This is a genomic window from Streptomyces sp. NPDC054866, from assembly GCF_053610745.1.
In genome coordinates this window covers 280,033-329,650 of sequence record NZ_JBSGZA010000010.1, presented here as the reverse complement: position 1 = coordinate 329,650, position 49,618 = coordinate 280,033, and the positions used below count along the sequence as shown (strand labels likewise).

The window sequence follows — 49,618 nt, the reverse complement described above, 5'->3', positions numbered from 1 at the left end:
GACTCTATCAGACTCTTTCGTGTCCGATTTCCTCGGTGCCTTTCCGGTTCCCGCTCCTGCCTTTCGGCTTTCGCGTTTCCCTTTCCGGCGGTTCCAAACTCTATCAGGACTTTCCCGGCTCCCTGACCACTCATCTGCGAGCACGCAGAAGCTGACCCAGGGATTAGGATCTGACTTGATAGATGCCGCCGAGTCCCGGACGCTCGATCGCGCCGCTTGCCTCAGGCAGGTCTCCGACTGTACATCGGGCGTTGGGGCGGGCGCAAATCGTTTGTGCAGTGCCCCTACTCAGTCATCCGGGACCTCTCACGCGGAACCGGGACTTTTTATGACTTACTCTTCTGAACAGTGCGTCGTCCAGGACAGGTAGTGACGACGGCTACGTATCTCCACCCCCTGGGAGGCTTGCCATGACCAGCGTGACGTCCCCGCTTGCAGGACGCGCCATCGGGCTCTCTGCTGTACCGGACCCCGTCTTCTCCGGCGCGATGGTCGGGCCCGGCACGGCCATCGACCCCGCGCGTGAGCCCTCCGAGGCTGTCGCCCCCGTTGACGGCATCGTCGTATCGCTTCACCCCCATGCCTTTGTCGTCGTCGACGACGAGGGTCACGGCGTCCTCACCCACCTGGGCATCGACACCGTCCAGCTCAATGGCGAGGGCTTCGAGCTGCTCGTCAACAAGGGTGACACCGTGCGGCGCGGTCAGTCCATCGTGCGCTGGGACCCGGCGGGCGTCGAGGCGGCCGGCAAGTCTCCGATCTGCCCGATCGTGGCACTTGAGGCCACTGCCGAGTCCCTCTCCGGCCTCGTGGAGGATGGCGACGTGAAGGCTGGGGACGCTCTCTTCAGCTGGAAGTGACGTCATCGCCGTCCCTGACGGCAGGTAGGACATCCACCGCGGCGGCTGGGCCCGTCGCTCTATCGGAGACGGGTGAAATGGAGACAACGCTGCGAGGCGTCGGCGTGAGCCACGGTGTGGCGATCGGCGAGGTTCGGCACATGGGGACGGCGGTGCTTGAGCCGCCTGCCAAGCAGATTCCCGCGGAGGAGGCCGAGCGCGAACAGGGGCGCGCTCGCCAGGCTGTGGAAGCTGTCGCCGCCGACCTGAATGCGCGTGGCCATCTGGCGGGCGGCGAGGCACAGCACGTGCTCGAGGCGCAGGCCATGATCGCCCAGGACCCCGAGCTCATGGCCGACGTCGACCGCCGCGTCACCGTCGGCAGCTCGGCGGAGCGCGCGATCTACGACGCGTTCTCGCACTACCGCGAGCTGCTCGCGGGCGCCGGTGAGTACATGGCCGGTCGCGTCGCCGACCTCGATGACGTGCGGAATCGTATCGTCGCCCGTCTGTTGGGCGTTCCGATGCCCGGTGTGCCGGACAGCGACGAGCCCTACGTGCTGATCGCGCGTGACCTCGCGCCGGCGGACACCGCGCTGCTCGACCCCGCGCTCGTGCTCGGCTTCGTCACCGAGGAGGGCGGGCCGACCAGCCACAGCGCGATTCTCGCTCGGGCGCTCGGTGTGCCCGCGATCGTCGCTCTGCCGGGGGCGGGTGAGCTGGCCGAGGGCACCGTGGTCGCCGTGGACGGCAGCACCGGTGAGATCTTCGTCGAGCCGAGTGCGGAGAAGAGGAGTGAGCTCGAGGCCTCGGCCGCCGCGCGCAAGGCCGCGCTCGCCGCGTCGACCGGCCCCGGTGCGACGTCCGACGGCCACAAGGTGCCGTTGCTGGCCAACGTGGGCGGGCCCGCGGACGTGCCGGCCGCGGTGGAGGCAGGGGCCGAGGGTGTCGGTCTCTTCCGGACCGAGTTCCTCTTCCTCGACGACAGCACCAAGGCTCCGTCTGAGGAGAAGCAGGTCGAGGCGTACCGCAAGGTGCTCGAGGCCTTTCCCGAGGGCCGTGTCGTCGTGCGTGTGCTCGACGCCGGTGCCGACAAGCCGCTCGACTTCCTGACTCCCGGCGATGAGCCGAACCCGGCCCTTGGTGTGCGCGGGCTGCGGTCGCTGCTCGAGCACCCCGATGTGCTGCGTACGCAGCTGACGGCGCTGGCCAAGGCCGTGGAGGGGCTGCCGGTCTACCTCGAGGTCATGGCGCCGATGGTCGCCGACCGTATCGACGCCAAGGCGTTCGCCGACGCGTGCCGTGAGGCGGGGCTGCAGGCCAAGTTCGGGGCCATGGTGGAGATTCCGTCGGCCGCTCTGCGGGCGCGCTCGATTCTCCAGGAGGTCGAGTTCCTGTCGCTCGGCACCAATGACCTCGCGCAGTACGCCTTCGCGGCCGACCGTCAGGTGGGCGCTGTGTCCCGGCTCCAGGACCCGTGGCAGCCCGCGCTGCTCGACCTGGTCTCGCTGTCCGCCGAGGCGGCCAGGGCCGAGGGCAAGAGCTGTGGTGTGTGTGGCGAGGCGGCCTCCGACCCGCTGCTCGCGTGTGTGCTGACCGGTCTCGGTGTCACCTCGCTCTCGATGGGTGCGGCGTCCATTCCTTACGTGCGGGCGACGCTGGGCAAGTACACGCTGGCCCAGTGCGAGCGTGCGGCGGCTGCCGCGCGTGCCGCGGACAGCGCCGAGGAAGCCCGGAAGGCCGCGCAGGCGGTTCTGTCCGGCGAGTAGCCGGAACCAGGTGTGTGAGGGGCGCTCCATCCGACAGGGTGGGGCGCCCCTCGGCGTTCAGTGCCGGTGTCCCCCTCCGGGGTCGTCGTCACCGATGGTCGGTGCGGCGCAGTAGTCGACGCCTGATTCCGGGGCGACGAGGTCGCCTGACACCGCGTCGGTGCAGTAGGCGTCGAAGACCTCGGCGGCGGTGAGGGGCAGTAGTCGCTCGCCGTGCAGGCGCCAGCCCTGGACGCGGTCGCGTTCTCCGTCCGCGATGCTGCGCATCACCACGCCCGCGGCGCTGTGGGTGGCGATGCCCACCGCGAGGACCGTGGTGAACTCCAGTGCTTCGGTCTCGTCGAGTTCCGCGTTGCCCTCGGCGTCCCGTGCCGCGTGCAGTGCGGCGAGGAGTGTCTCCGGAGCCGCGGGGACGCTGCAGACGAGGTGCCGGGTGCCGGGGACCGAAGTGTCGAGCAGTTGGACGAGCAGGTCCGATGCGCGGTTGAAGGCGGCTCGGCCGATGTCCTCGCCGCAGACCGCGCAGGAGCCGAGCCGGGCCAGGAGCAACGTCGCGTACTCCCAGGTGGCCTGGCGGACCGCCTCGTCGACGAGATCGGGGAGGAGCTCGGCGAGGGGCTGGCCGTCGTACGGCACGGTGGGCCCGGTGGCGGCGAGTTCGGCCGTGAAGCGGGTGCGGCTGGCCGGGGCGTCGGGGTCGAGGCCGGTCTCGGCGCAGTACTCCTCGTACTCCTCGGGGTCGAAGAGGGCGATGGTGGTGTGTCCGCCGTCGGACGCGAGCGACCTGAGGAGGCCTTCGGCCTGCCGGAGGTAGGCCGTGTGGTCGTCGAACGTGAAGGTGCGGTAGCGGCGCATCGCCGCGAAGTCGACCTCGTCGGCCAGGAGGCCGATGGTGCCGGCGACTTCGCGGCGCAGTGCGCGTCGCATGGTGGTGTGTTGAGTGCGAGCCATGATTCCCCCTGCGGTACGTCGATCAATGCTCACTCAGAGTAATTGCGAGCACTGACAACGGCCGCTGGGCCGGGAATCAGGAGCGTTTGCGGGCCAGCTCCTCGTAGAAGCGGAGCAGGTCGAGGTTGTCCACCGAGCCGGGGTTGACCGCCTTGTCGAGTGCCGTGCCTTGGAGCAACCGCTTGACCGGGACCTCGATGCGCTTGCCCGTGAGGGTGTGCGGGATGCCGGGGACCTCGATGACCTCGTCGGGGACGTGGCGCGGGGAGAGTTGCGCGCGGATCGTCTGCTTGATGCGGTCGCGGAGATCGTCGTCGAGGGTGGCGCCGGGGGCGAGGTGGATGAAGAGGGGCATCCAGTAGCCGCCGTCGGGTTGTTCGACGCCGATGACGAGGGATTCGCGGATTTCCGGGAGGCGTTCCACGGCTTCGTAGATGTCGGCCGAACCCATGCGTACGCCTTGGCGGTTGAGCGTGGAGTCGGAGCGGCCGTGGATCACGACCGAGCCGTGCGAGGTCACGGTGATCCAGTCGCCGTGGCGCCAGACGCCGGGGTAGGTGTCGAAGTAGCTGTCGTGGTAGCGGCTGCCGTCCGGGTCGTTCCAGAAGTGGATCGGCATGGAGGGCATCGGGTTGGTGACCACGAGTTCGCCGACCTCGTCGATGAGGGGCTTGCCCTGGGGGTCCCAGGCTTGGAGGTCCGTGCCGAGGCCGGGTGCCTGGAGCTCGCCGATGTGGACGGGCAGGGTCGGTACCGCTCCGGCGAAGCACGAGCAGACGTCCGTGCCGCCGCTGACCGAGGCCATCCACAGGCCGCCCGGGGTGTCCTCGAACTCGTCGTGCAGCCAGCGGAATCCGTCGGGCGGGAGCGGGGAGCCGGTGGTGGCGACGCACTGGACGGTGGAGAGGTCGAAGTCGCGGGCCGGGTGCACGCCCGCCTTGCGGCAGGCCATGACGTACGCCGCCGATGTGCCGAAGAGCGTGGCCTTCGTGCGTTCGGCGATGCGCCACTGGGCGCCGGTGTCGGGATAGCCGGGGCTGCCGTCGTAGAGGACGATCGTGGTGCCGGTGAGGAGGCCGGAGACGAGGAAGTTCCACATCATCCAGCCGGTGGACGTGTACCAGAAGAAGCGGTCGTCGGGGCCCAGGTCGCAGTGCAGGCCGAGCTGCTTGAGGTGTTCGACGAGGATGCCGCCCTGGGACTGGACGATGGCCTTGGGCAGGCCTGTCGTGCCGGACGAGTAGAGCACCCAGAGCGGGTGGTCGAACGGGACCGGCTCGAAGACGGGTGCCGTGTCCGAGGCGGTGAGGGCTGCCCATTCCAGGGCGCCTTCGGGGGCTTCGGTGCCGAGCAGTGGGATGTGGACGACGGCGCGCAGGGTGGGCAGTTCGCGGCGCAGCTCGGCGACGGCGTCGCGGCGGTCGTGTTCCTTGCCGCCGTAGCGGTAGCCGTCGACGGTGAACAGGACGACCGGTTCGACCTGCTGGAAGCGGTCGAGGACGCTGCGTGCGCCGAAGTCGGGGGCGCAGGAGGTCCAGACGGCGCCGACGGCCGCGGTGGCCAGGAGAGCGACGACGGCCTGCGGGATGTTCGGGACGTAGCCGCTGACGCGGTCTCCGGGGCGTACGCCCAGTGTGCGCAGCTCCGCCGCCAGGGAGCCGACCTGGCGGCGGAGCTCGCCCCAGGTCACGGCGGCAGGCTCATGGGTCTCGTCAACATGGAGGAGAGCCGGGTCGCTCGTGCGCGTGGGGTCCTCGGCGGCGCGCAGTGCGTGTTCGGCGTAGTTGAGCGTGGCTCCGGGGAACCATGCGGCGCCCGGCATCGAGCGGTCGCCGAGTACGCGCGCGTAGGGCGTCGAGAACCGCACGTCGAACCACTCGGTCACGGCCTTCCAGAACGTGTCCAGTTCGTCGACGGACCACCGGTGGAGTGCCCCGTAGCCACCGTCGGCGGGTGCTCCGTGGCGTTCGGCGGCCCATGCCTGGAACCGCGTGATCTGCGCGGCGGCGATCCGTTCCTGGTCGGGCTGCCAGAGCGGTGAGGGGTTCGCTGAGGACATGGGGCGGCTCCCGGGCTTTACGCGTCGTATGCGTGTGGGTGCGCGCGTGCTGGTTGTGCGCGCGACACGGCTGACAGGGACGATGCCACGTGATCGATTTCGACACCAGGGTGTGCCTCACACAGTCGGCGCGGCGACTATGTGCCCTCACTCCAGGTGAACGGCAGTTGAACGATCCACACGCGTGGCTTCTTCGGTGGCAGGGTGAGCAGCATGAACGGTCGTGACCTGGTGCGTTCGATGAAGGCGGTCAGCTTGGTCGGTACGGCGCAGGGGTTGCGTGCGGTGCGGTCCTCTTGGCGTAGGCGGCGGGTGGACGCGGCGGGGCTCGCCCCCCGGGGTGTCGAGCGCGCGCGGGTGCCGGGTCCGGTGACAGGGGTAGAGCCGGGGCCGGGGGGCGGGGTGGTGCGGTTCGCCCGTTCCGAGCTGCGGGTGCGGGTCACGACGGGCGGGGCCATCTTCTGGGGCTGGGACGGTGCGCAGCCCGATCCCTCGTACGCGCTTGTCAGTGGGAGCCCCGAGGCGGACCCGCGGGCCGTCCTCGAGCCTGACAAGGAGGGCGGCTGGCGTGTGGTGTCGGAGCGGGCGACGGTGGTCGTGTCGCGGCTCGGCGCCGTGGAACTGCGGACGCCCGGCGGTCTGATGCTGCGCCGTGATCTGCCGCCCCGCTGGTGGGAGTCGGGTGACGGCGCCGCGCGCTGGCTGCAGCGGTCGCAAGTGGCGGCGGACGCACGGTTCTTCGGTCTCGGGGGGCGCGCGCAGGGGCCCCGGCTGCGGAACGGCACGTACCGCCTGTGGAACACCGATCCCGGGCGTTCGTTCGGGCCTGGCGACGGCCCCTTGTACATCACCATGCCCGTGCAGCTCGTCGTGGCCGATGTCGGCTGCCATCTGGTGTTCCACGACAACACGTGGGACGGCAGCGTGGCAGTGCGCGAGGGCGAGGAGGGTGCGGGGTCGGGGCACGACAGGGCTGGTTCGTGCGAGGTACGCATGGACGGCGGGCCGCTGCGGTGCTGGGTGATGGTGGGCACGCCCGCGCGCGTGCTGCACACCTGGGCCTCGCTCACGGGGCCGCCCGCGCTGCCTCCCGCGTGGGCGCTCGGGCACCATCACGCGCGGTGGGGTTTCGGCAGTGAGCGTGAGGTGCGGCGGATCGTCGCCGGGTACCGGGAGCGGGAGCTGCCGCTGGACGCTGTTCATCTGGACATCGATCACTACGAAGCGCATCAGGTGTTCACCGTCGACAAGGAGACCTATCCCCACTTGCCGCAGCTCGCCGACGACTTGCTCAGGGACGGCGTGCGGATGGTGTCGATCGTCGACCCGGCGGTGAAGGCCGAGCCGGGCAATGAGGTCTACGACAGCGGGAGGGCTACGGACGCCTTCGTGCGGGATGCCGCGGGGCGGACGGTGCACGGGGTCGTCTGGCCGGGCCAGGCGGTGTATCCGGACTTCACGGACGCGCGCGTGCGTGCGTGGTGGGGCGGCCTCTACAAGGAGCGGCTCGCTCAGGGGTTCGCGGGTTTCTGGCACGACATGAACGAGCCTGTGTCCTTCGCCGCCTTCGGGGAGCCGACGTTGCCCCGCTCGGCCCGGCACTCCCTGGAGGGCCGCGGCGGCGACCACCGCGAGGCGCACAACGTGTACGGCCTCGGCATGGCGCGCGCCGGGTACGAGGGTCTTGCCGAACTGCACCCCCAGGAGCGGCCGTTCCTGTTCTCGCGCTCCGGGTGGGCGGGAATGCAGCGCTACGGAGGGACGTGGTCCGGGGATGTGGCCACGGGGTGGCCGGGCCTGCGGGCGTCGCTGTCGCTGGTCCTCGGTCTGGGGCTGTGCGGCGTGCCGTACTCGGGTCCTGATGTGGGCGGGTTCGACGGCAGTCCGTCGCCCGAGCTGTATCTGCGGTGGTTCCAGCTCGGGTCGTATCTGCCGCTGTTCCGTACGCACGCCGCGCTGCGGGCCGGGCGCAGGGAGCCCTGGGAGTTCGGTCCCGAAGTGCTGGAGCACGCGCGCGTGGCGCTCGTCGAACGTCGGCGGCTGCTGCCGTACTTCGTGACGCTCGCGCATCTGGCGCGGCGTACCGGAACGCCGTACGTGCGGCCCTTGTGGTGGGGCAGTCCGGAGGACCGGGCGCTGCGTGACTGCGAGGACGCGTTTCTGCTCGGGGACTGTTTGCTGGTGGCTCCGGTGTTCGAGCCGGGGGCCGTCCGCCGCACGGTGCGGCTGCCGGCGGGCCGTTGGTACGACACAGCGACCGGCCAGGCGTACGAGGGGCCCGCCCGTGTGCTCCTGGAGGCTCCGCTGTCCCGCATCCCTGTGCTCGCGCGGGCCGGCGCCGTACTGCCGGTGCGGGGCGCCGACGGTGGGCTCGAGCTGGAGGTGTGGGCGCCGGTGCCGGGGCGTACGGGTGGCGGCCTGGTGGTCAGGGACGCGGGTGACGGGTGGGAGGAGCCGGAGATCGAGCGGTTCGCCACGCGGTGGGCCGGAGGGCGTGTGGTGGTCGAGCGGGACGGCCGGTCCGTCGAGGACGCCGCGGAGGCGGCGGGCGATGTCGGGCTGCGGGTGACGGTGCGGGGAAGCTCGCAGCGTCAGATGTAGCGCCCTTCGAACCAGGCGCGGACCGCCAAGGTGTGCAGGGGGAAGGCGAGTTCGGCCGGGCGGTGCAGCAGGTGCCAGCCTTCGGTCTCGCCCGTGGGGGCGGGCTCCGGCAGCTCGGTTGCCGGGCGTTCGGGCAGGAGGCCGAAGAGCAGCAGGTAGCCGTCGGGTGCGCTGAGCGCCTCCACGAGGCGGACGTCACGGCTCGCCGCGCCGATGCCGGTCTCCTCCCGCAGCTCGCGGACCACGGCGTCCCGCCAGTCCTCCCGGTCGTCGATGAATCCTCCGGGCAGAGCCACTCCCCCGCGCGCGGGGGCGATGGTCCGGGTCACGACGACCAGGGCGGTGCCCTTGGTGTCGTAGACGGGCTGCAGGGCCACCGCCACGGGCAGCGGATTGCGGTAGGCCGCCGTGCCGCAGGCGGCGCAAGTGCGGGGCCAGGTGGAAAGGCGGTCCCCGTAAGGCGCCCCGCAGCTCGAACAGTGGGAGCCCGGGGCGGGTTCGGCGCGGTGCTGGGTTGCGGACACGCCGCGGACTGTATCCGATCTCTGCCCGATACTCCGGGGGCGGTCTTCTCCTCCGGGGGCGGCCTTTTCCTCCGGTGGCGGGCTTCTCCTCCGGCGGCGGTCTTTTCCTCCGGGGCCGGATCCTGATAGATGCAGGGTTCATGACAGGACTTGCCCCCGCGCTGCGGAATCTCGCCGTCACCGCCACCGCTCTCGCCGCCGTGGCCGCCGCCCCCGCGCCCGCCCACGCCAAGCCCGAACCCAAGGCTCCCGATGAGTTCGTGGCATTGCGCGACGTCGACCCGACGATCATCCAGGAGATGCGGTACCTCACCCCGCACAACTTCGTGGGTGAGCCCATCGACGGCTACAGGAAGCCGATGTGCATCCTCACGGAGCCCGCCGCGAAGGCCCTGCACAAGGCGCAGCGGACACTGCTGCGCAAGGGCTACTCCCTGAAGGTGTACGACTGTTACCGGCCGCAACGGGCGGTCGACCAGTTCGTGCGCTGGGCCGAGGATCTCGGCGACGTACGCATGAAGGCGGAGTTCTATCCCCATGTCGACAAGTCGCGGTTGTTCGAGGACGGTTACATCGCGGCGAAGTCCGGGCACAGCCGTGGATCGACGCTTGATCTGACGGTCGTGAAGCTGCCGGCCCTGCCGACGCGTCCGTACGTCCCCGGAGAGCCCCTCACGCCCTGTTTCGGGCCCAAGGAGGAGCGATTCCCCGACAACTCCGTGGACATGGGGACCGGCTTCGACTGCTTCGACACCCTCTCCCACACGGACGATCCCCGGATCACCGGCGAGCAGCGCGCCAACCGCGATCTGCTACGGGGCGCGCTGACCAAGGTCGGGTTCGTGAACCTCCCTGAGGAGTGGTGGCACTTCACCTACAAGCCGGAGCTCTTCCCGGACACCTACTTCGACTTCCCCGTGGCGCGCCGCTCTCTGCAGGGGAAGTAGCGGGTGCCGGGCTACTGACGGGATCCGGTTGCCCGTGGCACACTTCTGACGTTCCGTCAGATCCAGTGCCGTGGAGGAACCTTGTCGCGTACGCGTACTCCCGTGGTGACCGGCTGGTTCGCCGGGGAGGGAGACAACTTCCGCCTACTGGGCACGCGCTGCTCGGCCTGCGCCAGTGTCTTCTTCCCCCGCGAGGACGGCTTCTGCCGCAATCCCGGCTGCTCGGGCGGTGACCTCGACGAGGTGCCGCTCTCCCCGCGCGGTCGCGTCTGGTCGTACACGGACAGCCGCTATCGCCCGCCCGCGCCCTATGTGTCCGATCCGGAACTTCCCTGGCAGCCCTACACGTTGATCGCTGTGGAGCTGGAGGCGGAGCGGATGGTGGTGCTCGGTCAGTCGGTTCCGGGGGTCACCGTCGCCGATCTGGAGGTCGGAATGGAGGTAGAGGTCGTCCCCGGCGTGCTCGACGAGGGCGGCGGGGCCCGGGAAGAAGCAGCGACGACGTGGTACTGGCGGCCGGTGGGGGTGGGCGCATGACCAGCGAGGTGGCGGTGCTCGGCGCGGGCATGCATCCCTGGGGCAAGTGGGGCCGCAGCTTCATCGAGTACGGGACGGCGGCGGCCCGCGCGGCGCTCGCCGACGCCGGTGTCGACTGGCACGACGTGGGTTCGATCGTCGGCGCGGACACGGTGCGCGGCGGCTACCCCGGTTACGTGGCCGGGGCGACGTTCGCGAAGGCGCTCGGCTGGCAGGGCGCGCGGGTCGCGAGCGTGTACGCGGCGTGCGCGTCCGGGGCGCAGGCGATCAACACGGCGCGTACACAGATCCTCGCGGGCCTCGCCGACGTCGTCCTCGTGGTCGGGGCGGACGCGGCGCCCAAGGGGTTCTTCCGGCCCGCCGGAGGGGACAGGCACGACGACCCGGACTGGCTGCGGTTCCGGCTCCTCGGCGCCACCAACCCCACGTACTTCGGCCTGTACGCACGCCGCAGGATGGCGGTGCACGGCGACACACTGGAGGACTTCGCCCAGGTCAAGGTGAAGAACGCGGCAGCGGGGGCGCTCAATCCGAACGCGCGCTACCGCAAGACCGTCACCGCCGACGAGGTGGCCGCGTCGGCCGTCGTCGCCGACCCCTTGCGGCTGCTCGACATCTGCGCGACCTCCGACGGAGCGGCGGCGCTCGTGCTCTCCAGCATGGAGTTCGCGCGGCGGCACGGCGCGACAAGCCCGGTGCGCATCCGGGCCGTGTCCACGGTGACGCCGACGTACCCGAACACCGTCCTGGACCTGCCGGACATCGCGACGGACTCCGCGGCAGCCGTGGCGCCGGCCGACGGGACCTTCCGCGCCTCCATCGCGCACGCCGCGTACGAAGAAGCGGGCATCGGACCCGACGAGCTCTCCGTGGCGGAGGTCTACGACCTCTCCACCGCGCTCGAACTGCAGTGGTACGAGGATCTGGGGCTCTGCGGCGAGGGAGAGGGGGCCAAGCTGCTGCGGGAGGGGGCGACCGCTCCGGGCGGGCGTATACCGGTCAACCCCAGCGGAGGACTCGCCTCCTTCGGAGAGGCGGTACCGGCGCAGGCCATCGCCCAAGTGTGCGAGCTGACATGGCAGTTGAGGGGCACGGCAGGGGGGCGCCAGGTCGCGGGGGCGCGCGCGGGGATCACCGCGAACCAAGGGCTGTTCGGGCACGGCTCCTCGGTCGTCGCCGTGCGCTGAGTACTGTCACCGGCTCTCCCCGGCCCGACGCGGGGAAAGACCACGGGCGCCTCACGGGGGAAGGGCACACGCCGGTTAACCGTTGCCGTCCGCGACCTTGACGCTCCATCACCACCGGTGAACACTTCCGGTGTCAGTCGGCATCGCCGCACTTCGGCTCCTCGCCACTCAGGGCCCCTGTACGCGCGAAGGTCTGCACGAACGGCCTGTTCAGCGGGTCATCCCCCTCTGGGCGATTCGACTGCGACGGCACGCTCGCCATGGAAGCCGAGCGGGGCGCGGGACACCCCTGCCTTCGGCTGAAGTCACCGGGCACGGCCAGGCAGTAGTCGTGGAACGCACCCAGCACGGAGTACCGGGGCCACCGCCCCGGGCGAGGCCCTAGGAGCCGCCATGTACTCGAATGGGGACATCTTCGTCGGTGAGATCATCGGCACCGCGATCCTGATTCTCTTCGGCGCCGGCGTGTGCGCCGCCGTCACCCTGAACCACTCGAAGGCGAAAGCCTCCGGATGGGTCGTCATCGCCTTCGGATGGGGCTTCGGCGTGCTCGCCGGCGCGTACACCGCGGGGCCTCTCTCCGGTGGTCACCTCAACCCCGCGGTCACCCTCGGCATCGCGATCGACACCGAGGAGTGGGGCAAGGTCTGGATCTATCTGCTCGGGCAGATGGTCGGCGCGATGCTCGGCGCCGTTCTCGCGTACCTCGTGTACTACGCGCAGTTCAACGCCAACGTCTCCCGCAGCGTCAAGGACAAGGTGACGAGTGCGCACGAGCCGACGCCGACGCTCGGCATCTTCTCGACCATCCCGGAGATCCGTAACACGGCGGCCAACCTCGTCACGGAGATCATCGCGACCATCGCCCTCGTGCTGCCCATCCTCGCCTTCGGGCTCACCAAGGGGCTCGGCGAGTCGGGCACGCAGACGCTGATCGTGGCGTTCCTGGTCGTCGGCATCGGCCTCTCGCTCGGCGGGCCCACCGGCTACGCCATCAACCCGGCCCGCGACCTGGGCCCGCGCATCGTGCACACGTTCCTGCCGATCCCGAACAAGGGGACGTCCGACTGGAGTTACGCCTGGATCCCCGTGGCCGGGCCGCTGATCGGCGGAGCGCTCGCAGGTCTCATCTACAACGTAGCCTTCTGACGCTAGGGGTAGCCATGCCGGACAACTCCGAGAAGTTCGTCGCCGCCATCGACCAAGGCACCACCTCCAGCCGCTGCATCATCTTCAACCACGCGGGCGAGATCGTCGCCGTCGACCAGCGCGAGCACCGCCAGATCTTTCCGAAGCCGGGGTGGGTCGAGCACGACGCCACCGAGATCTGGTCCAAGGTGCAGGCCGTGGTCGCGGGAGCGATCGCCAAGGCAGGGCTCAGGGCCGACCAGCTCAGCGCCCTCGGCATCACCAACCAGCGCGAGACGACGGTCCTGTGGGACCGCGCCACGGGCAAACCCGTGCACAACGCGATCGTCTGGCAGGACACCCGGACGTCGGCCCTCTGCAACGAACTGGGCGGCGCGGACGGCCAGGACAGGTTCCGGGAGCAGACCGGGCTGCCCCTTGCCAGCTACTTCTCCGGGCCCAAGGCCGCCTGGCTGCTCGACAACGTGCCCGGGCTCCGGGCGCGCGCCGAGCGCGGCGAGATAGCGTTCGGCACCATCGATTCCTGGCTGATCTGGAACCTCACCGGCGGCACGGACGGCGGCGTGCACGTCACGGACGTCACCAACGCCGGGCGCACCATGCTGATGAACCTGGCCACCCTCCAGTGGGACCAGTCGATCCTGGCCGCGATGAACGTCCCGGAGGCGGTCCTTCCGGAGATCAGGTCGTCCGCCGAGGTCTATGGCACCGCGGTCGGGCAGCTCTCCGGTGTGCCGGTCGCCTCCGCGCTCGGCGACCAGCAGGCGGCCATCTTCGGGCAGGCCTGCTACGACACGGGGACGGCCAAGAACACGTACGGAACCGGCAGCTTCTTGTTGCTCAACACCGGTAACCGGCCCGTCCCCTCGAAGAACGGGCTGCTCACCACGATGGGCTACAAGATCGGCTCCGAGGCGCCCGTCTACTGCCTCGAAGGGGCGATCGCGATCACCGGCGCCCTTGTGCAGTGGTTCCGCGACCAGCTCGGCATCATCCGCAGCGCCGACGAGATCGAGCCGCTGGCCGCGAGCGTGGAGGACAACGGCGGCGCGTACATCGTGCCCGCGTTCTCCGGTCTCTTCGCGCCCTACTGGCGCTCCGACGCGCGCGGCGTCGTCACCGGGCTCACCCGGTACGTGACCAAGGCGCATCTGGCACGCGCCGTCCTTGAGGCGACCAGCTGGCAGACCCGTGAGGTCGTCGACGCCATGTACCAGGACTCCGGGGTGCAGCTGCAGACCCTGAAGGTGGACGGCGGCATGACCAAGAACAATCTGCTGATGCAGCACCAGGCGGACGTTCTCGGGGTGCCGGTGATCCGGCCGAAGGTCTCCGAGACGACGTGTCTGGGCGCCGCGTACGCCGCCGGGCTCGCGACCGGCGTGTGGAACGACCTCGACGAGCTGAAGGCGCACTGGCAGCAGGACGTCGAGTGGACGCCGGGGATGGACACGGATGCGCGCGAGCGCGAGTACCACAACTGGCACAAGGCGGTGGAGCGGAGCTTCGGCTGGCACGAGGACGGCGCGAGCTGAGCCGAGAGCCGAGAGCCGAGCCGAGGATGACCGCGGCCCGTACCCCGGTCGGCGGGGGTACGGGCCGTGGCTGTGCACGCCTTCACGCGCTCACGTCGTCGCGGGCTCCCTGGCCGCGGCGGCGGCCTCCATCGCGTGCTGGACCACTCCGATGAGCACTTCCTTGACGGACTGCCGCTCGCGCGCGTCGCACATCACCACGGGGACGCCGGGGTCGAGGTCGAGCGCCTGGCGCACGGCCTCGGCGGGGTAACGCGAGGCGCCCTCGAAGCAGTTGACGCCGACGACGAAGGGTATGGAGCGGCGCTCGAAGTAGTCGACAGCCGCGAAGCAGTCCTCCAGGCGGCGGGTGTCGGCGAGGACCACGGCGCCGAGCGCTCCGGTGGCCAGCTCGTCCCAGAGGAACCAGAAGCGGTCCTGGCCAGGGGTGCCGAAGACGTACAGGACCAGGTCCTCGCGGAGGGTGATGCGCCCGAAGTCCATGGCGACGGTGGTGGTGTGCTTGTCCGAGACGCCGCTGGTGTCGTCGACCGGGCGGCCCGCCTCGCTGAGCAGTTCCTCGGTGCGCAGCGGTTTGATCTCGCTGACGGCGCCGACAAGGGTCGTCTTGCCCACGCCGAAGCCGCCCGCCACGAGGATCTTCAGCGTGACCGGCTCGACGGGGGCCTTGCCGCGCTCAGAACGCTTGAAGATCATCGCTCGCTTCTCCTGGATGAGTGGTGTCAGGGGTGTCGCGCGGGGCCGGGCCGTATCCGCCGCCGCCCGGGGTTTCGATCACGAGTACGTCGCCGGGGCCCGCGTCCGCGAGGTCGCTGGCCTCCAGCGTCTGGACGCTGCCGTCGGCACGCTCCACGCGGCCTGTGCCGAGCGCTCCGGGGCTGCCGCCCGCCATGCCGTACGGCGCCACCTTGCGGTGCTGCGAGAGCGTGGAGACCGTCATCGGTTCGCGGAAGCGGATGCGGCGCACGGCCCCGTCCCCGCCGCGCCACGTGCCGGCGCCGCCGCTGCCCCTGCGCACCGCGAACTCCTCGAGCAGCACGGGCAGGCGCCACTCGAGGACTTCGGGGTCGGTGAGCCGGGAGTTGGTCATGTGGGTCTGGACGACGGACGCCCCGTCGAAGCCGTCGCCCGCCCCGGATCCCGAGGCCACCGTCTCGTAGTACTGGTGGCGGTCGTTTCCGAAGGTGACGTTGTTCATCGTTCCGGAGCCCTCGGCCTGGACGCCCAGGGCTCCGTAGAGGGCGCCGGTGATCGCCTGTGAGGTCTCGACGTTCCCGGCGACGACGGCCGCCGGCGGCTCGGGGGCGAGCAGGGAGCCCGGCGGCACGATGATGCGCAGGGGGCGCAGGCAGCCGTCGTTGAGCGGGATGTCCTCGGCCACCAGGGTGCGGAAGACGTACAGGACAGCGGCGTTGACCACCGCGAAGGGTGCGTTGAAGTTCGTGGGGAGCTGGGGGGACGTACCGGTGAAGTCGATGGTCGCCGAGCGGGCTTCGCGATCGACCGAGACGCGGACCCGGATGACGGCCCCCGAGTCGGTTGGATATGCGAACTCGCCCTCTTCTAGGGCGTCGATGACACGGCGTACCGCTTCTTCGGCGTTGTCCTGTACGTGCCTCATGTACGCCTGGACGACATCGAGCCCGAAGTGCTCGATCATGCGGGCGACTTCGTCGACGCCCTTCTGGTTGGCGGCGATCTGGGCGCGCAGGTCGGCGAGGTTGGTGGCCGGGTTGCGGGAGGGGTAGGGGGCGTCGGTGAGCAGGTTCCGGGTCTCGTCCTCTCGGAAGCGACCGCCCTCCACAAGGAGCCAGTTGTCGAAGAGGATGCCCTCCTCCTCGATGGCGCGGCTGTTCGCGGGCATGGAACCGGGGGCGATGCCGCCGATCTCCGCGTGGTGCCCTCGCGAGGCCACGTAGAACAGGACCCGCTCCCCCGGAGTGTCGAAGACCGGTGTGATGACGGTGACGTCCGGGAGGTGGGTTCCGCCGTGGTACGGGTCGTTGACCGCGTAGGTGTCCCCGGGCCGCATGCCGCTGCCGCGGCGCTGGATCACCTCCTTGACGCTGGTGCCCATCGAGCCCAGGTGCACCGGGATGTGCGGGGCGTTGGCGACGAGGTTGCCGTCCGGGTCGAAGAGCGCGCAGGAGAAGTCGAGCCGCTCCTTGATGTTGACCGACTGGGCCGTGGACTCCAGGCGGGCGCCCATCTGTTCGGCGATCGACATGAAGAGGTTGTTGAAGACTTCGAGGAGGACGGGGTCGGCCGCGGTGCTCGCCGCGGAACCCTCGGGCACCGCCACACGTTCCATGACCAGGTGCCCCTCGCGTGACATGGCCGCCTGCCAGCCGTCGTCCACGACCGTCGTGGCGCTGGCCTCGGTGATGATCGCGGGTCCGTCGACGGTCTCGCCGGGCGGCAGCTCCTCGCGGCGGTGCAGGGGTACGTCGCGCCAGGCGCCGCCCGTGTGCAGGCTGACGGTCTCCGGAGCGCCTCGGTGCGTGCCACCGGCGAGCACGGAGAGGTCGGGCTGCTCGGTCAGGCCGGTGGCCTCCACGGAGAGCGCCTCGACGACGACGGGGCGGTCCAGGGTGAAGGAGTAGGTGGTGCGGTGGCGTTCCTCGAAGACGCGGATCATGCTGTCCGGCTCGGCGAGCTCCACAGTGAGCGTGGTGTCGGTGCCGTCGTAGCGCAGCTGGGCGCGGCGTGTGACGCGGATGCGGTCCTCGGGCACGTCCTCGGCGAGGAGTTCGGCGCGGGCCGCTTCCTCCAGGTCGTCGGCGGTCTTCAGGACGCGGGGCATCGCGGACGGTTCGAGGCGGGCCTCCACGGACTGCTCGCGCATCGCGGTGGTGTCGGCGAGGCCGATGCCGAGCGCGGAGAGCACCCCGGCCATGGGCGGTACGAGGACGGTGCGGATGCCGAGCGAGTCGGCGACCATGCAGGCGTGCTGGCCGCCCGCGCCACCGAACGTCGTGAGGGCGTAGCGGGTGACGTCGTGGCCCTTCTGGACCGAGATGCGCTTGACGGCGGCCGCGATGTTGGCCACCGCGATCCGCAGATAGCCCTCGGCGACCTGCTCCGGAGTGCGGTCGTCGCCGGTGCGTTCCCTGATGTCGCCGGCCAGCGCGGTGAAGCGGTCACGCACGAGCGTCTCGTCGAGCGGCTGGTCGCCGTCGGGGCCGAACACCCGGGGGAAATGGGCGGGTTGGATGCGTCCGAGGGCGACGTTGGCGTCGGTGACGGTGAGCGGGCCGCCGCCCCGGTAGCTCGCCGGGCCCGGTGCGGCGCCCGCCGAGTCGGGGCCCACGCGGTAGCGGCTGCCGTCGAAGTGCAGCACGGAGCCGCCGCCCGCCGCGACGGTGTGGATGTCCAGCATCGGCGCGCGCAGCCGTACGCCCGCGATCCGCGTGGTGAAGACCCGTTCGTACTCGCCCGCGTAGTGCGACACGTCCGTGGACGTGCCGCCCATGTCGAAGCCGATGACACGGTCGAAGCCCGCGCGCTGCGACATACGGGCCATGCCGACGATGCCGCCGGCGGGCCCGGAAAGGATCGCGTCCTTGCCGCGGAACTGGCCCGCTTCGGTGAGGCCGCCGTTCGACTGCATGAACATCAGCCGTACGCCGCTGAGTTCGTCGGCGACGTGCTGGACGTAGCGGTGCAGGACGGGCGACAGATAGGCGTCGACGACCGCCGTGTCGCCGCGCGGGACCAGCTTCATCAGCGGGCTGACCTCGCTGGAGAGTGAGACCTGCGGAAAGCCCGTGCGGACGGCAAGTTCGGCGATCGCCCGCTCGTGGGCGGGGTGCAGATGGCTGTGCATGCAGACCACCGCCACGGCCCGGATGCCGTCTTCGTAGGCCTCGCGCAGCGGCCCGGCGAGCTGCTCCAGGTCGGGCGCCCGCAGGACCTCGCCCTCGGCGGTGACCCGCTCGTCGGCCTCGATGACCCGGTCGTACAGCAGCTCCGGGAGGACGATCTCGCGGGCGAAGATGTGAGGGCGGTTCTGGTAGGCGATGCGCAGGGCGTCGCCGAAGCCGCGGGTGATCACCAGGGCGGTGGGCTCGCCCTTGCGCTCAAGGAGGGCGTTGGTGGCGACGGTGGTGCCCATCCGGACGGCGTCGATGGGAACGTCCGCCGTGTCGTCGGGGACGCCCGGAGCGGCGCCCAGGAGTTCACGGATGCCCGCGACGGCGGCGTCGGTATAGCGGGACGGGTTGTCCGACAGGAGTTTGTGCGTGAGCAGACGCCCGTCGGGACGCCGCGCGACGATGTCCGTGAAGGTGCCGCCCCTGTCGACCCAGAACTGCCAGCCAGTCACGTCTCACTCCCCGCTTCCGCGCTGTTCAGAGCGCCCGGAGGCCGTTGATCACGTCGCGCAGAATACTCTCGTCCGGCAGTTCCGCAGGGGGCACGGGACGTGTCACGTGGACGAGTTCGTCGTCCACGAGATCGCCGATGAGGACGCGGATCACGCCGATGGGAAGGTCCAGCTCGGCCGCCAGCTCGGCGACCGACTGGGGGCTGTCACGGCAGAGCCCGACGATGTCCACGTGCTCCGGAGACAGCGTCCTGTCCGCCTCCGGGTCACCGGCGCGGGCTTCCGCGATGACGACCGCGATCAGATCGAGGCGGTGCTGGGCCGGACTCGTGGTCCGGCCGCGCGTCATGGCGTACGGCCGCACCACGGGCCCGGCGTCGTCGTCGAACCAGCGATGCGTCCCCTGTGTCCCCTGACCGTCTTCGCTCATACCCTCCCGCTACCCTCCCGTGGGCAGGTCGGTGCGCGGCGCCGTACCCAGATGCACACCCACCCTCTTGACCAGCAGCGTCATTTCGTACGCGACCAGACCTACGTCGGAGTCGGCGTCCGCGAGGACGGCGAGGCAGCTGCCGTCGCCCGCGGCCGTGACGAACAGGAAGGCGTCGTCGAGCTCGACCACGGTCTGGCGGACCCTGCCCGCCTCGAAGTGGCGTCCGACGCCCTTGGCGAGGCTGTGGAAGCCGGAGGCGACAGCCGCGAGGTGCTCGCTGTCCTCCCTCGTCAGATCCTGCGATACGCCGGTGGGCAGGCCGTCGCCGGAGAGCACGAGCGCCTTGCGGATGCTGGCGACCCGCTGCACCAGGTCGTCGAGGAGCCAGTTCAGCTCCCTCGCCGCCCCGGTGCTGGCGATGCGTGCGTCGGCCTTCGGTGCGGTCATCGACCGTCCCCCTCAGATGTCGTTCCTGGTGCTGTGCCGTCGGAGGCGTCTTCGCCCGCGGCGTTCTCTTCACGACCACGCTGCCAGCCACGCTGGAGCGAAGCCATCCGGCTGCGTACCTCGTCGGCGTCGCGCTCCTCCGGCCTGGTCGCGGCCGGGGCCGGGTCGCGCTCCGTGCGCTGGTCCGGACCGTCCTTCAACTGTGGGGCGAGATTGGCCTGGCGAACACGCCGGGGCAGTCCGCCGGGTGCGGTGGTGGGCGTGGGCGCCGGTCCGACGCGAGGCTCGGTCTCCGTACGCGGCGTTTCCGTACGTGGGGACTCCGTACGCGGGGACTCCGTGCGCCGGCTGCGCCTCGGGAGGTCCGGCGGGGCGTCGGCCGCGGTGACGTCGCGGTGCGGCGGGGAGAGGTCGGGCCAGGCGGACTGCGGCTCGGGGCGGCGTGGCAGGTCGATGGGCTCGGCCGCGGGGCGGCCGTTGCCGCGGTCCCGGTCCACTGCGCCGCCCTGGGGGCGCCCCACGGGGGTCTGCGGGCGCTCGGGGCGCTCCGGTGCCGCGTCGTCGTCCTCCGCCGCGCCACGGGGCCTGTTGTGCGTCACGGGGCGGCCGTGCGAGGAGACCAGCTTCGGGGTCCTGCGGCGGGGCAGCTGTACGGGGTCTCCGGGGGCCGCGTCGTCGTCGGGGCCGCTGAAGCCGCTGCCCTTGCCGCCGCCGTTGCCGCGTGAGGGCAGGTCGTCGGGGCGGGTCGGCTCGCGCTCGCCCGTCTCCCGCTCGTCGCGGGCCTGTTGGTGCTGTTCGTCCCCCTGGACCCCGGCCATGCGGCGGCGCGGGCGGAAGAGGCCGCCGCGCTCGCTGTCGGCGTCGTCGAGGTCGCCGAGCGCGCCGGGGAAGGGGTCGAGGTCCGCCATGCCGACCGGCGCCTCCAGCTCGACGGGACCGTCGAGGAGGGAGGCGGGAAGGCCGGGCAGCTGTACGGGCACCTGGCCGAGCGCGGCCTTCTTGTCGCCGGTGGCGTCGCGGCCCACGGCCTCCCTGGGCTGCGGCCGGTCGAGGCGGAAGCCGATTCCGTTCGTGTCCGGTACGTCGTCCGTGAGCAGCGTCTCCGGGATGAACACCACGGCGGTGGTCCCGCCGTACGGAGAGGGCTGCAAGGAGACGCGTACGCGCTGGCGCTGTGCGAGGCGGCTCACTACGAAGAGGCCGAGGCGGTCGGTGTCGGAGAGCTCGAACTCCGGTGTCTCCGCGAGGCGGAGGTTGGCGTCCAGGAGCGCGTCGGCCGCCATGCCGAGGCCCCGGTCGTGGATCTCCAGGGTGAAGCCGTTGGCGACGTGCTCTCCGAGGACCTGCACCGCGGTGTGCGGGGGCGAGAACACCGTGGCGTTCTCCAGGAGTTCGGCCATCAGGTGGGTGAGGTCGGCGACCGCGGGCCCGGTGACGGCGATGCGCGGCAGACGGCGCACCTCGATGCGTTCGTAGTCCTCGACCTCGGCGACGGCCGCGCGGACGACGTCCATGAGCTGGACGGGCTTGCGCCACTGCCGGGAGGGGGCGGCGCCGGAGAGGATCACGAGGCCCTCGGCGTGCCGCCGCATGCGCGTGGTGAGGTGGTCCAGGCGGAAGAGGTCGGCGAGTTCGTCCGTGTCCTCGGTCCTGCGCTCCATCGTGTCGAGCAGGGTGAGCTGCTTGTGCAGGAGCACCTGGCTGCGGCGGGCGAGGTTGACGAAGACCTCGGAGACGCCGCGGCGCAGGTCGGCCTGTTTGACGGTGGCCTCGACCGCGGCGCGCTGGAGGGTGTTGAGGGCCTGGCCGACCTGCCCGACCTCGTCCTTCTCGTACGTCAGGCGCGGTGCCTCGGTCTCTACGTCGACCTGTTCGCCCGCAGCCAGGCGGCGCAGCACGCCGGGCAGCCTGACGCCGGACGCCTCGTGGGCCTCCAGGCGCAGTCGGCGCAGGTCACGGATGAGGCTGCTGCCGATGCGTACGGACATGAAGACCGAGAACAGGAGCGCGAGCAGACCGAACACGCCCGCGACGACGACCCGCACGATCACGCCGACGGCCACCGGCTCGACGCGGTCCTGGAAGCGGTCGCCCGCGGCCTTGTCGCGCTCGGCGAGATCCTTGAGCGCCTTGCCCGAAGCGGCGTCCCAGCGCGCCGACGTGACGGCGCGCGGGGTGCCGGGCGAGGATTCCACGACGGCCTTCTCGGCGGACCTCAGCTCTGTCGTCTCCGCGCCGTTCCAGTACCGCTCGTATCCGGCGCGCTCGTCCTCCGGCAGCTGCGCGAGGTTGACCTCGTACAGCAGCGTGCGCTGGGCCCTGAGGTCGGAGACCTCCCGGATCTCGGCCTTGGTGAGCCTGCGCGCGACCAGTGCGGAACCGAGCAACGCGTCCTCGCGGGAGAGCAGTTCACGGGCCCGGGTGACGCCGACGAGTGCCCGGCCCTGCTGGTCCATCTTCACGTCGTCGAGACCGTGCAGGGTCATCAGGAAGCCGTAGCAGGGGTCGATCAGCTTCGTGTACATCTTCAGCGCGCCGGCCCGGGTGATCGTGCCTTCCTCGACCGTGCGACGCAGCGACTCGATGCCCTCGAAGGAGTCGAGGAGCGACGCGAGCCGGTCGGCCGACTGGCCGGTGACCTCCTCGCGCACGTCCGGGTGCTCCGCGTTCTCGACGACCTTGGCGATCATCTCGTCGGTGGCCGTCTGGCTGCGGCGCAGCGCGGCGAGCGCGTCCGAGGCGCGGGGGTCGGCGAGATAGACGAGGGTCTGGCGACGCTCCTGCTGGACGACCCGTGCGGTGTCCTCGATCGGGTAGCCGATCTTGTCGACGACGTTCGCGACGTCGATGAGGTCCTTGGCCGACTGGCCGGTGAGGTAGGTGGCGAAACCCCACATCGCGGTCAGGGAAATGAGCGGCACCAGCAGCAATGCCACGATCTTCCGGCGGATGGACTTCCCGCGAAAGCGCATGGCCTCCCCCAGATCGGCCCCCTGCGGCCGCGCTATGGCCAGGGGCACACATGTGCGTCAACAAACGGCGTGAGCCTACTACTGACACAGGAGCAACTCGAAGGCACGTCCGGACGGATTTCAGCCGTGACGCAAAAGGGACGTCCCCAGTTGTCCCTCCAATTCGGGAGATTGCATCCCGCGTGTGGCACATGCCACTCGGCACAGTCCGCCTTACCCCTGAACCCAGTTGGCCGGATCTCTTCGCTTTCCCGAACCCCGTGGGAATCTTCCCGGCCTCTCGTTCGTCTTTCAGTACGGGAGTTGGGGACAGCGGGCACCAGAGACAGCATGCCGTCACCAGGTGGCGTAAAGCCGCGTATATCGGGCAGCCACTGGAGAGTCGGAACGGCCGGCATCTCATCCAACGGCCCGTGGGGCATCGGGGGAGTGACGAGTTGATGGGCACGGCACAGCGCCAGAGGACGACCGAGGATGAGCACGAGGCATCCAGGAGTCAGTCCGGCGAGGACCGCAGGGAGTTGTGGATCGAGGAGCCGGCGCGCAGACGGCGCCTTCCCGATCCGGTGCGCACGGCTGCGGTGCGAGCCGTGATCATCGTGGCGCTGACCCTGATACAGGCGATGACGGCCTTCCTGTGCGCGTTGGCCGGATCCTGGCTGTCCTTCCCGATGGTGCTCAGCAGCGTGGCCAGCACCGTCGTCGCCACCTGGGGCGTTCTGGACGTGTGGGTCACGCGCCAGGTGTGGAACCAGCGGCACGGGGTGGTGTCGGTGCCGAGCAGCACCGCGCGTCAGCTGCGGCGCGAGCGGCGCCGGGCCCGCCGACAGGCCCGGACGGCGGCGCGGAGCGAGGAACGCATACGGAGGCGTGGCCGGGCAGGGCAGTTGTCGCACTCCTAGGTGCGCTCCCGGTGGGTGCGCTCCTGGTGCGTGCGCTCCCGGTAGACGCACTCCCTGTAGATATACCCGGCAGTCAGGCCGCCACCGGCACCTCCGCCAGCAGTCCGCGGCGCATCCGCATGAACGGACGCGGCCGGTCCACCGCGAGGACCGCCGTGGTGCGCCCCTCACGCTCGTAGGCGGCGAGGAAGCTGCCCTCCTCCGGAGTGCCTTCGAGGAGGCGCACGGTGTCGTCGGCGCGCCGCCGCCCCGCGAACTGGATGCGGGAGCCGTACTGGTCGGACCAGAAGTACGGCAGCGGGCGCACGGTCTCGGCGGTGTGGCCGGCCAGCAAGTTGCCTACGGCGACGCGGGGTTGTTCCGTGGCGCTCGTCCAGTGCTCGGCCCGCGCGCCGCCCACGCGGGCGACATCGCCCACCGCCACGACGTGCGGCAGCCCGGTGACACAGCCGTCGTCGCAGAGCACTCCGTCGCCCAGGGCGAGCGTCGAGCCCGCGAGCCAGCCGGTGTTGGGGGTGGCCCCGATGCCGACGACGACCACATCGGCGGGCAGCAGACGGCCGTCGCCCAGCTCCACCGCGTGCACGGCCCTCTCGCCGTGCAGCGCGGCGACGCCGGTGCCCGTCACGAGTTCCGCTCCCCCGCGCGCGTGCAGTCCGGCACAGATCGCCGCCATGTCCGCGCCCAGTTGCGGGAGAAGCGGCAGCGGGGCGGCCTCGACGACCGTCACCTCGTGACCGAGCGCCGCGCACGAGGACGCGGTCTCGGCGCCGATGAATCCACCGCCGATCACGACGACCCGCTGCCGCCCGGCGACGAGCTGCGTGCGCAGGGCGCGGGCGTCGTCCAGGGTGCGCAGGGTGTGCACCCCCTCCAGGAGGGGCCCCGGCAGCCGGCGCGCGGACGCGCCGGTCGCGATGACCACTCCATCGCTCGCTACGGTCCGGCCGTCCTCCAGGAGCACGGTGCGGCCGCGCGGGTCGAGGCCTCGGGCGCGGACCCCGAGCAGCCACTCGGCGGCCAGTTCGTCGGCCTCCTCGTCGTCGGACAGGGCGAGTTGGGCCTCGTCGGCCTTGCCGATGAGGAAGTCTTTGGAGAGCGGCGGCCTGTCGTACGGTGGGTGCGGCTCGTCGCCGATGATCACGAGCCGGCCGTCGTATCCCTGGGCGCGCAGCTCGCGCGCCGCGTAGAGCCCGGCGAGCGAGGCGCCCACCACGGTGATGGTCCTCATGCGGCGGAACCCTCCTCGGCCACGAGGTGGACGTGGATCGTGCCGTCGTCCACGCTCACCCGGTGGGTGCGCACGGCGCGGCGGGCGGGCAGGCAGGTCGGCCGTCCGGTACGGAGATCGAATGAGGCGGCATGGAGCGGGCATTCGACCAGGCAGCCCTCGAGCCACCCCTCGGAGAGGGAGGCGTCCTGGTGGCTGCAGGTGTCGTCGATGGCGTAGATCTCGCCGTCGGCGTTGAACACCGCGACGGGAGGTGTGGTGTCGACACGGACGGATTCGCCCGCGGGGAGGTCTTCAAGGCGGCAGACGGGAATCATGGGCCCCCCTCTTGATCTCTCTCGGCCCGGTCCTGACACCTTCTCGGCCCAGGACCCTTCGGTAACATGATGTTTCGTATGGCGCACGAGGGAGCGCTATACGCAACAGAATCCGGTCGGGACGCCCACCGCGTCAAGGGCTTCCCGAAGATGCGGCTTCAACAGGCCGCGAGGTGGTGAGAGTTGAGATATGACCGGCACGCGGAAACAGCCTGATCAGAACGAGGAGCCGCGCGAGAATCGCCCCGAGAACCGACCCGAGTCGCGCGAGAAACAGCCGAAGGCGGCGCCGGGATCCGTCCAGTCCGTGGACCGCGCGGTCAGCGTCCTGGAGATACTCGCCCGGCTCGGCGAGGCCGGAGTCACCGAGATCGCCGACGAGTTGGGGGTGCACAAGTCGACGGCCTTCCGGCTGCTCGGCGTCCTGGAGAACCGGGGCCTGGTGGGCCAGGCCAAGGACCGCGGGAAGTACTTCCTGGGGGCCGGCGTACTCCGCCTCGCGGGGGCGGCGGCAGTGCGTCTGGACATCTCCCAGGAGGGCGGCCCGGTCTGCCGCGACCTCGCCGACGAGCTGGGCGAGACGGTCAACATCGCGATCCTGGACGACGACGCCGCGGTCAACATCATGCAGGCCCGCGGCCCCGCGTCCGTGACCGCGCAGAACTGGCTGGGCAGGCGCACCCCGCTGCACGCCACCTCCAGCGGCAAGATCCTCCTCGCCCATCTGCCGACGACGCTGCGCGAGGGCCTGATCGCTCGGACGCTGCCGCGCCTGACCGAGCACACGGTGACCGGGACGGTGGCGCTGCGCGGCGAGCTCGAGGCCGTCGTGGACCAGGGGTTCGCCATCGCCGTGGAGGAGCTCGAGGTGGGTCTGGCCGCCGTGGCGGCGCCGGTGCGTGCGCACGACGGCAAGGTGATCGGGGCGCTCAGCGCGTCGGGGCCCGTGTACCGGCTGACCGAGGACCGCCTCACCGAGCTCGCCAAGCGCACGGTCGCCGCGGCCGTGGAGCTGTCGCGGCGGATGGGGTACGGCTTCTGACCGACCGTCAGTAGACACATGCGACGAGGGCGGAACCGGTGATCACCGGTTCCGCCCTCGTCGCGTCCGCGCACCCGGACCTGTCGCGTGTCGATCGTGTTTCGCCGCGCCCAGCCGATTTGCCAAGGGTTAACTCCCACCCCTTGACGGCCTCTTGATGGCGTTCCCAGTATGTCTCTCATAGCGCAACCCGTCGTGCAGTGCGCAACAGCAGAGGAGTCTGGCCGTGCCACACGAGGTCCGTGCCGTCGTCGCCATGAAGAAGGGCGCACCCGTCGAGGTGCAGACGATCGTCGTGCCAGATCCCGGACCGGGAGAGGTACTTGTCTCCGTGCAGGCCTGCGGGGTCTGCCACACGGATCTGCACTACCGGGAGGGCGCGATCAACGACGACTTCCCGTTCCTGCTCGGCCATGAGGCCGCCGGCACCATCGAGGCGGTCGGCGCCGATGTCACCGATCTCGTCCCCGGCGACTATGTGGTGCTCGCCTGGCGCGCCCCCTGCGGAGCCTGCCGCTCCTGCCTGCGGGGCCGCCCCTGGTACTGCTTCGACTCACGCAACGCCGCCCAGCCCATGACCCTCCTTGACGGCACTCCCCTGAGCCCCGCCCTCGGCATCGGCGCCTTCGCCGAGAAGACCCTGGTCGCCGCCGGGCAGGCGGTGAAGGTGGACCCGGCGGCCCGCCCCGAGGCCGCCGGACTGATCGGCTGCGGCGTGATGGCCGGCTACGGGGCCGCCGTGAACACCGGCGGGGTGGGCCGCGGCGACACCGTGGCCGTCATCGGCTGCGGCGGCGTCGGCAACGCCGCGATCGCCGGTGCCTCGCTGGCGGGCGCCCGCCGCGTCATCGCCGTCGACATCGACGAGGCCAAGCTCGACGGGGCGACCCGGTTCGGCGCCACGCACACCGTCAACTCCCGTGGCACGGACCCGGTCGAAGCCGTCCGCGAACTCACCGGCGGGTTCGGGGTCGACGTCGCGATCGACGCGGTCGGCACCCCGTCGACGTACAAACAGGCTTTCTACATGCGTGATCACGCGGGTGTGCTCGTGCAGGTCGGTGTGCCCGATCCGGAGATGCGGATCGATCTGCCGCTGATCGACCTGTTCTCGCGCGGCGGCGCCCTCAAGTCCTCCTGGTACGGCGACTGTCTGCCGAGCCGGGACTTCCCGATCCTCGTCGACCAGTACCTCAGCCGCCGGCTCGACCTCGGCGGCTTCGTCTCGGAGACCATCACGCTCGACCAGGTCGAGGAGGCGTTCGGCAGGATGCACCGCGGTGAGGTCCTGCGTTCGGTGGTGGTCCTGTGAGTGACACCTCCGCGACCGGCGGCCCGGAGCCCCGGCCGCCCCGCGTCGTCGTCATCGGCGCCGGCATCGTCGGCTGCTCGCTCGCCGACGAGCTGACCGCCCGCGGCTGGACCGACGTCACGGTCCTCGAACAGGGTCCACTGCCCGCCCCCGGCGGCTCGACCTCGCACGCCCCCGGCCTCGTCTTCCAGACCGGACCTTCCAAGACCCTGACCGCCTTCGCGACGTACACCGTCGAGAAGTTCGGGACCCTGGAGGTGGACGGTCTGCCCTGCTTCAACCCGGTCGGCGGCCTCGAACTCGCCACCACGCCCGAGCGCTGGGCCGACCTGCACCGCAAGGCCGGGTACGCCGCCTCCTGGGGCATCCGCGCGGAACTGGTCGGCCCGGCCCGGTGCAAGGAGATGTGGCCGCTCATCGACGAGAGCAAGGTCCTCGGCGGGCTGCACACCCCCGACGACGGGCTCGCCCGCGCCGTGCTCGCCTGCCGTGCGCAGATCGAGCGGGCACGCGCGCGTGGAGCGCGTTTCCTCGACCGGCACACCGTGACCGGCGTGGAGCAGGAGGAAGGACGCGTCACCGCCGTCGTGACCGACCGGGGCACTTTTCCCGCCGACCACGTCGTGTCTGCTGCGGGCTTCTGGGGTCCGGTGATCGGGCGCATGGCCGGTGTCGACATACCCCTCCTGCCGCTCGCCCATCAGTACGCGAAGACCGAGCCGCTCCCCGAGCTCGCCGGCGTCAACGACCCGCGTACGGAGGCCTCGAAGCCGATCCTCCGCTTCCAGGACCGCGATCTGTACTTCCGTGAGCACACCGACCGCATCGGCATCGGCTCGTACGCCCACCGTCCGCTGCCCGTGAACGCGTTCACGGTCCCGGCATCCGACGACGCGGCCGAGATGCCGTCCTCGTACCCCTTCACCGAGGAGGACTTCGCGCCGAGCTGGGAGGACTGCGGCTGGCTGCTGCCCTCGCTGCGCGGCACCGACGTCGCGGAGGGCTTCAACGGCGTCTTCTCCTTCACTCCGGACGGGATGCCGGTCCTCGGCGAGTCCCGTGCGCTGCGCGGCTTCTGGCTGGCCGAGGCGGTGTGGGTGACGCACTCCGCGGGCGTGGCCAAGGCGGTCGCCGAGTGGATGGTCGACGGGCGGCCCTCCATCGACGTACACGACTGCGACCTCACCCGCTTCGAGAACGCCCAGCGCTCCCCCGCCTACGTCGCCGACCGCGGCGCCCAGCAGTTCGTCGAGGTCTACGACGTCCTCCACCCCCTCCAGCCCATGGAACGGCCCCGGCCCCTGCGGGTGAGCCCCTTCTACGCCCGGCAGCAGGAGCTGGGCGCCGTCTTCCTGGAGGGCGGCGGCTGGGAACGCCCGCACTGGTACGAGGCGAACGCCCCGCTCCTCACGGACGTCGAGGTCCCCGAACGCGACGCCTGGTCGGCCCGCCACTGGTCGCCGATCGCGGCCGCGGAGGCGAAAGCGACCCGCGAGAAGGTCGCCCTCTACGACATGACTCCCCTGCGCCGCCTGGAGGTGTCGGGGCCCGGAGCGCTCGCCTTCCTGCAGCGCATGACCTCCAACAACCTGGCCAAGAAGCCCGGCGCGGTGACGTACACCCTCCTCCTGGACGAGGCGGGCGGCATCCGCTCCGACCTCACGGTGGCCCGGCTCGCCCCGGACCGCTTCCAGGTCGGCGCCAACAGCCCGGCCGATCTCGACTGGCTCCAGCGCCACGCCCCCGACGGCGTGCACCTGCGGGACATCACATCGGGCACCTGCTGCATCGGCGTCTGGGGGCCGCTCGCCCGCGACCTCGTCCAGCCGCTCACCCACGACGACTTCTCGCACGAGGCGTTCGGATACTTCAGGGCCAAGGAGACGTACATCGGGCATGTCCCGGTGACGGCGATGCGTCTTTCGTACGTCGGCGAGCTGGGCTGGGAGCTCTACACGGACGCCGACACCGGCCTCCGGCTCTGGGACACGCTCTGGGACGCGGGGCAGGAACACGGCGTGATCGCGGCCGGGCGTTCGGCGTTCAACAGCCTGCGCCTGGAGAAGGGCTACCGCGCCTGGGGTCACGACATGACCACCGAACACAACCCCTACGAGGCGGGGGTCGGCTTCGCGGTCCGCATGGACCGCGGCGACTTCGTGGGGCGCGCCGCGCTCGAACAGCTCGGCTCCCCGGCACGGAAGCTCACCGCCCTGCTGTTGGACGATCCGGCCGCCGTCGTTCTCGGCAAGGAGCCCGTGTACGTCGACGGGGCGGCCGGGGCCGCGGCCGGGTACGTCACCAGCGCCTCGTACGGCTACACGCTGGGCCGGTGCGTCGCCTACGCGTGGCTGCCGCCGCTGGAGGCGGGCGCGGGCGTGCACATCGAGTACTTCGGCGAGAAGGTGCCCGCGACGGTCGCCGATGAGCCGCTGTTCGACCCGAAGATGACCCGCATCCGCCGGTAGCCGGTTGAAGCCCCATCAGCGCTCTGGAGGAATCTCTGTGTCCCCCACCTATGACGTGATCGTGATCGGCCTCGGCGGCATGGGCAGCGCCGCCGCCCACCACCTCTCCGCGCGCGGTGCCCGCGTCCTCGGCCTGGAGAAGTTCGGGCCCGTCCACAACCGCGGTTCCAGCCACGGCGGTTCGCGCATCACCCGGCAGTCCTACTTCGAGGACCCCGCGTACGTACCGCTGCTTCTGCGCTCGTACGAACTGTACGCACGCCTGGAGCGCGACACCGGCCGCGAGATAGCCACCCTGTGCGGCGGGGTGATGATCGGCCGCCCCGAGAGCCGCGCCGTCTCCGGTTCGCTGCTCTCCGCACGCCAGTGGGACCTCCCCCACGAAATGCTCGACGCCCCCGAGATACGCCGCCGCTTCCCGACACTCAGCCCGCGCGACGACGAGGTCGCGCTGTACGAGGCGCGCGCCGGTCTTGTCCGCCCCGAGAACACCGTCGCCGCCCATCTGCAGCTCGCCACGCAGCAGGGAGCCGACCTGCACTTCGAGGAGCCGATGACACGCTGGGAGCCGTACCGGGACGGTGTCCGCGTCCACACTCCCGAAGACACCTACACCGCAGGGCAGTTGGTGATCTGCCCGGGTGCCTGGGCGCCGCGGCTCCTCACGGACGTCGGGGTGCCGTTCACCATCGAGCGGCAGGTCATGTACTGGTTCCAGCCGACCGGCGGCGTGCGGCCCTTCCTGCCGCAGAACCACCCGATCTACATCTGGGAGGACGCGGACGACGTGCAGGTCTACGGCTTCCCTGCCATCGACGGCCCCGACCTGGGCGCCAAGGTCGCCTTCTTCCGCAAGGGCACGCCCTGCACACCCGAGGACATCGAGCGCACGGTCCACGAGCACGAGGTCGGCGCGATGGCGGAGCACATGAGCCGCCACATCCCCTCCCTGCCCGGGCAGTTCCTCAAGGCCGCGACCTGCATGTACTCCAACACTCCCGACGAGCACTTCGTCATCACCCGCCACCCGGCCCACCCGGAATCGGTCACCGTCGCGGCCGGATTCTCCGGGCACGGCTTCAAGTTCGTGCCGGTCGTCGGCGAGATCGTCGCCGATCTGGCACTGCGGGGCGCCACCGATCACCCCATCGAGCTCTTCGACCCCAGCCGCCTTGCCGCCGCGCCCGCTTGAGGAGTACGCCACCGTGACGACGACCCCTGAGGCCCCGTCCGCCGCCAGCCTGATGACCACGCTGCCGGGGCACTTCTACACCGATCCCGAGATCTTCCGGCAGGAACAGGAACGCGTCTTCGAATCACTCTGGTTCTGCGCGGTGCGCGCCTCCGACCTCGGCAAACCCGGCGCGTTCCGCACCGTCCAGATCGGCCGCGAGAGCGTCCTTGTCACCCGCTCCCGCTCCGGAGAGCTGCGCGCCTTCCTCAACATCTGCCGCCACCGGGGCGCCCGGCTGTGCACGCAGGAGTCCGGAGAGGTGCGCCGCGCGCTCCAATGCCCGTACCACGCATGGACGTACGACCTCGACGGCAAGCTGATCGCCGCGCCGAACCTGGTGAAGATGCCCGACGTCGACCGCACCGAGTACGGCCTGGTCAAGGTCGCGCTGCGGGAGTGGCTCGGCTATGCCTGGGTGTGCCTGGCCGACGAACCGCCCTCCTTCGAGGAGACCGTCATCGGCGCTGCCGTGGAACGTCTGGGCGACACGGCTTCCATCGAGCGCTACGGAACCGAAAGGCTCGCCCTCGGCAAGCGCGCCACGTACGACGTGCGCGCCAACTGGAAGCTGATCGTCGAGAACTTCATGGAGTGCTACCACTGCGCGACGATCCATCCCGAACTGACCGACGTGCTCCCGGAGTTCGCGGACGGGTTCGCCGCCCAGTACTACGTCGGGCACGGCGCCTCGTTCGGCGAGGAGGTCAGTGGGTTCACCGTCGACGGCAGCGCGGGCTTCGGCCGTCTTCCCGAGGTCGCCGAGGACCAGGACCGCCGCTACTACGCGATCACGATCAAGCCGACCGTCTTCATCAACCTCGTCCCCGACCATGTGATCCTGCACCGGATGTTCCCGCTGGCCGAGGACCGCACGGTCGTCGAGTGCGACTGGCTCTACGCGCCCGAGGTCGTCGAGTCCGGCGTCGACCTCGCCAAGTCCGTGGAGCTCTTCCACCGGGTCAACGAACAGGACTTCGAGGCCTGCGAGCGCACCCAGCCCGCGATGGCGTCACGCGCCTATCGCGGGGGCGGGGTGCTCGTGCCGACCGAGCATCACATCGGTCTCTTCCATGAGTGGCTGGCGGGCCTGTTGGGCTAGGCCGTAGGGGCCGGGCGCTTGTACATGCGCGTCGCCGTGATCTCGCCGTGCACGGTCTCCTCGGCCGGGTCCTGCTGCGGCAGGCCCGGCCGCAGGTGCTCCTCGACGCTGATGTACTTCAGCCCTGCCCGCAGGTCCGCGTCGTTCCGCAACCGGATGACCAGCGGGAACTCCGCGAGCGCGGTCGTGTCGAACAGGCCCGTGGTGTAGAGCAGTTGCACACCGAGCGCGTCCGAAACGGCCCGCTGGAGCTCCAGGAGATACGTGGCGTTGGCGCGGCCGATGGGGTTGTCGAGGAAGAGCGTGCCCGCGTGCCGGTGCTTGTCGCGGCCCCGGTCGTTGCTGCGCAGGGCGGCCATCGTGCAGTACAGGGCGATGGCCGCGGTGAGCAGCTGGCCGCCGGAGAAGACGTCTCCCATCTGGCCGACCGGCACGCGCTCGGCGCGCAGCACGGCGTCCGGCTTGAGGATCTCGACGGCGATGCCGCGCGGCTCAAGGGCGGCCTGAACTCCGCGAAGGAGCAACGACATTCCGTCCCGCCGCATGTCGGAGTTCTTCTTGACCGCGGCCCGCGTGGCCTCGTCGATGACCTCGCCGAGGCGTTCGGTCAGCGTCGCCTGGTCGGGCTCTTCGAAGCGGACGCGCAGGAACTCCTGGCCCGACCACTCCCCCAGGCCCTCGGGCAGCTGCGAGAGGCGCTGCGCCGACCGCAGGGTGGCGAGCGAGGACTCCACGAGCCCGCGGAGGCGGTCCACGATGCTGTCGCGGTTGCGCTCAAGCTGCTCCAGCTCGTCGGTGAGCACGCGCAGGCGCGGCGCGAAGGCGTCGGCCCACTTCTTGGCGTGCTCCGGCAGCGCGGAGGCGGGCAGCTCGCGGATCTGCTGGCGGGCGGGGGTGCGCACCTGCTCGTAGCGCGTGGAGTTCGCGTGTCGTACGAGGATGTCGCTGGCCTCGCGGACGGCTGCCTCGGCGGCGGAGAGGTCTGCGGCGCAGCCGCGCAGGGAGCGCCGGGCCTCCGAGGCGGACTGGCGGGCCTCTTCGAGCGTGCCGGGGTAGGGCTCGGGCTCTTCCGCGGCTGTGGCGCCCTCGGTGTCCTGGTGCTGTTCACGCAGCAGGTCACGCAGGAGGGCCGCCGTCTCGTCGAAGCCTCCCGCGGCGTCCTCCGTGGCGCGGTGGGCTTGCAGGAGGGTGGCGTGCGCGTCCTTGGCCTGGCTCAACGCCTCGGTGTGCGCGGCCAGTTCGGTGGTGGCGGTACGCAGGAGGGCCTGCGCGTGCTCGGCGTCGGCGGGGACGAGGTCTTCGGGGAGCTCGGTGTGCGCTTCGGCGTCGTCCTGGGGGGCGAGCCGCTCGGCCTCGCCGCGGAGCCTGCCGAGCTGCTCGCTCGCGGCGGAGGCGCGGGTCTCGATGAGCTGGACCTGGGCCTCGGCGCGGGCGGACGCGGCCTGCCGGGAGGGGCCGTCGGAGCCGTCCGTGCCCTCCAGGAGCAGGGCGGCGCGGGTGCGGACCTTGTTGCTGAGCCGGTCGAGCTCGGCGAGGGCGCCGCTCTCGTCGCTCTCGGCACGGGCCTGTTCGGCGCGCAGATCGGCGCCGACGCCGACCTTCTCGTAGAGCTGGGACGCGGCGCGGTAGGCCTCGCGGAGGGCGGGCAGCGACGTCTTGGGGGCGTTGGTGTCCTCGGGCACGTCCTCGGGGGCGCCCGCGATCTCGGCGCGCTCGGCACGCAGGGCACGCGCGGTGCGGCGGGCGTCGTCGGCGGCTCGCTGGGCGGAGCGGCGGTCCTCGTCGGCGGCGCGGGCGCGGTCCAGGCAGGTCTGGGCGCGGGCCTCCGACTCGACGGCGTCGTCGGCGAGTTCACGCAGCTTGGTCTGCCAGCCCGCGCGCTCGCGCAGGCGGAACGCGAGCCCCGCGAGTGCGTCGGCAACGCGCCGCGCGCGCTGGGCGGCCTCTTGGCGCTCGTCACGCGCGCGTGCCGCTTCGGCCGCCGCCTCGTCGGCCTCGGCCCGGACCGTGCGGGCCTCGGCCAGTTCGGCCTCGGCCTCTTCGGCGAAGGCGCGGGCGCTGCGTGCGGCGGCGGCGAGCTCTTCGATGCGTCCTGCCGGGCAGCCGCCGCGCCAGGAGGCGAGCCGCGCGGCCAGTTCGCGGTCCTTGGTCAGGCGCACGGCGAGCGCCCGGATCTCCTCGTCGCGCTGCGCCGCCCGCGCGCGCAGGGCGGTGCGCTCCTCGTCGGCGGCGTGTTCGTCGTGCATGGCGGGGTTCGGCGGTACCAGGAAGACGTCCCCGCCTGGTGCGTCCTCACCGGGGGTCGGCGCGAGGAGGGCGGCCGCGGTGCCGACGGCCACGGCGGAGCGGGGCAGCAGGGCGGCGCCCGCGAGGGCTTCGCGGGCCCGTGCGTGGGTGGCGGGGTCGGTGATGACGACGCCGTCGACCAGCTCGGGCCTGGCGGCGAGCACGCGCGCGTGGTCGGCGGGGTCGACAGCCTGCGCGAGATAGCGCCAGCCGGGCAGGGCGGGGATGCCGTGCTCGCCGAGGAACTCGACGGTGGCCAGAACGTCGGGGCCCGGCGGAAGGAGCCCGCCGTCACCGAGGGCGCCCAGGATCCGGGAGTCGTCGGCGGCGGCGGTCCGCAGTTCGAAGAGCTGCCGCTCGGCGGATGCGACCCCGTCCTCCAGGAGAGTGCGGAGGTCATCGGCGTTGCGGTCCAACTCCGCGAGGGAGAGGGGGCCTTCGGCGAGGGGACGCGTGACAGTGGCGCGGGCGGCAGCGGCCGTGGCGTCGGCCGTCGCCGTCTTCTCGCTGTCGTCGCCCGTCTCGGCAGTCCCCTGGCGAGGCTGCGGCACCGCGCTCTGGGAGATGGCCCCCGGAAGCCCGAGCAGCTCGGCGAGGCGCTCGTCCCCGGCGATCGACTCGGCGGCACGGCGTTCCGCGTCGTACGCGTGCTCGGCCGCGTCCGCGGCGTCCGACGCGCGAGCCGCGGTGAGTTCGGCGCGGGCCTCGGCGGCGGCTGCCTCCTTGGCGTGCTCGGTGGCACGCAGGGAGGTCTCGCGGGCGGTGTCCCAGGCGGCCGCCGCGGCCTTCTCGGCATCGCTCGCGGCCAGCGCGGCGCGCGCCGGGTCGGCGTCCGGCGCGGTGTCGTCGAGCCAGCCGGCACGGACCGCCTCCGCGGTCTCCTGCTCGACCTCGGTGAGGCGCTGGCGGAGGTGTCCGGCCTCGCTGCGGGCGCGCTGCGCCTCGGTCGCGGCGACGGTGGCGTCGCGGTGGGCGGCCTCGCCGGTCTCCTGGAGCGCGGCCGAGCGCTCCTCCTCCTCGTTCGCGAGCGACTCGGCGCCCTCGGCCGCGGTGTGCAGGACCCGTACGAGATCGGCCGCCGCCTTGGAGCGGGCGGCGAGGGCGGGCGCCGCGTCCCGCTCGGCCTCCAGAATCGCGGAGGCCACACGCGCGGAGCGGTCGGCCGCCGCGCGGTGGCGCAGAACGGCCTCGGCCGCCTGCCAGGCGGCGTGCAGCTGGCGCGCGTCGGCCAGCTCGCGGCGCTGCGCGGCGGCCGCCTTCTCCGCGACGGTGAGCGCCAAGGAGGCGTGCCGGAAGGCCAGTTCGGCGGAGATCAGCGCGGACCTGCCGCGTGCCTCCTCCGCCGTCGTGACGGTCCGCGCGGCGGCGGTGACCCGCTCGGCGAGCTCTCCCGCGCGGCTCCGCTCGGCGACCCCGCGCGCGGAGAGGCGGCGGGCGAGCGTGCGGGTGCGCCGTTCGGCTCCCGCGTGCACGTCACGCGCACGCGCACGCGTGTCGGCGGCGTCGACGATCCGCCCGAGGAGGTCGACGGAGCCCGCGGTGAACTCCCGCTCGGCGATGAGTTCGGAGCGGCGGCCCAGCTTGTTGCCGAAGCCGTGCACGAGGTCGGCGAGGCCGTCCGTGTCGCGGGTGTCCGTGACGGCGCGCAGCAGCAGGTCGGTGAAGTCGGAGTCCTTCTTGACGGCGAAGAGGCCCGCGGCCTCGCCCTCGTCGGCGTTCATCTCCCGCTGGTAGCGGAACAGTTCGGGGTCGAGGCCCAGGTCGCCGAGGTGTTCGTTCCAGCGGTCGTGGATCTCCTCCCAGTGCACTTCGAGGTGGGGGTACGCCTTGCCCGCCTCGGTCAGCGCGTCACGGAAGCCCTTCATGGTGCGCCGCCGCCCCTGGGCGCCCGACGCGCCTTCCACGGAGGGGCGTACGGCGGTGGACTCGGCGACCGGCAGCGAGTCCAGGCTCATGCCGGGTCCGGGCCGGAAGGAGTACCACGCCTCGGCGAACTTCCGCGGGTCGTTGGAGACCTGTCGTCCGCGCCACTCGCTGACCTTGCCGACGACGACGCACTCGCCGGTCAGCGTGTGCTGCCACTCCAGGGCGACGTGCCCGCAGTCGTCGGCGAGGAGGAACTTGCGCAGCACTCCGGAGCTCGCGCCGCCCAGCGTGTTCCGGTGGCCCGGCAGCATCACGGAGAAGATCAGCTTCAGCAGGACGGACTTGCCGCCGCCGTTCTCCAGGAAGAGCACGCCCGCGGGCGCGGGGCGGCGCGGAGGGCCGACCGGCTCGTCCTCGAAGAACTCCGCCTGGGCGGGCGCGGGGTCGGGCACCTCCGCGCCGACGCCGCGCAGGTCAAGCACGGTGTCGGCGTAGCGCGCACCGGCGGGGCCGATGGAGTAGAGGCGGACCCGGGACAGCTCGTACATGGCGGCGGACTCTCGTCGTAAGTCGTGCGGAACAGCAGGAAGTTGCGGGGTGACGCAGGAAGTTGCGGGGTGACGTGGGAGCGTCGGCGCGTTCAGGAGTGGAAGGGCAGGCCCGCGTCGGCGGCCAGCTCCAGATCGTCCGTCTCTTCGGGGGGCAACAGGGTCGCGGACCCGTCCGTGACGGGCACGATGCCGAGCTCAAGGAGCTCGGCCATGGCGGCGCCGCCCGCCATGTCGCGCACCTGGAGCTGATAGCGGGCGGTGGTGCGGTACGTGCCCCCGGAGTCGTCGCCCGTGCGCTGCAGGAACCCGGAGTCGGTGAGGAACGCGACGGCCTTGCCGATGATCCCGGTGGTCGACCCGGCGAGGCGGCGGGCGTCCTTGGTGGCGCCCGTCGAGCTGCGCCGGGCCCAGATCCGCCAGGCGGCCTCAAGACCGGGGGCGTCGGTCTGCGGGTCGGAGTTCTCGCCCTGCTCCTCGGCGCGCTCCTCCAGGCGGTGACAGGCCTGTCGTACGAAGGCGTCCACTCCGTTGACCGTGACGCGGCCGATGTAGCCGTCGTCGGCGAGGTCCTCGGGGCGCGGGAACGCCAGCGCTGCTACGGCGAGATGGGCGAGGCCGTGCAGGAAGCGGTCGGTGGAGTCGGCGGCCGTACGGCGTGCGTAGTCGCCCATGCGGACGGCGAACACGGAGTCATCGGCGGCCGTCACTGCCATGCCCGCGCGCGGGGACACCTCCAGGACGACGAGCCCGAGCCCGGCGGCGACGGCGTCGGCGAGCCGCGCGAACGGCGGGTCCTCGCGGTACCGGCGCAGCAGCTCGGCGTACTCCTGGTCGCGGGCCGGCTGGAGCTTGGGCTGGAGCCCGAAGGCGACGAGGCGCGCGGCGTCGGCGGCGTCGGCCGGAGTGATGGCGGCGGTCGCGGCAGGTGCCGCCGATGCCTCCGGCTCGCCCCACGCGGTGTGCTCTGCGGGGTGCTCGGTCACGGCTTGTGCTCCTTGCGGCGGTCGTACGTGCGAGTCGTGCGGGTGTCGGGAGCGCTCACGCGGCCTCCGTCCGGCCGGCCGCCATGCCGGCGGCGTCGAGCAGCGCCGTGCCCACGATGAGGTCGGCGCCGCCGAATTCCGGGTCGTCGAGTTCCGTGCCGTCGTCCACGGCGAACAGGAGCTTCTCCTCGCCCTGGCGGTAGGCGGTGCCGACCGGCGGGCTGGCCGCGTGGACAGCGAGGAGGGCGACCAGATAGGGCAGTTCGGTGTCGCGCCTGCGGGCGTCGGCGAGCAGTCCGGAGAGGCGCCGGGGCGCGTCGGCCGGCAGGTCGAGCAGCTCCATGGCGTCGGCGAGCTGCTCCTCGCTGAAGCGGCTGTCGTCGGGCGTGGCGATGAGGTCGGGCTCGGGCATCTCCATGCCGAGGTGCTCACGCTCCTGCGGCGGCGTGAGCAGTATGTCCACCAGGTCCCCGACGCGGACGGACACGGGTGTGCGCAGCCCCGTCCCGCGCGCGAAGAACGCGCCGGTCACGCGGCTCGCCTGCTCCACCGGAAGCGGCAGCAGAGGGGCGACGAGCTGGCCGTACAGATCGAGGCCGGTCCGTGAGGTGGGCGTCGCGAAGGCCTGGCGGTCCTGCTCGGCGCGGAACAGCGGGCCCGCTTCGAGGAGGCGGGACTGGAGCTGTGTGTGGCGGCGGATGCAGTCCTTGACGATGTCGACCAGCTCGGCGGCGCGGCGCTTGTGCTCGGGGTCCTCGGACTCGTCGCGTGCCTTGCGGATGTTCGTCAGGATGGCGTTCTCGTGGCGGTAGCGGTCGGCGACGTGGTCGAGCGCCTCCGCGATCATGTCGGGGACGGCCTGGAGCCAGTCCACCGCGCGGACGTTGCGCCGGGTGGCGTCCAGGGCCCTGCGGAGCGTCTCCGAATACTGCACCGTCCGATAGCGCGCCTGTTCCGCTGCGAGCTGGGCGTCGGCGAGGCGGCCTCGGCTGATGAGCACCTCCAGCTTCACCTCGGCGGCGATCTGGGCGCTGGTGACGTCGGTGTCGAGGGCGCCCACGAGGACGTTGACCGCTTCGTCCGTCGTACGGAGATAGACACTCCCCCCGTACCCGGGCACCTCTTCGATCAGCTTGAAGTCGTAGTCCCTGCGCACATAGGTGCCGTCGGGCGCGAAGGTGCCGTAGACCGCGCGGAAGCCGCGGTCGACGCTGCCGACGTTGATCAGGTTCTCCAGGACCCAGCGGGCCACGCGCTCGTGCTCGGCCACGGGGCGCCGGGGGGCCTGGGCTCCGACGCGCGGGAGCAGTCTGGCCACTATCTGCTCGTGGTCGGCGCCGGTGTCGAAGTCCATGTTCAGGGTGACGAGGTCGATGGCGGAGAGGGCCACTTCCGCCATCGCGTACACCGAGTACTCGCCCGCGAGGTTGGCCTTGCGCACGTCCAGGTCGTGCAGCGGCGCCGTGCAGGCGAGCGCGCGGAGCCGCCGCGCCAGGCCCTCGTCGGCGGCCGGGCCCAGGGCGGGCCTCGGCCCCGCGCTGAGCTGGGGCGGAACGGTGTCCGTAACGGCAGGCGAAGTCACGGTGCACAGACTAGATCCTCGGTCTGACAACGGTCGAAACGGCGCAGATCTGACAGCGCCCTTCCAGTGCCTGCCGGGGCTCAGCCGCCCGCCCGCTCGCCCTCCGCCACGCGCCGGCCGTAGACCTCGACGAGGCCGCGGCGCGAGTCGTCGAGGTAGACCGCGAGCAGCCGCTCGGCCTCCGCGGCGTCCCCGTCCTGGAGGGTCTGCAGTATCTGCCGGTTGCGTACGAGGTACGGCTCGTGCAGCCGCCGCGGATCGTCCACCACGTGGAAGGCCAGGCGCAGTTCGGCGAAGACGCTGCGCATCACCTCGTCGGTGCGGGCGCTTCCGGCGAGCGCGACCAGCTCCCGGTGGAAGTGGATGTTGGCCGTGGAGACGCCCTTCCACTTGCGTTCGCGGGCCGCCTTCGTGCCGTCCGCGACGGCGCTCGCGAGTCCGTCGAGCGCGAAGGGCGGATCGCCGAGGCCGCGGACGACCGCGCACTCCACGAGGCGCCGGGTGCGGTAGATGTCCTCGACGTCCTCGACCGTGAGAACTCGGACAAATACCCCGCGATTGAGCTGGTGGACCAGCAGTCGTTCGTGCGTGAGGAGCCGGAAGGCCTCGCGCAGCGTGTTGCGCGAGACGCCGAGCGCGCCGCCGATGCTGTCCTCCGACAGGCGCGCTCCCGGCGGGAAGTAGCCCTCGGCGATGCGGCTGCGGAGGATGCCCGAGACCCGCTCCGCGGTGCTGGTGCGCCCCAGGAGCGCACGGTCGTCGACCAGTCCGCTCGCGTCAGCCATTCCCTCAGCCATGCCCGGATTCAATCGCAGATACAAGAACGAGACAACGTGGGTATTGAGGGATCGTTGAACGATCCTCTACGTTGTCGGGCACGGCCAAGTCCCCGCCCGCACCCCACCCCCTGCCCACGAGCCCCACCCCTTGCCCGCTCCGCACCCTCCGTCCCCCTCCTGCGAGGTGCCCATGAGCACACCCCCACCGCCCCAGACCCTGTCGACCGACACCCCTCCCCTGGACGGCGAACCCCCCGCCGACAACGGCGCGTTCGGCTGGCTGCGCGCCCTCGGCCCGCGCGGGCGCCGCGCCTTCGCAGGCGCTTTCGGCGGCTACGCCCTCGACTCCTACGACTACTTCACGCTGCCCCTGACCATGGTCGCGCTGGCCGCGTACTTCGGTCTGGACAGCGGCCAGACCGGCCTGCTCACCACGGTCACGCTGGTCGTATCGGCGATAGGCGGCGCGGTCGCCGGGGTGGTCGCGGACCGGATCGGCCGGGTCAAGGCACTGATGATCACGGTCATCACGTACGCCGTCTTCACCGTCGCCTGCGGCTTCGCGCCCAACTACGAGACCCTGCTGGTCTTCCGCGCCCTCCAGGGCCTCGGCTTCGGCGGCGAGTGGGCGGTCGGCGCGATCCTGGTCGCCGAGTACGCCACCGCGAAGAACCGCGGCCGCACGCTCGGCGCGATCCAGAGCTCCTGGGCGGTCGGCTGGGCGCTCGCGGTGATCGTCTACACCCTGGTGTTCCAGTTCCTCGACGAGGACATCGCCTGGCGCGTGATGTTCTGGACGGGCGCGCTGCCCGCCCTGCTCGTCGTCTACGTACGCCGCAATGTGCACGATGCCCCGGAGGCGGCCGAAGAGCGCAAGAAGAGCGCGGACAAGGGGTCGTTCACCGCGATCTTCAAGCCCGGTCTCCTGCGCATCACGCTCTTCGCGGTCCTGCTGTCCACCGGCGTACAGGGCGGCTACTACACGCTCGCCACCTGGGTGCCCACGTACCTGAAGACCGAGCGCGGACTCACGGTGGTCGGCACGGGCGGGTACCTCACGTTCCTGATCTCCGGTGCCTTCATCGGCTATCTGGCCGGGGGCTATCTCACCGACGTGCTCGGCCGCAAACGCAACATCACGCTCTTCGCGTTCCTCTCCGCGGCCAGCATCCTCGCCTACACGAACATCCCGGAGGGGGCCAACGGCCTTCTCCTTGTGCTCGGTTTCCCGCTCGGCTTCTGTATGTCGGCCATCTTCAGCGGCTTCGGTTCGTTCCTCAGCGAGCTCTACCCGGCCGCCGTACGTGGCACGGGGCAGGGCTTCACGTACAACACCGGTCGCGCCGTGGGCGCCGTCTTCCCCACCATGGTCGGCTTCCTGGCCGACAGCTGGGGCGTGGGCGGCGCGCTGGTCTTCGGTGCGATCGGCTATGCCATAGCCGTACTCGCGCTGTTCGGGCTGCCCGAGACGCGCGGGAAGGAGCTGGTGTGAGCCCCACGACCACTCTGCCGAGGAGAAACAGGAGATCTACGTAGATGACGGAAGCCTCGGCCGACGCCGTGATCGATCTGAACGCCGACCTCGGTGAGGGCTTCGGCCGCTGGCGGCTGACCGATGACGAGGAGCTGCTCTCCGTCGTCACCAGCGCCAACGTGGCCTGCGGCTTCCACGCCGGGGACGCGGCCACCATGCGCCGCGTGTGCGAGCAGGCCGCCGAACGCGGGGTGCGGATCGGCGCCCAGGTCTCCTACCGCGACCTGGCGGGCTTCGGGCGCCGCTCCATGGACGTCCCCGCCGATGAGCTCGCGGCCGAAGTGGCGTACCAGATCGGCGCCCTGGAGGTCTTCGCGCGGGCGGCCGGCACGCGCGTGGCCTACGTGAAGCCGCACGGCGCGCTCTACAACCGCGTCGTCCACGACGAGGACCAGGCGCGCGCCGTCGTCGAAGGGGTCCTACTCGCGGATGACGGGCTGACCGTCCTGGGGCTGCCCCGATCACGCTTCCTGGAGGTGGCCGACAAGGCCGGACTTCCCGTCGTCACCGAGGCGTTCGCCGACCGGGCGTACACCCCGGAAGGGACGCTCGTTCCGCGCGGCAGCGAGGGTGCCGTCATCACGGATGCGGACGCCGTCGTCGAACGCTCCGTGGCCATGGCCCGGTTCGGGACCGTCATTGCCCGGGACGGGCAGCGGATCGACGTCCGCGCGCGCTCGCTGTGCCTGCACGGCGACACCCCGGGGGCGGTGGCCCTGGCCCGGCAGGTCCGGGCACGCCTCGAAGCTGCGGGCGTCCGGGTGGAGGCCTTCGCGTGAGGGTGCTTCCGGTCGGCGACCTGGCGCTGCTCGTGGAACTCGCCGACGGCGACGAGGCGCAGGCGCTCCACGCCGAGCTGCTGCGCCGCAGGGCCGCGGGCCTGATCCGCGTACGGGAAATCGTGCCCGCGGCCCGCACGGTGCTCCTGGACGGCCTTGACGACCCCGGCCGCGTCGGCGCGGAGCTGGCCGGCCTGGACATTCCGCCGCTGTCGGCACGCGCGGAGGAGGTACGGGAGATTCCGGTCCGCTACGACGGGCCCGATCTGGCGGACGTGGCAGCGCACTGGGGGGTGCCGGTGACGGAGGTGGCGCGGATCCACGCGGCGACCGAATTCCGCGTCGCCTTCTGCGGGTTCGCGCCCGGCTTCGGCTATCTCACCGGGCTGCCGGAGCGCTACGACGTGCCTCGCCGGGCCACGCCCCGTACGAGCGTCCCGGCCGGCAGCGTCGCCCTGGCGGGGCCGTACACGGGGGTGTATCCGCGCGCCTCGCCCGGCGGCTGGCAGCTGATCGGCACGACCGATGCCGTGCTGTGGGACCACGCGCGCGTGCCTGCCGCGCTGCTCACCCCGGGGGTGCGGGTGCGCTTCGTGCCCATGGCGTCCGCACCCACGCCGGAGGCACGATGACGGACCGTGCCTTCGCCGTCGTACGGGCCGGGGCGCTGACCACCGTGCAGGACCAGGGCCGTCCGGGCCACGCGCATCTCGGGGTGCCGCGCTCCGGGGCCCTCGATCCGGCCGCGGCCCGCCTCGCCAACCGCCTCGTCGGCAATCCGTCCGACGCCGCCGTCCTGGAGACCACCCTCAACGGCTGCTCCGTGCGACCGCGTTGCGCGGTCACTGTGGCGGTCGTGGGCGCACCCTGCGCGGTGACGGTCGACGGCCGCCCGGTGGCCTGGGGCGCGCCCGTGCGGGTACCGGCCGGTGCGCTGCTCGACGTCGGAGCGGCCGTCTCCGGAGTACGTTGCTATGTCTCGTTCGGCGGCGGGGTGAAGGTCGAGCCGGTGCTCGCCAGCCGCTCCACTGACCTGCTCTCCGGGCTCGGCCCACCGCCGCTCGCTGACGGGGCCGTCATCCCTCTGGGAAGTGCGGGGAGCGTTGCCGCGCCCCACGCGCGCGTGGACACCGCCCCACACCCCGCGCCGCCCCGCGAGCTGATCCTGAGGGTGACGCCAGGACCGCGCGCCGACTGGTTCACTCCCTCGGCCGTGCGCACGCTGACCACGCGCGCGTACCGCGTGTCCTCGGCGAGCAACCGCATCGGCCTGCGCACCGAAGGGCCCTCCCTGGAGCGGGCGTTCACCGATGAACTCCCCAGCGAGGGCATGGTCATCGGCGCCGTCCAGGTACCGCCGGACGGCCTGCCCGTGGTGTTCCTCGCCGACCACCCGACGACCGGGGGCTATCCGGTGATCGCGGTGGTCAGGGAGGCCGATCTGGCCGGTGCGGCCCAGGCGGTGCCAGGGACGCCGCTCCGTTTCGTCCCGGCGGCACGGCGCTGAGGTCGCCCACGGTCTCCTACGCCGCGTCCGGCTGCTCGGCCGCGGTGAGTGCGGCGAGGGCCGCCGTCACCGCGTGCGTGGCGCTCAGGTCGAGCCGGGCACTGCTGCCCCGCACCTGATGGCGTACCTCGTCGGCAGCGAGGGTGAGCAGCTGGGGCAGCAGATCCGTGCACCGGCGCGCCACCCAGCCGGTCCCCGCGGTGGCAAGCCACAGCAGGCTCGCCGACCGCGTGGGCGACGGCAGTTGGGGCTCGCACGAGGGCGGACTGCCCGCCGCGAGGCCCCGAGCCACGAGCAGCGCGTGGAAGCGGGCGGCGACGAGACGGTGGCCCCGCTCGCCGGGGTGCAGCCGGTCCGCGCTCCACAGGGTGCGGTCGGCCACCCACTCGTCCTCCGCGAGGTGCAGGTGGACGGCGCCATACCGCTCGGACAGCGCGTGTACGACGGCGTTGACCGCGCGTTGCCGCCTGGCCAGCGGGCGGGCCAGCGCCCCCGGGAGGCCGAGCATGGCCCCGGGGTCGGGGAGGCAGGCGGTGAGCAGCTGGGCGCCTTGCCGCGCGGCGGCTCCGTAGATCTCGTCCAGCCGAGTGGCCACCGCGCGGATGTCGAACGTGCAGCGGAGGGTGTCGTTGACGCCGACGATCACGGAGGCCAGGTCGGGCCGCAGCTTCAGCGCCTCGGGGAGCTGCCGGTTCAGCACGTCCCCGGTCTGGGAACCGCTGACGGCGAGGTTGTGGAACTCGACGGCCCCGCAGGACGGGGCGAGCAGCGCGGCCCATCCCCGCCACCCCTCCGCCACGGGGTCCCCGATGCCCTCGGTCAGGGAGTCACCCATGGCCACGAAACGCAGCGGCTTCACGAGGCACGTCCCTCGCAGGAAGCACGCCCGCCGCCAGGAGCTCCGGCTCCGACGGGGCCCACCTCATGTGCCCTCAAGAACGCCCCCACCGCCCCCTCCCACCCGAAGCACTCCGCACGCGCGCGTGCCGTCTCCCTGCGGCTCTGCTCCGGGCGAGCCAGGAGAGCCTGGGCGGCGGTCGCGAACGCCTCGCCGCTGTCCGTCGCCACCGCGCCCGCACCGCCCACGATCTCCGGAAGCGCCGACGACGCGCTGGCCACCACCGGCGTACCGCACGCCAGCGCCTCCAGGGCCGCGAGCCCGAACGTCTCGCAGGGCCCCGGAGCGAGGCAGACGTCAGCCGTTGCCTGTAGTGCCCCCAGGGCCGCACGGTCCGCGAGGTGCCCCAGGAACGTCACGGGCAACCGCCGCTCGCGCGCCCGCAGTTCGAGTCGGGCACGCAGCGGCCCGTCCCCCGCCACCGCGAGGACCGCCGGAACACCCCGGCCGCGGAGCGCCTCCAGGGCGTCCAGCGCCATACCCGGCCGCTTCTCCACGGACAGCCGGGAGCACAGCACAAGAAGCACCTCGCCCCCTCCCGCGAACCGGGCACGCACGCGTGGATCACGCAGGCCCGGACGGCTGCCCACGAGGTCCACGCCGAGTGGCGCGCGGACGACATTGCGCGCCCCGATGCGGACGAACTCCCGCTCGGCCCACTCCGTGGTGCACACGACCCGCGCATAGGCATGCGCGGTACGGGAGTTGAGGGCGTCGGCCGCACGCAGGGCGGCCTGCTCGGGCATGCCCCAGGAGCTGAGGACGCCGTGCGCCGTCTCGTGGGAGACCATCACGGCCGGGATCCTGCGGTGCCTGGCCCAGGCGCCGGTCCAGCGCAGGGTCGTGCGGTCGGAGACCTCGATGCGGTCGGGGGCCAGGCGTTCCAGGACCCGGGCCACCCTTCGGCGGTCCGTGAGGACGCGGTAGCCGCCGGTGCCGGGCAGCAACGGACCCGGCAGGGTCACGACGCGGCCCTGGTCGGTGTCGCGGATCCCGGCCCGCTCGCCGGGCACGACCAGCACGGGCTCGTGCCCGGCCGCGCGGTAGCCGCGCCCCAGCTCCCGCAACGCGGTGCGCAGTCCGCCCGACGAAGGGGCGACGAAGTTCGCGAGCCGCACGATGCGCAGCGCATCGGAACGCGGCCCGCCGGGCCGCACCGTGGTCTCCCTGTAGAGGGCCGCCCTCATGCCGCCACCGCCGTCCGCGCGGCGAGCACCTCGGCGTAGTGGTCGACGAGCTGCTCGCCCACCGCCTCCCAGGTCCGCCCCTCCACGGCCGCGCGCCCGGCCCTTCCGTAGGCCGCACGCAGCCCCGGATCGGCGGCGAGCGCCCAGACCGCGTCACGCACCGCGAGGGCGTCCTGGGGCGGCACCAGGACTCCGGTGCGGCCGGGCAGGACGAGGTCGAGCGGTCCTCCGGCGGCGGGCGCGACCACCGGCACACCGCTGGCCATGGCCTCCTGCACGGTCTGGCAGAACGTCTCGTAGGGACCGGTGTGCACGAAGAGGTCCAACGAGGCGAAGATCCGGGCAAGTTCGCTCCCGGTGCGGCGCCCCAGCATGACGGCGCCCGGCAGGGCCGCCCGCACGGAGGCCTCGCTGGGTCCGTCGCCGACGACGACGAGCCGCACGCCTTCCAGAGCGCACACCCCGGCAAGGAGTTCGACCTGCTTCTCGGGGGCGAGACGCCCTACGTAGCCGACGATCAGCTCACCGTTCGGCGCCAGTTCACGGCGTACGGCCTCATCCCGAAGGGCGGGCCCGAAGCGGGCCGTGTCCACACCGCGTGGCCACAGCCGCACCCGTGGCACCCCGTGCGTCACGAGATCGCGCAGGGCGGCGGACGACGGGGCGAGGGTGCGGTCGGCCGCGGCGTGGACGGCGCGGATGCGGCGCCAGGCGGTGGACTCCCCCATCCCCATGTACGTACGGGCGTAGCCGCCCAGATCCGTCTGGTAGACGGCGACGGCGGGTATGCCGAGGCGCGCGGCGGCCGCCATGCCGCGCACGCCGAGGACGAACGGGCTTGCCAGATGGACGAGTTCGGCCCGGTGCGCGCTCAGCGCCGCCGACAGACGGCGGCTGGGCAGCGCCACCCTGACCTGCGGATATCCGGGAAGGGGCAGGGAGGGGACGCGGATGACGGGGCAGGGCGCACTGGCATCGGCTGCGGCGTCCGCCCCGGCCGCGGGTGCCGGGGCGATGACGAGGGGGTCGTGACCGCGGGCGGCGAGCTGCCGGGCGGTCTGCAGGGCGCAGTGCGCCACGCCGTTGACGTCGGGAGGGAAGGATTCGGTGACGATGACGACACGCATACCCGTGTTGTCGTCGCGCGGGGCGTGGTCACGTCAACGTGGATCTTTCCTGGCGAGGAACGTCCCATGAGCGTTCCCCTCCGCACGCGCCCCTCCCCCCGGGGCGCGTCGGCTACACCTCGGCCGCGTCGGGGCCGATTCTGCTCCGTACCGCCGTCTGTACCTCGTCCTCCTCGGCGGGGTCGGCGGCGAGCCTTCTGAGCTGGGTGACCACGCGGGCGTCGCCGGTCTCGGCGTGCCGTGCGGCGACCTCGCGGGTGGACTCCTCGCAGTCCCACAGGCATTCGACGGCGAATCCGGCGGCGAAGGAGGAATCGGTGGCGGCGAGCGCGCGGGCGGCGCGGCCGCGCAGGTGGGAGGAGGCGGTCTCGCGGTAGACGTGGCGAAGGACGGGGGCCGCGCAGGCGATGCCGAGCCGTCCGGCGCCGTCGACGAGCGTCCAGAGGGTCTGTGCGTCCGGGCCTTCGCCGCGGACGGCTTCACGGAGGGCGGCGAGCACGAGCTTGCTGTCCTGGGCGCCGCCTCTGCAGGCGAGCACCCGTCCGGCGGCGGCGCCGAGCGCGTCGGGCCGCTGGGCCCAGCGGCGGGCCCGCTCCACGGCGGCGACACTGCGCATCCGTTCGAAGGCCTCCGTCGCGGCGTCCACGACGGCCCGTGACGGGCTCTCCACGGCGTACTCGATCAGGTTGAACACATCGGGATCGTGGGCGTCGGCGAGGTAGCGCAGGGCCGTGCCGCGCGCCCCGTCGGAGCCGTTGCGGGCGGCTTCCAGGATCTCGGCGCGATCGTCGGGCCCGGCGACCGCGCTCAGGCAGCGGGCGGCGGGCACGTGCAGGACGGCGCCGCGTTCGAGCCCTTCCTGTGCCCAGTCGAAGACGGCCTGGACGCTCCAGCCCGGGCGCGGCCCCGATGGCCGCATCTGTCGCTGCCAGCGGTCGAAGGAGCCCTGTTCCCGTGCGGCTCGCACGCGCTTGCCGACGGCGTCCCGGGGGTCCTCCTCCCACAGCCGCCAGGGCCGTGGTTCGTAGGCGTCGCGCACGACGGCGGCCAGTTCGGCCTCGCCCTCCGCGTCCGAGGGGAATCTGGCGAGCACGGGCACGGCGAGGGCGCGCAGGCCCGCGTCGTCGTCCCGCAGCGCCAGTTCGTCCAGGGCCCAGGCCCAGTTGGTGCCGAACGCCGCGTACCTTCGCAGCAGTTCGAGGGCGTCGTGCCTGCCGTACGAGGCGAGGTGCCCCAGGACCGCGAGCGCGAGCCCGGTGCGTGAGTCGTCCGTGTTCAGGACGTCCTCGGGGTCGAAGAGATGCCGCTCGATCTCCTCGATCCCGCCGCGGAGATCGAGGTAGAGCCTGGCGTAGTACAGGGAGCGGTTCTCCACCTGCCAGTCGTGGCGTGGGTCTTGGAGCACGCAGGTCTCGAGGGCGGCGAGCGCCTCTGAACGGGGTGCGGTGAGTGCGTGCAGCGTGCCGTCGCCGCGGCCCCGCTGCAGCAGGCCGAGCAGCGTACCGCTGGGCGCTATGACCGGATCGAACATGGGAAACAGCCTCACATCAAGCGTCGACGCAACCGGGAATCGTGAATTACCTGGCCGTGCGCCAACACGTCGGGCCGCCCGCCGTCTCTTGCTTGCTGTAGACCATCTTCCTCTGCCTCTCGTCGGTGGCCCCTGGGGTTCCGGACGGGAGGTCCGGGGGCGGGCCGTTCACGGTCCGCGCGGTGCGGCAACATCTGCCCCGCCGTCGCGTCCGTAAATCACGTCGTCATGATGACCCAGCGGTTCAGCCCGCCGCGACCACATTTCCAGCGCCCCCGTTGTTGCTGGTCAGGTACCCAGTTCAGGCCGCCCCGAACAGCTCCAGCAGCTCCGTCTTGGCGAACATCCGGGCGGTGTCCACCGCCGACGGCGTGCCCGCGGCCGGATCCGCGCCTCCGTCGAGCAGCGCCCGGATCACGGCGTCCTCACCCTTGAAGACGGCGCCGGCGAGCGGTGTCTGCCCCCGGTCGTTGGCACGGTTGGCGTCACCACCCCGCTCCAGGAGGGCCCGGACGGCGTCCGCGTGGCCGTGGTAGGCGGCGAGCATCACGAGCGAGTCGCCGCTGTCGTTCGTGAGGTTGGCCGGAACGCCTGCGTCCACGTACGCGGCGAGGGCCGCGGTGTCGCCCTGGCGCGCCAGATCGAAGATCTTGGTCGCCAGCTCCACGACTTCCGGGTCGGGGGCTTCGCTCATGGACCAGACCGCCTTTCGACTGCGGGGTGACTCGGAGGGGTCGTACGGCGCCGAGTGCAGCCGTACGAGTGAATCGACAGGGTACTGCCCGTCCGGGTACATGACGGGGCGCGCCCGCGGCAAAGATCACGGAGGCACCCGGACGCCCTTCGAACCCGCGCTCGGACGGCCAAGGAAGCCTCCGCCATTCGAGGGAAATTCAGGAAAATTCCCCCATTTGCACCTTTTATCGTATGGATACATGCTGTGAACCTGGAACAACTCATGGTGACTGTCCCCACCAACCAGGAGAACCGTCATGATCCTTTCCATCTCGGGCGTCGTGCTGCTCGGCATCATCGTCTTCCTGTTCTTCCGCAAGGACGGCCTCAAGGCGTCCCACGCGGTGGTCTGCGCGCTCTTCGGCTTCTTCATGGCGGGCACCGCCATCGCCCC

38 protein-coding genes (1 of these 38 cut by a window edge) are annotated in these 49,618 nt (G+C 71.7%); 19 read left to right on the top strand and 19 right to left on the bottom strand.

The window, feature by feature from the left end; genetic code table 11:
* The first annotated feature begins 410 nt into the window (after positions 1-410).
* Positions 411-860: a PTS sugar transporter subunit IIA gene (locus ACWGI2_RS37860; RefSeq protein WP_453399629.1), complete on the top strand. Its 450-nt coding sequence runs from the start codon at positions 411-413 to the stop codon at positions 858-860.
* A gap of 77 nt (positions 861-937) precedes the next feature.
* Entirely contained in the window at positions 938-2,608 is a 1,671-nt protein-coding gene (gene ptsP / locus ACWGI2_RS37855; protein ID WP_453399628.1) for a phosphoenolpyruvate--protein phosphotransferase, read from the top strand.
* A gap of 57 nt (positions 2,609-2,665) precedes the next feature.
* Here the strand turns inward: ptsP and ACWGI2_RS37850 are convergent, their stop codons facing one another.
* Entirely contained in the window at positions 2,666-3,559 is an 894-nt protein-coding gene (locus tag ACWGI2_RS37850; RefSeq protein ID WP_453700385.1) for a hypothetical protein, read from the bottom strand.
* A 76-nt stretch (positions 3,560-3,635) separates the two neighbouring features.
* Positions 3,636-5,618, bottom strand: a complete 1,983-nt coding sequence (locus ACWGI2_RS37845; RefSeq protein WP_453700383.1) for an acetoacetate--CoA ligase — start codon at positions 5,616-5,618, stop codon at positions 3,636-3,638.
* A 213-nt stretch (positions 5,619-5,831) separates the two neighbouring features.
* On the opposite strand from ACWGI2_RS37845, the gene ACWGI2_RS37840 reads away from it, so the two are divergent.
* The gene (locus ACWGI2_RS37840) at positions 5,832-8,219 is read left to right on the top strand and encodes a glycoside hydrolase family 31 protein (RefSeq protein ID WP_453700381.1); all 2,388 of its coding nucleotides are present in this window, start codon (positions 5,832-5,834) and stop codon (positions 8,217-8,219) included.
* On the opposite strand, the gene ACWGI2_RS37835 is transcribed toward ACWGI2_RS37840, so the two are convergent.
* Positions 8,210-8,743, bottom strand: a complete 534-nt coding sequence (locus ACWGI2_RS37835) for an NUDIX domain-containing protein (protein WP_453700379.1) — start codon at positions 8,741-8,743, stop codon at positions 8,210-8,212. The genes ACWGI2_RS37840 and ACWGI2_RS37835 overlap by 10 nt on opposite strands.
* Positions 8,744-8,883: 140 nt before the next feature.
* Between ACWGI2_RS37835 and ACWGI2_RS37830 the strand changes: the two genes are divergently transcribed.
* The 5 genes from ACWGI2_RS37830 to glpK all read left to right on the top strand — a co-directional run bounded on the left by ACWGI2_RS37830 (position 8,884) and on the right by glpK (position 14,098).
* The gene (locus ACWGI2_RS37830) at positions 8,884-9,690 is read left to right on the top strand and encodes a M15 family metallopeptidase (RefSeq protein WP_453399623.1); all 807 of its coding nucleotides are present in this window, start codon (positions 8,884-8,886) and stop codon (positions 9,688-9,690) included.
* Between the two features lie 102 nt (positions 9,691-9,792).
* A complete protein-coding gene (locus ACWGI2_RS37825) occupies positions 9,793-10,227 on the top strand; it encodes a Zn-ribbon domain-containing OB-fold protein (protein ID WP_453700401.1) in 435 nt (144 codons plus the stop codon).
* Complete coding sequence (locus tag ACWGI2_RS37820; RefSeq protein ID WP_453700377.1) at positions 10,224-11,414, top strand: lipid-transfer protein; 1,191 nt, start codon at positions 10,224-10,226, stop codon at positions 11,412-11,414. Before ACWGI2_RS37825 ends, ACWGI2_RS37820 begins: the two co-directional genes overlap by 4 nt.
* A 393-nt stretch (positions 11,415-11,807) precedes the next feature.
* A complete protein-coding gene (locus ACWGI2_RS37815; protein ID WP_453700376.1) occupies positions 11,808-12,563 on the top strand; it encodes an MIP/aquaporin family protein in 756 nt (251 codons plus the stop codon).
* Positions 12,564-12,577: 14 nt separating this feature from the next.
* On the top strand, positions 12,578-14,098 hold the full coding sequence (glpK, locus tag ACWGI2_RS37810; RefSeq protein WP_453700375.1) for a glycerol kinase GlpK: 1,521 nt from the start codon (positions 12,578-12,580) through the stop codon (positions 14,096-14,098).
* A gap of 90 nt (positions 14,099-14,188) precedes the next feature.
* Here glpK and ACWGI2_RS37805 read toward each other — a convergent pair whose 3' ends face one another.
* The 5 genes from ACWGI2_RS37805 to ACWGI2_RS37785 are packed head-to-tail and all read right to left on the bottom strand — an operon-like array spanning position 14,189 to position 22,274.
* On the bottom strand, positions 14,189-14,794 hold the full coding sequence (locus tag ACWGI2_RS37805; protein ID WP_160503682.1) for a GTP-binding protein: 606 nt from the start codon (positions 14,792-14,794) through the stop codon (positions 14,189-14,191).
* On the bottom strand, positions 14,775-18,422 hold the full coding sequence (locus ACWGI2_RS37800; RefSeq protein ID WP_453700374.1) for a hydantoinase B/oxoprolinase family protein: 3,648 nt from the start codon (positions 18,420-18,422) through the stop codon (positions 14,775-14,777). The genes ACWGI2_RS37805 and ACWGI2_RS37800 overlap by 20 nt, the downstream gene beginning before the upstream one ends.
* 25 nt (positions 18,423-18,447) lie before the next feature.
* Positions 18,448-18,852 (bottom strand): DUF742 domain-containing protein, encoded by a 405-nt coding sequence (locus ACWGI2_RS37795; protein ID WP_190084953.1) that lies wholly within the window; start codon positions 18,850-18,852, stop codon positions 18,448-18,450.
* 9 nt (positions 18,853-18,861) lie between these two features.
* Positions 18,862-19,302 (bottom strand): roadblock/LC7 domain-containing protein, encoded by a 441-nt coding sequence (locus tag ACWGI2_RS37790; RefSeq protein WP_453700373.1) that lies wholly within the window; start codon positions 19,300-19,302, stop codon positions 18,862-18,864.
* On the bottom strand, positions 19,299-22,274 hold the full coding sequence (locus tag ACWGI2_RS37785) for a nitrate- and nitrite sensing domain-containing protein (RefSeq protein WP_453700372.1): 2,976 nt from the start codon (positions 22,272-22,274) through the stop codon (positions 19,299-19,301). The genes ACWGI2_RS37790 and ACWGI2_RS37785 overlap by 4 nt, the downstream gene beginning before the upstream one ends.
* A gap of 440 nt (positions 22,275-22,714) precedes the next feature.
* Here ACWGI2_RS37785 and ACWGI2_RS37780 point away from each other — a divergent pair, with 440 nt between their 5' ends.
* Entirely contained in the window at positions 22,715-23,176 is a 462-nt protein-coding gene (locus tag ACWGI2_RS37780; protein ID WP_453399615.1) for a hypothetical protein, read from the top strand.
* 73 nt (positions 23,177-23,249) lie between these two features.
* Here the strand turns inward: ACWGI2_RS37780 and ACWGI2_RS37775 are convergent, their stop codons facing one another.
* The gene (locus ACWGI2_RS37775) at positions 23,250-24,407 is read right to left on the bottom strand and encodes an NAD(P)/FAD-dependent oxidoreductase (protein WP_453700370.1); all 1,158 of its coding nucleotides are present in this window, start codon (positions 24,405-24,407) and stop codon (positions 23,250-23,252) included.
* Entirely contained in the window at positions 24,404-24,724 is a 321-nt protein-coding gene (locus ACWGI2_RS37770) for a bifunctional 3-phenylpropionate/cinnamic acid dioxygenase ferredoxin subunit (RefSeq protein ID WP_363211107.1), read from the bottom strand. The genes ACWGI2_RS37775 and ACWGI2_RS37770 overlap by 4 nt, the downstream gene beginning before the upstream one ends.
* A gap of 190 nt (positions 24,725-24,914) precedes the next feature.
* On the opposite strand from ACWGI2_RS37770, the gene ACWGI2_RS37765 reads away from it, so the two are divergent.
* The 5 genes from ACWGI2_RS37765 to ACWGI2_RS37745 all read left to right on the top strand — a co-directional run bounded on the left by ACWGI2_RS37765 (position 24,915) and on the right by ACWGI2_RS37745 (position 31,879).
* Positions 24,915-25,766 carry an IclR family transcriptional regulator gene (locus tag ACWGI2_RS37765; protein WP_453700368.1) on the top strand — a complete coding sequence of 284 codons (852 nt, stop codon included), beginning with the start codon at positions 24,915-24,917 and terminating at the stop codon, positions 25,764-25,766.
* A 226-nt stretch (positions 25,767-25,992) separates the two neighbouring features.
* Positions 25,993-27,078 carry an S-(hydroxymethyl)mycothiol dehydrogenase gene (locus tag ACWGI2_RS37760; RefSeq protein ID WP_453700366.1) on the top strand — a complete coding sequence of 362 codons (1,086 nt, stop codon included), beginning with the start codon at positions 25,993-25,995 and terminating at the stop codon, positions 27,076-27,078.
* Complete coding sequence (locus ACWGI2_RS37755; RefSeq protein ID WP_453700364.1) at positions 27,075-29,546, top strand: GcvT family protein; 2,472 nt, start codon at positions 27,075-27,077, stop codon at positions 29,544-29,546. Before ACWGI2_RS37760 ends, ACWGI2_RS37755 begins: the two co-directional genes overlap by 4 nt.
* Positions 29,547-29,583: 37 nt before the next feature.
* Complete coding sequence (solA, locus tag ACWGI2_RS37750; RefSeq protein WP_453700363.1) at positions 29,584-30,738, top strand: N-methyl-L-tryptophan oxidase; 1,155 nt, start codon at positions 29,584-29,586, stop codon at positions 30,736-30,738.
* Between the two features lie 13 nt (positions 30,739-30,751).
* The gene (locus ACWGI2_RS37745) at positions 30,752-31,879 is read left to right on the top strand and encodes an aromatic ring-hydroxylating oxygenase subunit alpha (protein ID WP_453700362.1); all 1,128 of its coding nucleotides are present in this window, start codon (positions 30,752-30,754) and stop codon (positions 31,877-31,879) included.
* On the opposite strand, the gene ACWGI2_RS37740 is transcribed toward ACWGI2_RS37745, so the two are convergent.
* The 4 genes from ACWGI2_RS37740 to ACWGI2_RS37725 form a co-directional block, all read right to left on the bottom strand.
* On the bottom strand, positions 31,876-36,579 hold the full coding sequence (locus ACWGI2_RS37740; protein ID WP_453700360.1) for a hypothetical protein: 4,704 nt from the start codon (positions 36,577-36,579) through the stop codon (positions 31,876-31,878). The two genes, ACWGI2_RS37745 and ACWGI2_RS37740, sit on opposite strands and share 4 nt — an antisense overlap.
* A 92-nt stretch (positions 36,580-36,671) precedes the next feature.
* On the bottom strand, positions 36,672-37,565 hold the full coding sequence (locus ACWGI2_RS37735) for a hypothetical protein (protein WP_160503694.1): 894 nt from the start codon (positions 37,563-37,565) through the stop codon (positions 36,672-36,674).
* Between the two features lie 55 nt (positions 37,566-37,620).
* A complete protein-coding gene (locus tag ACWGI2_RS37730) occupies positions 37,621-39,147 on the bottom strand; it encodes a hypothetical protein (protein ID WP_453700359.1) in 1,527 nt (508 codons plus the stop codon).
* Between the two features lie 80 nt (positions 39,148-39,227).
* On the bottom strand, positions 39,228-39,944 hold the full coding sequence (locus tag ACWGI2_RS37725) for a GntR family transcriptional regulator (RefSeq protein ID WP_453700357.1): 717 nt from the start codon (positions 39,942-39,944) through the stop codon (positions 39,228-39,230).
* Positions 39,945-40,116: 172 nt separating this feature from the next.
* Here ACWGI2_RS37725 and ACWGI2_RS37720 point away from each other — a divergent pair, with 172 nt between their 5' ends.
* Genes ACWGI2_RS37720 through ACWGI2_RS37705 form a run of 4 tightly spaced genes read left to right on the top strand, consistent with a single transcriptional unit; the run spans position 40,117 to position 43,746 of the window.
* Positions 40,117-41,418 (top strand): MFS transporter, encoded by a 1,302-nt coding sequence (locus ACWGI2_RS37720; protein ID WP_453700356.1) that lies wholly within the window; start codon positions 40,117-40,119, stop codon positions 41,416-41,418.
* A gap of 44 nt (positions 41,419-41,462) precedes the next feature.
* Positions 41,463-42,239 (top strand): LamB/YcsF family protein, encoded by a 777-nt coding sequence (locus tag ACWGI2_RS37715; protein ID WP_453700355.1) that lies wholly within the window; start codon positions 41,463-41,465, stop codon positions 42,237-42,239.
* Positions 42,236-42,871 carry a 5-oxoprolinase subunit B family protein gene (locus tag ACWGI2_RS37710; protein ID WP_453700353.1) on the top strand — a complete coding sequence of 212 codons (636 nt, stop codon included), beginning with the start codon at positions 42,236-42,238 and terminating at the stop codon, positions 42,869-42,871. Before ACWGI2_RS37715 ends, ACWGI2_RS37710 begins: the two co-directional genes overlap by 4 nt.
* The gene (locus ACWGI2_RS37705) at positions 42,868-43,746 is read left to right on the top strand and encodes a 5-oxoprolinase subunit C family protein (protein ID WP_453700351.1); all 879 of its coding nucleotides are present in this window, start codon (positions 42,868-42,870) and stop codon (positions 43,744-43,746) included. Before ACWGI2_RS37710 ends, ACWGI2_RS37705 begins: the two co-directional genes overlap by 4 nt.
* 16 nt (positions 43,747-43,762) lie before the next feature.
* Here ACWGI2_RS37705 and ACWGI2_RS37700 read toward each other — a convergent pair whose 3' ends face one another.
* From ACWGI2_RS37700 to ACWGI2_RS37680, 5 genes are all read right to left on the bottom strand, one after another.
* Positions 43,763-44,605: an SGNH/GDSL hydrolase family protein gene (locus tag ACWGI2_RS37700; protein ID WP_453700349.1), complete on the bottom strand. Its 843-nt coding sequence runs from the start codon at positions 44,603-44,605 to the stop codon at positions 43,763-43,765.
* On the bottom strand, positions 44,602-45,831 hold the full coding sequence (locus ACWGI2_RS37695; protein ID WP_453700348.1) for a glycosyltransferase: 1,230 nt from the start codon (positions 45,829-45,831) through the stop codon (positions 44,602-44,604). The genes ACWGI2_RS37700 and ACWGI2_RS37695 overlap by 4 nt, the downstream gene beginning before the upstream one ends.
* Positions 45,828-46,958, bottom strand: a complete 1,131-nt coding sequence (locus tag ACWGI2_RS37690) for a glycosyltransferase family 4 protein (protein ID WP_453700346.1) — start codon at positions 46,956-46,958, stop codon at positions 45,828-45,830. Before ACWGI2_RS37690 ends, ACWGI2_RS37695 begins: the two co-directional genes overlap by 4 nt.
* A 112-nt stretch (positions 46,959-47,070) precedes the next feature.
* Positions 47,071-48,489, bottom strand: coding sequence for a HEAT repeat domain-containing protein (locus tag ACWGI2_RS37685; protein WP_453700345.1), 1,419 nt, complete (start codon positions 48,487-48,489; stop codon positions 47,071-47,073).
* Positions 48,490-48,790: 301 nt separating this feature from the next.
* Positions 48,791-49,183, bottom strand: a complete 393-nt coding sequence (locus ACWGI2_RS37680; RefSeq protein ID WP_160503704.1) for an ankyrin repeat domain-containing protein — start codon at positions 49,181-49,183, stop codon at positions 48,791-48,793.
* A gap of 298 nt (positions 49,184-49,481) precedes the next feature.
* Here ACWGI2_RS37680 and ACWGI2_RS37675 point away from each other — a divergent pair, with 298 nt between their 5' ends.
* Positions 49,482-49,618, top strand: partial view of a hypothetical protein gene (locus ACWGI2_RS37675; RefSeq protein ID WP_160503705.1) — the 5' portion only. 58 nt of this gene lie beyond the right edge of the window; the window shows 137 of its 195 coding nt (coding positions 1-137); it begins with the start codon at positions 49,482-49,484; the stop codon falls past the right edge of the window.

Coding starts and splice junctions, on each gene's coding strand:
- ACWGI2_RS37860 (WP_453399629.1), top strand. CDS start 411: ATGACCAGCGTGACGTCCCCGCTTGCAGGACGCGCCATCGGGCTCTCT.
- ptsP (WP_453399628.1), top strand. CDS start 938: ATGGAGACAACGCTGCGAGGCGTCGGCGTGAGCCACGGTGTGGCGATC.
- ACWGI2_RS37850 (WP_453700385.1), bottom strand. CDS start 3,559: ATGGCTCGCACTCAACACACCACCATGCGACGCGCACTGCGCCGCGAA.
- ACWGI2_RS37845 (WP_453700383.1), bottom strand. CDS start 5,618: ATGTCCTCAGCGAACCCCTCACCGCTCTGGCAGCCCGACCAGGAACGG.
- ACWGI2_RS37840 (WP_453700381.1), top strand. CDS start 5,832: ATGAACGGTCGTGACCTGGTGCGTTCGATGAAGGCGGTCAGCTTGGTC.
- ACWGI2_RS37830 (WP_453399623.1), top strand. CDS start 8,884: ATGACAGGACTTGCCCCCGCGCTGCGGAATCTCGCCGTCACCGCCACC.
- ACWGI2_RS37820 (WP_453700377.1), top strand. CDS start 10,224: ATGACCAGCGAGGTGGCGGTGCTCGGCGCGGGCATGCATCCCTGGGGC.
- ACWGI2_RS37815 (WP_453700376.1), top strand. CDS start 11,808: ATGTACTCGAATGGGGACATCTTCGTCGGTGAGATCATCGGCACCGCG.
- glpK (WP_453700375.1), top strand. CDS start 12,578: ATGCCGGACAACTCCGAGAAGTTCGTCGCCGCCATCGACCAAGGCACC.
- ACWGI2_RS37805 (WP_160503682.1), bottom strand. CDS start 14,794: ATGATCTTCAAGCGTTCTGAGCGCGGCAAGGCCCCCGTCGAGCCGGTC.
- ACWGI2_RS37795 (WP_190084953.1), bottom strand. CDS start 18,852: ATGAGCGAAGACGGTCAGGGGACACAGGGGACGCATCGCTGGTTCGAC.
- ACWGI2_RS37790 (WP_453700373.1), bottom strand. CDS start 19,302: ATGACCGCACCGAAGGCCGACGCACGCATCGCCAGCACCGGGGCGGCG.
- ACWGI2_RS37785 (WP_453700372.1), bottom strand. CDS start 22,274: ATGCGCTTTCGCGGGAAGTCCATCCGCCGGAAGATCGTGGCATTGCTG.
- ACWGI2_RS37780 (WP_453399615.1), top strand. CDS start 22,715: ATGGGCACGGCACAGCGCCAGAGGACGACCGAGGATGAGCACGAGGCA.
- ACWGI2_RS37775 (WP_453700370.1), bottom strand. CDS start 24,407: ATGAGGACCATCACCGTGGTGGGCGCCTCGCTCGCCGGGCTCTACGCG.
- ACWGI2_RS37770 (WP_363211107.1), bottom strand. CDS start 24,724: ATGATTCCCGTCTGCCGCCTTGAAGACCTCCCCGCGGGCGAATCCGTC.
- ACWGI2_RS37765 (WP_453700368.1), top strand. CDS start 24,915: ATGACCGGCACGCGGAAACAGCCTGATCAGAACGAGGAGCCGCGCGAG.
- ACWGI2_RS37740 (WP_453700360.1), bottom strand. CDS start 36,579: ATGTACGAGCTGTCCCGGGTCCGCCTCTACTCCATCGGCCCCGCCGGT.
- ACWGI2_RS37725 (WP_453700357.1), bottom strand. CDS start 39,944: ATGGCTGAGGGAATGGCTGACGCGAGCGGACTGGTCGACGACCGTGCG.
- ACWGI2_RS37720 (WP_453700356.1), top strand. CDS start 40,117: ATGAGCACACCCCCACCGCCCCAGACCCTGTCGACCGACACCCCTCCC.
- ACWGI2_RS37715 (WP_453700355.1), top strand. CDS start 41,463: ATGACGGAAGCCTCGGCCGACGCCGTGATCGATCTGAACGCCGACCTC.
- ACWGI2_RS37705 (WP_453700351.1), top strand. CDS start 42,868: ATGACGGACCGTGCCTTCGCCGTCGTACGGGCCGGGGCGCTGACCACC.
- ACWGI2_RS37695 (WP_453700348.1), bottom strand. CDS start 45,831: ATGAGGGCGGCCCTCTACAGGGAGACCACGGTGCGGCCCGGCGGGCCG.
- ACWGI2_RS37690 (WP_453700346.1), bottom strand. CDS start 46,958: ATGCGTGTCGTCATCGTCACCGAATCCTTCCCTCCCGACGTCAACGGC.
- ACWGI2_RS37685 (WP_453700345.1), bottom strand. CDS start 48,489: ATGTTCGATCCGGTCATAGCGCCCAGCGGTACGCTGCTCGGCCTGCTG.
- ACWGI2_RS37680 (WP_160503704.1), bottom strand. CDS start 49,183: ATGAGCGAAGCCCCCGACCCGGAAGTCGTGGAGCTGGCGACCAAGATC.